This window comes from Streptomyces sodiiphilus, from assembly GCF_039529215.1.
In the GTDB taxonomy this organism is placed as follows: Bacteria; Actinomycetota; Actinomycetes; order Streptomycetales; family Streptomycetaceae; genus Streptomyces; species Streptomyces sodiiphilus.
Genome location: NZ_BAAAMJ010000010.1, coordinates 171,488 through 229,158, shown reverse-complemented (window position 1 = coordinate 229,158; position 57,671 = coordinate 171,488). Strand labels below are relative to the sequence as shown.

The window sequence follows — 57,671 nt, the reverse complement described above, 5'->3', positions numbered from 1 at the left end:
CCCGTGGTCTTCCTCGGAATCTTCGCCGCCGGAGCCGCCGCATGGGCGGCCGGGCTGCGGCGACCCGCCTCGACAGCCGAACTGCTGAGCGCCATGCCCAGGCCCGCGCACCGGGCCGAACTGCCGCGGATGGCAGTGGTGCTGGGCATCGTCCTTTTGCCCTATCTCATCGGTCAGGCCGTCTGCTTCTTCGTGACGGCGCGTACCTGGCCCGCCGGCTTGCATCTCTATCTCGGCTATCTGTTGCTGGGGGCGGCGGCCCTGCTGCTCGCGTGCGGCTGGGGCTGGGTCATCGGGCGGCTGATGCCGAACCGCTGGGGCCCGCTCGCGGGTGCGTTCGGCTGGCTGCTGGTCGTCCTGGCCGTCGAGTCGGAGCTCTCCGTGGTGAGCGGACCGGCGCGGCTGGAGCCCGATCTGCCGCTGCTTGCTCTCCGGGCCGTGACCGCGGTGCTGCTGCTGGCCGTGTGTCTGTGGCTGCCCTTCGGTCCGCCGGCACGCCGGAAGGCTGCCCTGCCCTGGGCGGCGGTGGCCGGAGCGGTGGTGCTCAGCGTCGTGGTGGCCGGTCTCCCGGTCATCGGGGAGCGGCACGGCTCGCCGTCGGCGCTCTGCGTGACGGGTCGCACCACCATCTGTCTATGGCCCGAGGAGGAGAAGTACCTTGCGCTGGCGGAGGAGGTCCTGGAGCGGGTGGACGCTCTGCCGGAAGGCGTCGACATGCCGGCCACGGTGCATTCCTTCGGCCTTGTCGACCAGGGGCGCGAGGGCTGGGCCGGTGACTTCACCGTGCACGGCGGGTCCGTGTGGCCGCTGGCCGACGGCGTCGCCCGGGCCGTGACGCGAGAGATCTTCGAGGGCTGCGACTGGGACGCGTACTTCCGCGCCGACGATCCCTCCCTGCTCGCTCTTGAGCGCTGGCTGGAGAAGCGTTTGGCGGGAGGCGGGGACCCCCTGTACACCGAGAGCGGGCTCAGTGAGCAGCAGTCCGAGGCCATCAGGCAGGGCATGGCGATGACGGACAGGCCCGAGACGGAACAGGTCCGGTGGGCGCAGGACACCGTGAGCCGGGTGAAGGAGACCTACTGTGGCTGAGGCCGCCGGCACCGCCTCCGAGGAGCTGCGGGAGACAGGGCGGAACGCATCCGGGACACGGAGACGGTTCCGGCCGCCCGGCGGGGTGTACCGGCCGGGAGCCGTGCTTGTGGGCGCCGTGCTGACAGCAGTCGCTGTCGCATGGCTGGGGGGCCGGTCGGCACCGCTGCCCACCGCGGCGGGCGATGGGTCGGCGGGCTCTCCGGGCTGGCGGGTCTTCGCGATGTTCGCCGGAGTCCTGCCGCTGCTGGCGCTGCGCAGCCCGATGGCCGAACTTGAGGCGCTCGGATCCTCCCGCTTTCACCGGAGCCGAGGTCTGCGGCTGGCCGGGCTGTGGGGCGCGAGTGTTCTGCTCTTCCTGGGCATCGCCGCCGTCGCGGTGGAAGGGCGGGTGCTGGGAGCGATGGCGGTGGCGCTGCCCGGCTGGGCAGGGCTCGGGCTCCTGGGAGGCCGCGCGCTGGGCTGGCGGCAGGCCTGGGTGCTCCCGGGCATCGTGCTGTGTGCTGTCACCTACTGGGGGTTCGATGACGCGGGCGGTACGTACCCCTGGTGGGACATGACGCGGGCCCCGGTGACCGAGAACCCGCTCGGAGCGCTGGTGTCCGCGGTGCTTCTGCTGACCGGCCTTCTCGCCTTCAGCCTGACCCCGTGGCGCCTCCGCCGGCTCGCCCGGCCACTCCGGCGCCTCGGCCGGAAGCCTTGAGGAGGCAGGCCCTTCACGACCGTGAGCGAGTGAGGGCAGGAGGCGCGCCTGAGTAACAAGGAGTTGCCCTTCCGTCACCACCCGGATCCGCCGACGGTAGAGTCTTCCGCCGTGAGGGTGGAAGAAGGGGGGCGGGACATGACAGGTAGCGACGAACACACCGGGACGCGGCTCAATGGCATCGACGACGGCTACGGAGGCGTGACGCCCATCCCCGGGGGTGGCTCCGAGCCGGATCTCGTCATTGACGACGCCGCACTCGGTGCGATCGGTGAGGACGCCCACGGCCTGCGCACCCGCGTGGTCCCGGAAGCGACACAGCCGACAACAAGCAGTGTCCGGGCCGCGGGGGAGTTGATGACCGGCGGCATGGCGAGTGGCCGCGTCCTTCAGCACGTAGCGCAGGCGTTCGCCCGTCAGGCTGTGAGTCTGCAGCAGGACTGCGAGCGCATCGAGCAGCACCTCGGATACACCGTTTCGGCCCATGCTGCTCAGGAGCACGACATCGTGGCGCATCTCCAGCAGGTGGGGGCCGGCCTGCTGGGCATCTCCCCTCGCTTGCTGGCTGCGGCGGGGCTGACCTCTTCTGCTGACGAAGCGGGGTTGCCTGCTGGGGAAGAGGCGGACATCTCGCGCATCAAGGGAATGTCGTGATCGCGCTCGCAGAGGCAGAAAGGGGAGAACTGTGCCCACATATGAACAGCTGTACCACCTGAGTCTGAGCTCTCTGGCCGAAGCGGTGGAAGACTGGCGGGTCACGGCGAGGGCCCTCGGTGAACTGGCCGAGGAAGCCCGCACGGGGATGCTGGCGAAAAGCAGGAGAGCGGACTGGGCGGGCGCCAACGCGGACGTCTCGCGGCCGTTCGTCATCACGACCGCTCTGCAGTTCCGGTACGCGGAAGAGAAGGCCCTGGGCATTCACAGACTGCTGGAAGATCTGTACGAGGCCCAGCACGGTTACCGGGACGCCTTGCGGAAACTGGAAGAGGACGCCCGGCAGCTGGGTTTGCGGATCGAGCCGGACGGCCGGGTTGTCGTGCGCTCCGAGTTCCTCAGGGAAGGGACGGCCGAGGAAACGGGCTACCAGCGCGCACAGGAAGCCACGCACGGTCTCGCATCGCGCGTGGAGGCGGTGCTGACAGCGTCCGCCGAGGCGGACGCCACCATTGCGCGTGCGTTGTACGAGCTGGTCGGCGACGACCACAGTCGCTTCTCACCCGGCACCCACGGAGGTCTTGAAAGCGCGGAAGCCGAACAGGGGCGTGCGGCTGTGCGTGAAGCCGTGGAACTCTTGGAGAAGACCTATCTCACGGACAGTGAGCTGGGCCGTCTCCGGGATCTGCTGGAACGGCAGAGGAACAACGAGTACTTCGCTGTGCACCTGGCTGACACTCTGGGGCCTGAAGGGCTTGTGCAGTTCTGGTCCAGGATGATGGACGAACCACGCCACCCCGACCTGCCGGGCGGGGAACGTCTCGATGTGCTGCGAGATGTGAGGGAGTTCCTGGGGGTCGCCCTCGGAGAGGCCACTCGTAGCGACCTTCCGGCCATGAACGGATGGCAGGAGAGACTGTTCGATGTGGCCGGTGACCCGGTTGCTCCGGGGGACCCGCTGAGCCTTCGAGGGTTTCAGGTCATCAGTGACCTGCTGAATCACGGTGACTACAACGAAGACTTCCTGGTCGCCTACGGTGCAGCCTTGGTCGATTTCGAGAAGAGGGACCCGGAAGCCGCTCTGTGGAGAGAGCCGACGGGTATGGGGCTCTACGAAACTCTGCTGCATGATGAAGTCCACTACGATCCCATGACCGGCCTCATGAAGGCCATGAGCAGGCAGCCCGAAGCGGCGACGGAGTTCTTCGGCGTCACAGAGCCGCAGGACTACGCGAAGCACGTCATGGAGCGGGAGTACGGCAGTCCCGGCGGTGAAGCGGTGGAGGGGAGCGGCTTCGCAGCCAGAGAAGCTATCGGAGAGGCTATGGCGGCTGCGGCCATGGGGAGCGACCCCAATGTCCCGAATTCTGTTCCTGCTGAGACCGGATCCGCGCATGCGGAAGTCCGGGACAGGCTTCTGTCCATTGGCTATGGCCTGGGGAATGACTTCCCTCCGGAGTTCCGTGTGCCCATGGCAAGGATTTTCGCCCACCACAGCGGTGAGGTGTTCGAAACTGCCCGGACCTACTCGGGATCGGACCTTCCGATCCATCCCCGTCACCTCGCCGGTGTGAATGCTCAGATCGCCAGAGACCCGGATGCCTACCGCATTGTGCAGGTCGGCATGATTCCGGAGTATGTGGAGTGGGTCCATGGCGATGAGACAGGAGAACCGCACTGGATGCTCGACGATGTGGGGCGTAGTATCGGATTCCTTGAGTATGGGCGACATGCTGCGCTGGAAATCGACAAGGATGACAGTTCCTGGACAGGGAAGAACTTCTACAACTTGGGCAGTGCCGTGTTGGGTGACTTCCCATATGTGGGCACTCAGATTCAGCATGGGCTCGATCAGGCAACCAGCCGTTGGGTGGCATACGAGAACGGACGCGCAGCTGCTGAGAGCGAGTCTCAGCGGAATGAGTATTATGACGAGGGCAACGTGTATCTCAATGTGTACGCGACGCAATGGACTGCTTTGAACCCGGAGCCTCCGGAAGGCTACTCCATGAGTGGCGATATCTGGACGTCAGAGGTGGCGCAGGCGCTGAGAGAAGCAGCCAATGACGGTGTCAAAGGGGCCAGAAGTAACACTCCCTCTTCCTGATGCTGGACCAATAAGGGAAGTCAAGCTTGATGTGAAGAGCCGATGAACAGGTCGTGGGTCGAATCATGGGTGATAAAGAGATTCCGTATATTGTGAACCGGCCTGTGGTGAACGAGGATGTTCGCAATTTTGGGTTGAGGCGGTTTGCCTGGGTCATCCTGGGAGTCGTGACTGTCTGGGTTCTCGTGGTAGTTTTCTCTCGCTGGGAGTCGGGAGTTGCGCGGTACTCGGCTCCGGAAGAGGTGTGCGGAGTGAACGTTTCTCCTGCAGCGCTTGCCCCGCTTCTCCCTCCAGGGCGTGACCTGGAGCAATATGAGCCTCAGACGTCCCCTGAGGTCGAGGAGATCGTCGAGTTCTGCAGGATCTCCGTGGACCGGGAGGTTGCTCTTTCTTTTGTCGCCAAGTATTTTCCCTCGCTCAACAGGACTGTCGTGGAGACCTACGAATTCGCTCCAGGTGCTTACGGGATTTCGGTGCCGGGTGAAGTTCTGATCGGAGGGGAGCCTGCCGTGCTGGGCCACAACGGTTCTCTGTCGCGGGCCATGTGCCCCGCGCGCGGGGAGGAGGCGGTGCTGCAGGTGAACATCAAGTACTTCGACGCCGAAGGCGGCTCGGCAATCGATGAGGAGCGGGAGTTGGTGAAGGCCCTGACGGAGGAGTACCTGGGTGCCGTCGCCAAGCGGCACGGATGTGCTTGAGGGGGCCGGGAGGAGGGCCGGCGCCGGGCGGTGGGTCGTGGGGGAGGGGCGACGGTAGTTACCGTTGCGTAACTTACCGACGGGTTACTTGCTCGCCGAGGCGCTGCTAGCTTGCGCTCACCTGCATCGGAGCAGAACGAGGAGTGAGCCGTGAGCCGCACGAGAGCCCGTTCGAGTTCCATCCCCCCCACACCCCTCCACCGGCGTTGTGGACCGCGCCGCGCCGGACGCGTGGCCGTCGCGGTGGCCACCGCGCTCTGCCTGGGCCTGGCCGCCGCTCCGGTGGCCACCGCCGCCGACGAGCAGTCCGCGTCCGGGACCTCCCGGGGCGTGCCCATCCCCGCGTTCTACGACCCGCCCGCCGAACTGCCCTCCGCCAACGGCGAGGTGATCCGCACCGAACCCTTGCCACTGGGCCTGAGCCTCCCCGGACTGGACGGCCGCCGGCTGCCGGGCACGGCGACCCGGCTGATGTACAAGTCCACCGACTCGGCCGGGCGGCCGGTCGCGGTGACCGGCGCCTACATCGAGCCCTCGGCCTCCTGGCGGGGCGGAGGTCACCGCCCGCTGGTGGCGCTGGCCTCCGGCACCATGGGCCAGGGTGACCAGTGCGCGCCGTCCTTCGCGCTGCAGCACCCGCTGACGCTGACGGGTGAGACCGTCTCGGTCGGCTACGAGGTGCTGGCGATCTACCGGCTGCTCTCCGCCGGTGCGGCGGTCGTCGTCACCGACTACGTCGGCCTCGGCACGACGGACCGGCTGCACACCTACGTCAACCGTCTCGACCAGGGGCACGCCCTGCTGGACGCCGTCCGTGCGGCGCACTCCGTGCCCGGTGCCTCGATCACCCGGGATTCGCGCATCGGCCTGTACGGCTACAGCCAGGGCGGCGGGGCCAGCGCGTCGGCCGCCGAACTGCAGCCCTCCTACGCGCCCGAGATCAAGCTGGCCGGCACGTACGCGGGCGCGCCTCCTGCCGACCTGACCGAGGTGATGAAGGGCATCGACGGCAGTGCCCTGGTCGGGGCGCTGGGCTGGTCGGTCAACGGCTTCGCCCAGTCCGACCCCGATCTGCGGGAGGTCGTCGAGGCCAACATCAACGACACCGGCCGGGCGGCACTGGAGGACCTGTCCACCATGTGCGTCGGCGACGCGATCTTCGGCTACGGCTTCACCAAGAGCAACAAGTGGGTCACCGGCGGCGCGTCTCTCGGCGACATCATCGCCGCCGACCCCAAGGCGCGGGCCGCGCTCGACCGGCAGCGCATCGGCAACCTCAGGCCCGCGGGCCCGGTGCGCGTGGCCAGTGGCATCCGGGACGACATCGTTCCGCACCACCAGTCCCGCCGGCTGGCCGTGGACTGGTGCCGCAAGGGGGCCAACGTCACCTACGAGGCCATCGTGCTGCCGAACCTCGGCAACAAGATCCTCACCAATCACCTGGTCCCTCTCCTCACCGACCAGGGCGACGCGATCTCCTGGATGACCGACCGGCTCTCGGGACGCCCCGTCCTGTCCAACTGCTGGACGATGCCCTTCCAGCCCTGATCCGGAAACAGCCGCCCGCCGCGCCCGCTCACACCCCGGACCCGGGGTGTGAGCGGGCGCGGTTCCTGGAGGAGGGCGGGAGGAAAAGAAGCCGGGTGGCGCGGCAGCCGGCGAAGAAGGCGGTTCTCGACCGTCTCTGACCACCGAGTCCGCTGTCCCCGCCCCGGAGCGTGAGCCGGGCGGGTCGGGGTAGGCGCATCGTCGCAGACCCCTGTTCGACACGCCCCTGCCCGATATCGGGCAGGATTGTTGCGAAAAGGGTCTTGCCTCCGCAGTATCAAGAGGTGCTCGAACGTCGTACGCCCCATGAGGACCTCGTGGACCATCTGGTGCGCAGCACCCCGCTGGGACGCGGGGAGGCTGCCCGGGTGGTGCTCGACGTGCTGGCGTACTTCGACGAGACGACCGAGGAGTTCGTCCGCAGGAGACACCGCGAGCTGCAGTCCGGAGGGCTGACGAACGCGGGGATCTTCCAGCGGATCGCGGAGGAACTGCCGCACCGGGCGGTGGCGCCGCCGGAGCTGTCCCAGCGGCAGCTGCGCCGGATCGTCTACGGCTGACCGGTCAGGAGCCGGTGCCGGCAGGGCGGGCGAGCCCCGCCGGCGAGCAGCGGGGCGGGCGCCCCCCGGGAACCGAAGAGCAAGACAAGCACCAGGAGGAACCAGCATGTGCGGGATCGTGGGATACATCGGCAGGCGTGACGTCGCCCCTCTCCTCCTGGAGGGGCTGCAGCGGCTGGAGTACCGCGGCTACGACTCCGCGGGCATCGCCATCCACAGCAGCGGCAAGGGCGGCGGGCTGAAAACCGTCAAGAACAAGGGCCGGGTCCGCGACCTGGAGGAGAAGGTACCCGCGCGGTTCTCCGGCACCTGCGGCATCGCGCACACCCGCTGGGCCACCCACGGCGCCCCCAATGACGTGAACGCCCACCCGCACCAGGACGCCGAGGGCAAGGTCGCCGTCGTCCACAACGGCATCATCGACAACTCCTCCGAGCTGCGCGCCAAGCTCACCGCCGACGGCACCGAGCTGGTCTCCGAGACCGACACCGAGGTGCTGGCCCACCTGATCGCCCGTTCCCGGGGGGAGAAGCTGGAGGACAAGGTCCGCGAGGCGCTGCGGTACGTCGAGGGCACCTACGGCATCGCCGTCCTGCACGCCGACTTCCCCGACCGCATCGTGGTGGCCCGCAACGGTTCCCCGGTCGTGCTGGGCATCGGGGAGAAGGAGATGTTCGTCGCCTCCGACGTGGCCGCGCTGATCAGCCACACCCGCCAGGTCATCACTCTGGACGACGGCGAGATGGCCACCATCAAGGCCGACGACTACCGCACGTACACCACCGACGGCAGCCGCACCTCCGCCTCGCCCACCACCGTGGAGTGGGAGGCCGAGAGCTACGACATGGGCGGCCACGACACCTACATGCACAAGGAGATCGCCGAGCAGGCCGACGCGGTGGACCGCGTGCTGCGCGGCCGGATCGACGACCGCTTCGCCACCGTGCGGCTCGGCGGCCTCAACCTGGACCCGCGCGAGGCGCGGACCATGCGCCGGGTGAAGATCCTCGGCTGCGGCTCGGCGTACCACGCGGGCCAGATCGGCGCGCAGCTGATCGAGGAGCTCGCCCGCATCCCCGCGGACGCCGAGCCCGCCAGCGAATTCCGCTACCGCAACGCGGTCGTCGAGCCGGACACCCTCTACATCGCGGTCAGCCAGTCGGGCGAGACCTACGACACCCTGGCCGCCGTCCAGGAGCTCAAGCGCAAGGGCGCGCGGGTGCTGGGCGTGGTGAACGTGGTGGGCAGCGCCATCGCGCGCGAGACGGACGGCGGGGTGTACGTGCACGCCGGCCCGGAGGTCTGCGTGGTGTCCACCAAGTGCTTCACCAACACCGCGGTGGCGTTCGCGCTGCTGGCCCTGCACCTCGGCCGGATCCGTGACCTGTCGGTCGCCGACGGCAAGCGGATCATCGACGGGCTGCGGAAGCTGCCGGGGCAGATCGAGGAGATCCTCGCCGACGAGCCCCGCATCGCCAAGATCGCCGAGGAGTTCGCGAACGCCAAGAGCATGATGTTCGTCGGACGGGTGCGCGGCTTCCCGGTGGCCAAGGAGGCGTCGCTCAAGCTCAAGGAGGTCTCCTACATCCACGCCGAGGCCTATCCGGCCTCCGAGCTCAAGCACGGCCCGCTGGCGCTCATCGAGCCCGCGGTGCCGACGGTGGCGATCGTCCCCGACGACGATCTGCTGGAGAAGAACCGCGCCACGCTGGAGGAGATCAAGGCGCGCTCCGGCCGCATCCTCGCGGTGGCGCACCAGGAGCAGGAGAAGGCGGACGACACGATCGTGGTGCCGCGCAACGAGGTGGAACTGGACCCGGTGCTGATGGGCATCCCGCTGCAGCTGCTGGCCTACCACACGGCTCTGGTGCTGGGCCGGGACATCGACAAGCCGCGCAACCTCGCCAAGTCCGTGACCGTGGAGTGAGGCCGGTCCGGAGGCGGTGAGCGGCAGGCAGTGGCCCCCGTGGAGTGCGCGCCACCAGACGCACCCCGCGGGGGCCGCTCCCGCCCGCCGGCGTCGCCCATAGCGCCGGCGGAGGAGCCGCCGTCCGGGTCCGTCACCTCCCGGCCGGCGGCGGGGCCGAAGACCTCTCCGCTCACAAGTCGTTGCCCCCGTTATGCCCATCACAAGCGCACAATCCACCCGCGCGGGCGAAGAATCTGACGGTCCGCCGGGAAGAGGAGCGAGGCGCGGCTTTACGGGATGACGATGACCGGCCGTTGCGCGCGGCGGGCCAGCCGGCCGGAGACCGAGCCGAAGAACCGGCCCAGCAGGCCGTGGGTGGAACCGACGACGATGGCGTCGGCCGCGTACTCGCGGCCCACGTCCTCCAGTTCGTGGCAGATGTCGCCGCCGCGCTCCAGCAGCACCCAGGGCACGTCGGCGAGGTGTTCGGCGCAGGCCAGCTCCAGGCCCAGCACCTCGGTGCGGTGGTCGGGGACGTCAACGAGTGCCGGGGGCTCGCAGCCCGCCCACACCGTGGTCGGCAGCCGGTTGGCGACGTGGACGATGATCAGTCCGGAGCCGGAGCGCAGGGCCATGCCGATGGCGTAGGCGAGGGCGCGCTCGCTGGTGGTCGATCCGTCGAAGCCCACCACCACGCCGTGCCGGAAGGCCGGGTCCTGCGCCGTGCATTCCTGTTCCGCCGACTCGGGCGGGGCCGAGGGGTCGGCCACCTGCCTGCGGTCGGCGGGGTCGGGACGCTCGTAGCCAGCCATCGGGTGTCTCGGCGGAGTCAGTGAGGAAGCCTCGGATGCGGAGGGGACTGCGGGCGGAGGGAACAGCGGTGCGGTGCCTCTTCCACTGGTTCCACCTCCAGAGTACGGCGCGTCGGCGCAGAGCCCCTACCCACTGTCCGGCGGGTCAATCCCGCGGGCCGTGGGCGTGCAGCATGCCGCAGCGGAGCGGACCGCGCAATGCCCCGGCACACACCTGTGATCGTGCCGGACGCCCTTGGGTACCTCCGTGCACCCCCTGTGCTCCCTTGCGTCCCCGTGCGCCCCTCTCGGTCGCCGGCGGGCGCGAGGGCCGCGTGGAAGGCATGTGAGTGGCCTTTCACTTTCTGTGACAGGCCGTCGGTGGGTGTCCGATTCCCTCGGCCCTCCCGGCGGTGTGCTGCGCCCGGGCGCAGCGGGGCGGTCCGGCGGCGCGGCCGTGGGAGGCGGACGCGCGGCTCCCGGGTTGCCCCGAGAGCCTGTCCGGCACCGCTGAGCAGCGCCGGCGCCCGGTGCGGGGGAGGGTGCGGGGGGTGGTGGCGCGCGGTCCGGCGGGTGCCGTCCGCCGGTGTCGGGCGGCTCGCGGAGAGGTAGGCGCCGGCGGCCCCGGCGGGCGCGGGATCGCTCCCAACGCCCCTCCGGCCGACTATTTTCAGCCAACTTCCGTGCGCTGCGCAGGCCTTGCCGGAGTGCCCCCGGGGGGCCCGGTGAACGGCCGAGGGGGAGCCGCCCCCCGGCCGCCGGGGGGCCGGTGGTGGCCGACAGGCGGGGAAGGCGCACTTTCGCCGGCCGCTTCTCCGTGGAACGCTTCCTGATCGAATGCTTCGCGCCACGTTGCCATGTCGATTAAGCGCCGAGTGAAGAACTTGTCCCGCCGACCTCATCCGACACAGTAGATTCGATCTTGGCAATCACGTCGGGGGAAACGTGCAGGACCGAGAGGACGACGACCGAGGGAACTGAGGAGCATGAGCCAGGACCCAGCGCACGGCCCCGAGTCAGCCGTCAAGCTCGCCGCACGGCGCCGCCGTGAGATTGTCGCGGTGCTGCTCTTCAGCGGCAGCCCGATGTTCGAGAGCTCCATCCCGCTGTCCGTCTTCGGAGTGGACCGGCAGGACGCCGGGGTCCCCCGCTACCGGCTGCTGGCCTGCGCCGGGGAGGAAGGACCGCTGCGCACCACCGGCGGTCTCGAACTGCGGGCGCCCTACGGGCTGGGCGCGCTGAGCCGGGCCGGCACGGTGATCGTGCCCGCCTGGCGGTCCATCACCGGTCCGCCGCCGGCGCCCGCTCTGGCCGCGCTGCGCCGCGCACACAGCGAGGGCGCCCGCATCGTCGGGCTGTGCACCGGAGCTTTCGCGCTGGGAGCCGCCGGTCTGCTGGACGGCCGGCCCGCGACGACTCACTGGATGTACGCCCCGACACTTGCCAAGCGGTACCCGTCGGTCCATGTCGACCCCCGTGAACTCTTCGTGGACGACGGGGACATCCTGACCTCGGCCGGCACCGCCGCCGGGATCGATCTGTGCCTGCACATCGTCCGTACGGACCACGGAGCGGAGGCGGCCGGCGCGCTGGCCCGCCGCCTGGTGCTGCCACCTCGCCGTGGCAACGGCGCCGAGTCGGGCCACCCCCGGCACATGGACCGGTCTTTACCCGAGGACATCGGAGCCGATCCGCTGGCGGAGGTGGTGGCCTGGGCGCTGGAGCACCTGCACGAGCAGTTCGACGTCGAGGCGCTGGCCGCACGCGCCTACATGAGCCGTCGTACCTTCGACCGGCGCTTCCGGGCGCTGACCGGCAGTGCCCCGCTGCAGTGGCTGATCACCCAGCGGGTGCTCCAGGCGCAGCGGCTGCTGGAGGTCTCCGACTACTCGGTGGACGAGGTCGCCGGACGCTGCGGGTTCCGTTCCCCCGTCGCGCTGCGCGGTCACTTCCGTCGCCAGCTCGGTGCCTCGCCGGCCGCCTACCGGGCCGCCTACCGGGCGCGCCAGCAGGAGGGCAACGGGAGGGGCAGGCCCGCCGGCGACGTCCCCTCGGCCCGCCTGCCCGGCCAGCGGGGGCGCCCCCAGCAGTGAGCCGCGTACGCTCCGTCACGTAAGCTTGTTCGCATGAACGACCGCATGGTGTGGATCGACTGCGAGATGACCGGGCTGTCGCTCGCCGATGACGCGCTCATCGAAGTGGCCGCGCTGGTCACCGACTCGGAACTGAACGTGCTCGGTGACGGCGTGGACGTGGTGATCCGCCCACCGGACGAGGCGCTGGCGTCCATGCCGGAGGTGGTGCGGGAGATGCACACGGCCTCCGGCCTGCTGGACGAGCTGCCCTCCGGCACCACGCTCGAGGACGCCCAGCAGCAGGTCCTGGCGTATGTGCGCAAGCACGTCCCCGATCCGCGCCGGGCCCCGCTGTGCGGCAACTCGGTGGGCACCGACCGGGGATTTCTGGCCAGGGACATGCCGGAGCTGGTGGCCCATTTGCACTACCGCATCATCGATGTGTCCTCGGTCAAGGAGCTGGCCCGGCGCTGGTACCCGCGGGCCTACTACGCCAGCCCGGAGAAGGGCGGCAGCCATCGCGCCCTCGCCGACATCCGCGAGTCCATCGCCGAACTGCGGTACTACCGCGAAACGGTGTTCGTACCGGCGCCCGGGCCCGACTCGGCCACCGCGCGCTCGGTCGCGAGCCGCCACGCGACGTCCTGAGGAAAACGGGGCACCGACCACCCCCGCGGACCCTGTACACTCGTTACCGGTCAGTGCGGGAGCGCGGGATCCGCAAGCGGTACAGCGGTTTCCGGCGGTTCCTGAGCACAGGTCATGGTGGGTGTAGCTCAGCTGGTAGAGCACCTGGTTGTGGTCCAGGTGGCCGCGGGTTCAAGTCCCGTCACTCACCCCATAGGATCGGCCCCGGTCCCGCGTCGAGCGGGCCGGGGCCGATCGTTTGCGCCGGAACACTGGGGACTCATGGACATCGCCGACCTGGACGAGCTGTGGGAGCGGGTCACCGGTACCCAGCCCCACCCCGGGCTGTGGCTGGTGCTCGCCACGGCGGCCGTCGCGCTCGCCCTGGTCACCACGCACCGGCCGTGGCGGCTGAGCCGCAACGCGATCACCATCGCCCACGAGGGCGGGCACGGGCTGGTCGCGCTGCTCACCGGGCGCCGCCTGCAGGGCATACGGCTGCACTCCGACACCTCCGGGCTGACCGTCTCGCGCGGCAGACCCACCGGCTTCGGCATGATCCTCACCGCGGCCGCCGGCTACACCGCCCCCTCGCTGCTCGGACTGGGCGGCGCGGCCCTGCTGTCCGCCGGGCGCATCACCGCCCTGCTGTGGGGGGCCACCGCGCTGCTGCTGGCCATGCTGCTGATGATCCGCAACCTGTACGGGATGCTGACCGTACTCCTGACCGGCGTGCTGTTCCTGCTGGTTTCCTGGCTGACCGACCCCGAGGTGCAGGCGGCCTTCGCCTACTTCTGCGTGTGGTTCCTCCTGCTGGGGGGCGTGCGGCCGGTCTTCGAGCTTCAGCGCAAGCGCCGCACCGGGGCGGCCCGCGACTCCGACGCCGACCAGCTGGCCCGGCTGACCCGTCTGCCGCCCCTCGCCTGGCTGCTGTTCTTCCACCTGGTGGCCTTCGCCTCGCTGATCGCCGGCGGGAGCCTGCTGCTGGACCTGTGACCGGGAGAGCACCGGACCGCGGGGGACGCTCCGGGTGACGCACTAGAGTGAGAGGCATGGCCGACCTCAACGACAGCCTCGCTCTTTGGCCCGCACCCGTCGCACCCGGTGCGGTGGACGCGACCGTCACGGTGCCCGGATCGAAGTCGGTCACCAACCGGGCCCTGATCCTGGCGGCGCTGGCCGCCGACCCGGGCTGGCTGCGCCGTCCGCTGCGTTCCCGGGACACCCTGCTGATGGCGGACGCCCTGCGGACGCTCGGCATCGGCATCGAGGAGACGGTGTCCTCCAGCTCCTCCGTGTCCGGCCTCCCCCAGGGCCGCGGCGAGGCGTGGCGGGTCATCCCGGCTGCTCTCCAGGCACCGGCCGCCATCGACGTGGGCAACGCCGGAACCGTCATGCGCTTCCTGCCACCGCTGGCCGCCCTGGCCGATGGGCCGGTCGTCTTCGACGGCGACCCCCGCTCCCACGAACGCCCGCTGCACGGTGTGATCGACGCGCTGCGCGCGCTGGGGGCGCGGATCGACGACGGCGGGCGCGGGGCCCTGCCGATGACGGTGCACGGCGCGGGAACCCTGGAGGGCGGGCCGGTGGAGGTGGACGCCTCGTCCTCCTCGCAGTTCATCAGCGCGCTGCTGCTGTCCGGTGCGCGCTTCAACCAGGGCGTCGAGGTGCGTCACACCGGCGGGCCGCTGCCCTCCATGCCGCACATCCGGATGACGGTGGAGATGCTGCGCCGGGTCGGCGCACAGGTGGACACCCCGGAGTCGGGGGGCGAGCCGGACGTCTGGCGGGTGACGCACGGCGCGCTGCTCGGCCAGGACCTGGTCATCGAGCCGGACCTGTCCAACGCCCAGCCGTTCCTGGCCGCCGCGCTCGTCACCGGCGGCACCGTCACCATCCCCGACTGGCCGCACCGCACCACGCAGCCGGGTGACGCGCTGCGGGAGATCTTCACCGAGATGGGCGGCAGCTGCACGCTGCACGACCACGGTCTGACCTTCACGGGGAGCGGCCGCGTCCGCGGCATCGACGCCGACCTCAGCGAGGTGGGGGAGCTCACCCCGGGCATCGCGGCGGTCGCCGCGCTGGCCGAGGAGGAATCGGTGCTGCGCGGCGTGGCCCACCTGAGGCTGCACGAGACGGACCGGCTGGCCGCGCTCACCAAGGAGATCAACGGCCTGGGCGGCGACGTCACCGAGACCGAGGACGGGCTGCGGATCCGGCCCCGCCCGCTGCGCGGCGGCGTCTTCCACACCTATGACGACCACCGGCTGGCCACCGCGGGGGCCGTGCTGGGCCTGGTCACCGAGGGAGTCCAGGTGGAGAACATCGCGACCACCGGCAAGACGATGCCGGAGTTCCCCGAGCTGTGGAGCGGCATGCTCGGCTCACCGGTGGCGAGGGACTGAAGGCCCCGGGACCCGCGATGCGCCGGTACGGCAAGCACAGCGACGAGGACGATGTCCGCATCCGGCCGGAGCGCCGGGGCAGCAGACCGCGCACGCACCGGCGCCCCAAGCACGAGGACGCCTCCGAGGGCATGGTCCTGACGGTCGACCGCGGCCGCATCACCTGCCTGGTGGAGGGCCGCACGGTCACCGCGATGAAGGCCCGGGAGCTGGGACGCAAGGGCGTGGTGGTCGGTGACCGGGTCGCGGTGGTCGGAGACCTCTCCGGGGCGAAGGACACGCTGGCCCGGATCGTCCGGGTGGAGCCGCGCCGGTCGGTGCTGCGCCGGACGGCCGACGACGACGACCCCCACGAGCGGATCGTGGTGGCCAACGCCGACCAGCTGGCCATCGTGACGGCGCTGGCCGACCCCGAGCCGCGCCCCCGGCTGATCGACCGGTGCCTGGTGGGGGCGTTCGACGCCGGGCTCGAGCCGTTGCTGATCCTGACCAAGTCGGACCTGGCGTCCGCCGGTCCGCTGCTGGAGACCTACGCCCCGCTGGGCATCCGGTATCTGGTGACCAGCGCCGACCAGCTCGCCGAGGGAGCCGCCCGACAGGTGCGCGAGCTGCTGCGGGACCGGATCACCGCCCTCGTCGGGCACAGCGGCGTGGGCAAGACGACCCTGGTCAACGCACTGGTGGAGCGGCAGCGCGCCACCGGGGTGGTGAACGCGGTCACCGGCCGGGGACGGCACACCACGACGTCCGCGCTCGCGCTGCCCCTGCCGGGCGACGGGGGCTGGGTGATCGACACCCCCGGGGTGCGTTCCTTCGGCCTGAACCACATCGACCCCTCCCGGGTGATCAACGCCTTCCCCGATCTGGAACCCGGCACGGCGGGCTGCCCCCGCGCATGCGGCCACGACGAACCGGATTGCGCGCTGGACGCGTGGGTGGCCGACGGGCACGCCGACCCGGCCCGGCTCTACTCGCTGCGCAGGCTTCTGTCGACCAGGGAGCGCCGCGAGGGCGACTGACGCCCGGTGCGGGACTCGGCCCGCGGTTGCCGCGCGGCGGGGCACCAGGTCTCCTGCCTCCGCGACCGGGCGTCTGTCCGGTGCCGCCCGGGGCGAGCGCGGGCAGCCGCGAGGGCCGGCATTTCGCGCGAATGGCCGACCCCCCGGTTGGACACGCTCCGGTGGCTGGCCTTCCGGGGCCCGGATACTGTTCCCGCATGCCCGATTACCACGATGATCTGCGCCTCGCCCATGTGCTGGCCGACTCCGCCGATGCCACCACGATGGAGCGGTTCAAGGCCCTGGACCTGAAGGTCGAGACCAAACCGGACATGACGCCGGTCAGCGAGGCGGACAAGGCCGCCGAGGAGCTGATCCGGTCCGTGCTGCGGCGGGCCCGGCCGCGCGACGCCGTCCTGGGGGAGGAGTACGGCAGCGAGGGCCAGGGGCCGCGCCGCTGGGTGGTCGATCCCATCGACGGCACCAAGAACTATGTCCGCGGGGTGCCGGTGTGGGCGACCCTGATCGCCCTCATGGAGCGCCGGGACGGCGAGGACCGCCCGGTGGTGGGTCTGGTCTCGGCCCCCGCGCTGAACCGGCGCTGGTGGGCGGCGCTGGGTGGTGGCGCCTACACCGGCCGGAGCCTGTCGCAGGCCACGCGGCTGCACGTGTCGCAGGTCGGCCGGGTCGCCGACGCCTCCTTCTGCTACTCCTCGCTGACCGGCTGGGAGGAGCGCGGCCGGCTGGGAGCCTTCCTGGAGCTGTCCCGGGAATGCTGGCGCACCCGGGCCTACGGCGACTTCTGGTCCTACATGATGGTGGCGGAAGGCGCGGCCGACATGTGTGCCGAGCCGGAGCTGTCGCTGTGGGACATGGCGGCGCCGGCGCTCGTGGTCCAGGAGGCGGGCGGCCGCTTCACCGGACTCGACGGCCGTGACGGTCCGCACAGCGGGAACGCCGCGGCCTCCAACGGTCTGCTGCACGAGGAACTGCTGGGCTACCTGGGCTGAACCCCGGCGGGCGGGGGCCGTTCGCCGGGGCCTTCCGCGGCGGTGCGTCGCGGAACAGGACCTTCCGCGCCTCTTGTAGGGGTCATGCCAGCGTGTGAGGATGAAAATCCCCCCGCTTGTGACCTTGTGAATCCCTTCTCGAGGGGTTCACGCCAGGAGGTGGCTCCACCCCATGCTCGTACGAGACGCCATGAGCACCGTCGTGCTCACCATCGGTCCCGATCACACCCTCCGACAGGCCGCCCGGCTGATGTCCGCCCGCCGGGTCGGCGCCGCGGTCGTCCTCGACCCCGAGACCTGCGGGCTCGGCATCCTGACCGAACGCGACATCCTGCGGTCCGTGGCCGCCGAACTCGACCCGGCGACCGAACGTGTCGCCGCCCACACCACCACGGACGTGGTCTTCGCCGCCCCGCAGTGGACCCTGGTGGATGCGGCGTCGGCGATGATCCAGGGCAGCTTCCGCCACCTGATCGTGCTCGACGGGGACGAACCCGTGGGCATCGTCTCGGTGCGGGACATCATCAACTGCTGGACCCCCGTGCTCAGCCGGAGCTGAGACACGCGGCGCCCGGTGCGGGCCGCANTGAGACGCGGGCCGCCCGCTGCGGGGTGTTACGGCAAGTGGCGGTCGGCCGCGCAGGGCCTGGACCGCGGCCTTCAGCCGCTTGCCGTAGTCCTCGTCCGCCTCGCGGAAGTTGCCGAACGCCCGCTCGGCGACCTGCCGCGGGTGGCGCCCCGGCCATTGTGAACTCGATCCTAGCTTGGACCAAGTCCAGGTCAAGAGAGAGATTTGAACCGTAACCAGTCTTGCCTGCGGAGTGCCCGCTGCTACGCTTGTGCGCATGAGTGACCTGCTGCAGAGACTCCGTGACCGCGGCTGGCGGCTCACCGCGCAGCGGAGGGTCATCGCCGAGGTGCTGGACGGCGAGCACGTCCACTACACGGCCGACGAGGTGCACGCCCGGGCGGCGGGCCGGCTGCCGGAGATCTCCCGGGCGTCGGTCTACAACACGCTGGGCGAACTGGTCTCCCTCGGCGAGGTGACCGAGGTCACCACGGACGGCCGGGCCAAGCGGTACGACCCCAACGCTCACCGGCCGCACCAGCATCTGGTCTGCTCGGGTTGCGGCATCATCCGGGACGTGCGGCCGGCCGGGGATCCGCTGGACGCGCTGCCCGAGGGCGAACGGTTCGGTTTCGCCGTCTCGGAGGCCCAGGTGACGTACTACGGCCGCTGTCCCGCGTGCGCCGCCCGGCCGTGATTTGCGCAGGTCGTGCGCGGCGGTCTACAGTGGAGACACAACGACGCGGGGTGGAGCAGCTCGGTAGCTCGCTGGGCTCATAACCCAGAGGTCGCAGGTTCAAATCCTGTCCCCGCTACTGAAGACGAGGGCCCGGATCCTTTCAGGATCCGGTCCCTCGTGCTGTGCTGTGCCTCCTGCCTCCCCGGACTCTTGTGCGGCGACCGACCGGCGGGTATGTTGAAATGAGCAAGCGCTTAGACAGCGGGCCGGTGGCGGGCCGCGGGCCGTTCAGGGAGGCGGAGGCACAGTGCGGCGTACGGTGTTCAACGAGGACCACGAGGCATTCCGGCAGACCATCCGGGAGTTCATCGCCGACGAGGTCGTGCCCGTCTACCACGAGTGGGAGGCCCAGGGGTACGTCCCCCGGGAGTTCTACAAGAAGCTGGGGAACTTGGGCGTCTTCGGCATCGAGGTGCCCGAGGAGTACGGCGGCGCCGGTGAGGCCAGCTTCAAGTTCCAGGCCGTCATCACCGAGGAGCTGGCCCGGGCCGGCGCCAGCTTCGGCGGATCCTCGGTGCACACCGCCCTGTGCCTGCCCTACCTGAAGGCGTACGCCACCGACGAGCAGAAGCAGCGCTGGCTGCCCTCGTTCGTCTCCGGCGACATGATGTTCGCCATCGCCATGACCGAGCCCGGCACCGGTTCGGACCTGGCCGGGATGAAGACCACCGCCAGGCTCTCGGAGGACGGCACCCACTACGTCCTCAACGGCGCCAAGACCTTCATCACCGGTGGCGTGCAGGCCGACCGGGTGCTGGTGTGCGCGCGCACCGCGCCCCCCACCCCGGAGGACCGCCGCGGCGGCATCAGCATGTTCGCGGTGGACACCAGCAGCGAAGGCTACGCGGTCGGCCGCAAGCTGGAGAAGATCGGCCTGCTCGCTTCCGACACCGGCGAGCTGTCCTTCACCGATGTCAAGGTCCCGGTGAACGACCTGCTCGGGGAGGAGGGCAAGGCGTTCGGCTACCTCACCCACAATCTCCCGCAGGAGCGGCTGGGCATCGCGATGTACGCCTACGCCCAGTCCGCCGCCTCCATCCGGTTCGCCAAGGAGTACACCCAGCAGCGCACCGTGTTCGGCAAGGAGGTGGCCTCCTTCCAGAACACCAAGTTCGTCCTCGCCGACTGCCAGGCCGAGGTCGACGCCATGCAGGCCGTCATCGACCGGGCGCTGGACGCGCTGGACGCCGGGGAGCTGACGCCCGCCGACGCCGCCTCGACCAAGCTGTTCTGCACCGAGCGGGCCGCCACCGTGGTGGACAAGTGCCTGCAGCTCCACGGCGGCTACGGCTACATGCGGGAGTACCCCATCGCCCGGATGTACACCGACACCCGGGTGACCCGGATCTACGGCGGGACCAGCGAGGTCATGCGCTCCATCATCGCCAAGTCGATGGGGCTGTGACACGGGGCTTCCCGGCTCCGGTGAGAATGGCACCATGGACGCTACTCTTCAGTACCTGCTCGACCTGCTCGACCTCGAGCGGATCGAGCAGGACATCTTCCGGGGTGACAGTCACCCCTCGGTGATCCCCCGGGTCTTCGGCGGCCAGGTGGCCGCCCAGGCGCTGGTAGCGGCCTGCCGGACGGTTCCCGCCGACCGGCTGCCGCACTCCCTGCACTCGTACTTCCTGCGGCCCGGCGACCCGGGCGTCCCGATCGTCTACACCGTGGACCGCATCCGGGACGGCCGGTCCTTCACCACCCGGCGCGTGGTGGCGGTCCAGAACGGCCAGCCGATCTTCCACCTCTCGGCCTCCTTCCAGGTCCACGAGGACGGCCTGGAACACCAGGAGCCGATGCCCGAGGCCCCCGACCCGGAGACGCTGCCGACCGCCGAGGAGATGCTGCCCCGCTTCCGGGACCGCTTCGTCCACGAGTCGGTGGTCGAGCTGCTCCTGGCGGCCCGGCGCGCGGTGGACATCCGCTACGCCAACGACCCTCCCTACGCCACCCCCGGCCAGCCGCGGGACCCGCGCTCCAAGGTGTGGTTCCGCACCAACGGCAAGCTGGCCGGGGAGCGGGACGACCCGATGCTCCACATCTGCCTGGCCACCTATGTGTCGGACATGACGCTGCTGGACTCCGTCCTGCTGGCGCACGGCCGCGGCGGCTGGACGGTCGGCGACGTGGTGGGAGCCAGCCTGGACCATGCCATGTGGTTCCACCGCCCCTTCCGCGCGGACGAGTGGCTGCTGTACGACACGGAGTCCCCGACCAGCCAGAACGGCCGGGGACTGGCCCGGGGCCGGATCTTCACCCAGGACGGGAAGCTGGCGGTCTCCGTGATCCAGGAAGGCGTGGTCCGCGTCCCCCGCTCCCTGTGAGCCCGGTTCCGGCTGCCGCGCGGGGCGGTTGCGCCGGGTGGGGGCGCGCTGCTCCGTCCGAGTGTTTCTTCCGGCCTGCCATGGCGTGTCACTGTTGGTGCGGGGTTGACTGCGGAGAGCCAGTTCCGGGCCTTCGGGCACCCTCATCAGGAGTGACATGGTCAAGATCCACCGGTTCGCAGCCATCGCCGTCGCGAGCGCGGCTCTGACGTTCGGCTCTCTCGCCGGGGGGACGGCGCAGGCGGCAGGGCATGTGTCCGCCACCGCCCACGGCACGCCGGCAATGCCCGCCGCGGTGATGGCCGACACCATCATCCGGCCCAGTGCGCAGCTCTGCCGCAACCAGGCGTGGACGTCCGGCAACGGCCGGGCGATCCTGCGGATGCAGCAGGACGGGAACTTCGTGCTCTACAAGGACGGCAGGCCGGTCTGGCAGGCGCCCAACGCCTGGAGCCGGGGCAACTGCGCGGTCTTCCAGACGGACGGCAACTTCGTGGTGTACGACGGCGCCGGATCCCCGGTCTGGGCATCGGGCACGTGGCGCCGGGGGGCCTACCTGGCGATTCAGGACGACGGGAACGTCGTCATCTACAACAGTTCGGGTGCGCCGGTCTGGGCGACGAATACGGGCGACTGACCCGGCACACCGGCCCGGCCCGCTCGACCGGGCCGGGCCGGTGTCTCTCTCAGGTCAGGCCGGCGGAGTCCAGGAGATAGGCGGTCATCGGCTCGTAGTAGCGGGGATTGGCCACGTGGTCGTCCAGCGGGACGCAGACCGCGAGAGTGCCCTCCGCCTCGGCCAGGAACAGCGCCGGGTCGTTGGAGTCGGCGAAACCGATCGTCTCGATGCCGTGCTGGGCGGCGTACCCCGCCCACCCGTGGTCGGCGACGACCAGCCCGGGCAGTTCCTCCCCCTCCTCGGGCAGCGCCCGCAGGATCTCGGCCATCGGCGCGGGGGAGTGAGTGTGCCACAAGGACGCACCCCGCTCGTGCATGGCCACCCCCGCCAACTGGGCCACCACACCCTCGTCGGCGGTGAGTCCGAACGGCACTGCCACGAGCTCGCACCCGGCCGCGCGGAGCCCCGCGGCCACCCGCGCGTGCATGTCCAGGAGCCCGCCCGGATGGCCCGTCGCCACCAGGACCCGGCGCCGTTCCGCCGCCGCCCCGCGCAGCACTGCGGCCGCGCGGTCGAGGGCGGCCACCGTCAGCTCCGGGTCGATGGTGTCCTGCCCCCTCCGGAACCGGGGGTCGCCGTCCACGCCGCAGCGCTCGGACATCACCGACAGTACGTCCTGCTCGTCGCTCCAGCGGTCGCCGAGCTCCAGGCCGAACCAGAAGTACCGGTTGCCGTTGGCCAGTTCACGGTAGTGCGCGAGGTTGTTCTCCCTCGGTGTCGCCACATCGCCGGCGATCCGCGTCCGCACCAGGTGCTCGATCAGTTCCGGGCGGGAAGGAGCGGGGCGGGTCGGCATGCCGCCAGTATCGCCCGGCCCGCGATCAACGGGTACGGAATTCGCCTACCTGTGATCTTCCCGCCCCGTATCGCTCACCCCGCTGCCACGGCCCGTGCACCTTTCTTCCCCGGCTACCCTCGCACGCATGAGCACCAGTGATGTCCCCCGCGGCCCCGTCGACTCGTCCCGCTTTCCCCGCTACGCGGGCCCGGCGACCTTCGCCCGGCTGCCCAGGCTCGACGAGGTCGGCGGCACCGCCGACGTGGCCGTCGTGGGTGTGCCCTTCGACAGCGGGGTCTCCTACCGCCCCGGCGCCCGGTTCGGCGGCAACGCCATCCGGGAGGCGTCCCGGCTGCTGCGCCCCTACAACCCCGCCCAGGACGCTTCCCCCTTCGCGCTCGCGCAGGTGGCCGACGCCGGGGACATCGCCGCCAACCCGTTCAGCATCGAAGAGGCGGTGGAGACCGTCGAGGCCGCGGCCGGGGATCTTCTCGACACCGGGGCCCGGCTGATGACGCTCGGCGGCGACCACACCATCGCGCTGCCCCTGCTGCGCGCGGTGGCCCGTCGCCACGGGCCGGTGGCGCTGCTGCACTTCGATGCCCACCTGGACACCTGGGACACTTACTTCGGGGCGGAGTACACGCACGGCACTCCGTTCCGCCGGGCCGTGGAGGAGGGCATCCTCGACACCTCGGCGCTGTCCCACGTCGGTATCCGGGGCCCGCTGTACGGCCGCAAGGATCTTGACGACGACGAGAAGATGGGCTTCGGCATCGTCACCTCCGCGGATGTGATGCGGCGCGGTGTGGACGAGGTCGCCCAGCAACTGCGTGAGCGGATCGGTGACCGCCCGCTGTACGTCTCGATCGACATCGACGTCCTGGACCCGGCGCACGCCCCGGGGACAGGCACGCCGGAGGCGGGCGGGCTGACCTCCCGCGAGCTCCTGGAGATCCTGCGGGGGCTGGCCGGCTGCCGGCTGGTGTCGGCGGATCTGGTGGAGGTCGCCCCCGCATATGACCATGCGGAGATCACATCTGTGGCCGCCTCGCACACGGCTTATGAGCTGGTCACGCTGATGGCCAGGGAGACCGCCGCCGGCCGGGCGGTCAAGTAGGCGATTCGAGTTCCGGGTTGGAGCGGGGAACAGGCGGGCCCGCTCCGGCTGGGGCCGGCCACAGGCACCCGGCGAGTCCGTGGCGTTGCCCAGTCGTAACCTGATTAACGCTTCAACCTCCCTAAGCAAGCGGTCACTCATGGTGATAGGTTCCGAAATGTCGAGGGCTCGGCGCGTGCCCTCGGTGAACGGAGCCGATACGGAAAGGGGGCGCGAGTGATGAGCTTTCGTGCCCATGGACATGCCTGGAAAGCCGCAGTGGCCGGAGCCACCGTGCTTTCGCTGGCCCTCACGGGTTGTGGCGGATCGGGGGGTGACTCGACGACGACGGTCTCCGTCCTGGCGGCCGATTACGGAGAGCGCACGGCGATTCCCATATCGGAGTACTGGGACGACCTCACCGAGAGATTCTCCGAGGAGCATGAGGACATCACCGTCGAGGTGGAACTGGTTCCCTGGGAGGAACTGGACGCCACTCTGGCCCAGCGTGTCGAGGCCGGCGAGCCCCCGGACATCTCCCAGGCCGGCTCCTACGTGCAGTACGTGGCCGACGACAAGCTGTACCGGGCCAACGAAATGATCTCCATCCCCGTGATTTCCGATTTCCTGGCTTCGCTGGCACACGCCGGTGAGGTCCAGTACGAGCAGTACGCCATCCCCTTCATCGGCAGCACACCCCGGCTCTTCTACAACGAGGTGCTGTTCGAGCAGGCCGGTATCGACGGACCTCCGAAGTCCTGGGACGAACTGCTCAGCGCCGCGAGAGCGCTGGACGCCATCGGGGTCGAGACCCCCTACGCCCTGCAGTTCGGCGCGGACAGCATCCACGAGGAGGCCATGGCGTGGATGCTGGCGGCCGGCGGCGGATACACCGACACCATGGGTGCCTACACCATCGACCAGGAGGCCAACGTCGAGGCGCTGACCTGGCTCCAGGAGAACCTGGTGGGCGAAGGGCTGGTGGGCCCGCAGCCGGCTCTGGACCGCGGAGCCGCCTACCGCGGCTTCTTCACCGGTGAGGTCGGCATGATGCTGGGCCACCCCGCGGTCCTGGGCGCCATCGCGGCGGCCGGTGTCCCGGCGAAGAACGCCGACTTCCCCGCCAAGGACGGCGGTGCGGCCACTCCGACCGGTCACAACGACTGGCTCATCGGCTTCCGTGATTCCGGCCGCGCCAAGGAGATGGGCGCCTTCCTGAACTTCCTCTTCCGCCAGGAGAACGTGGCGGTGGGGACCGGGGACTACGGCTCCGTCCCCGCGACGTTCTCCGGCGCCGAGGCGCTGCTGTCGAACGAGAAGTACCGCGCGCTGTGGCCCTTCGTGGCGCAGATGCCCAGGGCGCAGCTCCAGCCGATGAGCCGCCAGAGCTGGCAGCAGGTCCGTGCCGAGATCAGGGAAGAGCTCGGTGCGGCGATCACCGCGGACGGCGATCCCGAAGCCGTCCTGCGTACCCTCCAGATGAGGGCGGACGAGGCGTCCAGAGACAAGCGGTAGCCGGAGGGCCCCCTGGTGACACCCGGGCGCCCGGGTGTCACCAGGGGGCGCGGGGCGGACGGGAGGGGCGGCGCATGGAGCCGCGGGGCAGGGCGAGAGAGCACGGGTACGCGGTCGGGGCCTTCCCGCCCGGCCGGCACAACGCCCTCACGGACGTACCAGGAGTCCGGGTCGGCCACACCACCGTCCGGCGCGTTCCCGATGTGCACAGCGGGGTCACCGCGATCGTTCCCGAGGGCGTCTCTCCCCGGGCGCCGCTCCCGGCGGGCGTGTTCGCGGGGAACGGCTACGGCAAGCTGATCGGCACCACACAGGTCGCCGAACTCGGGGTGATCGAGACCCCGGTTCTCCTCACCTCGACGCTGTCCGCCTTCCGGGCCGCCGACGCCCTGGTGACCTGGATGCTGGACACCGACGGGGGGAGCGAGGCACGCAGCCTCAACCCCGTGGTCGGCGAGTGCAACGACGGCTGGCTGTCGGACATCCGCAGCCGTCCGGTCCGCGCCGGGCACGTGCTGGCCGCGCTCGACGGCGCGCGGGGCGGCCCGGTGGCGGAGGGCTGCGTGGGCGGCGGCACGGGCCTGGGTGCCCTCGGCTTCAAGTCGGGCATCGGCACCTCCTCCCGGGTGGTCACCCCGGGCGGGGACGCCGCGGCTGATGCCGTCACCGTGGGTGTCCTGGCCCAGACCAACTTCGGCGGCACCCTGCGGCTTCTGGGTAGCACGGTCACCCCCGAATCCGTGGGAGTGCCGCCGCAGCCGGTCGCTGCGCCCGGACCACCGGGGCCGTCGGCGGACCGGGAGGCGGGCTCCTGCATGCTCGTCGTCGCGACCGACGCCCCGCTGGACGCCCGGCAGCTCACCCGCCTCGCCCGCCGTGCGGTGTTCGGCCTCGCGAGGACCGGAGCGTCCTACGGTCACGGCAGCGGCGACTACGGACTGGCGTTCTCCGTCACCCGCCCGCAGGAACGGCGCCCCCTGCCGGACGAGGAACTGAACCCGCTCTTCGAGGCGCTGCTCGACACGGTCGAGGAGTCCGTGCTGAACTCCCTCTTCGCCGCCACCACGACCACCGGCATCCACGGCCGCACCCTGCACGCCCTTTCCCCGACCCGTCTCCCGGCCCCTGTCCCGCGCGATCGTGCGTAATCCTGCAACCGGGTCGTGCGTAATCCTGCAAGTGAAGCGTGCGTAATCCTGCAACCGGACCGCCCGAAAACCCGGCATCAGGCCTGCTCGGAGCCGCTATGGTGGCCTCATGGCAACGGCGTACACAACCCGTATCGTCGATCCTCTGATCACGGAGCTCGTGGCCGAGATGCCGGCTGTCTCTCTGGTCGGGCCGAGGGCTTCGGGAAAGACCACCACCGCCTCCCGCCACGCGGCCACCGTGGTCCGTCTGGACAGGCCGGACGAGGCAGAAGCCTTCCGCTCCGCACCGGATGCCGTGCTGCGTGGGCTCGAGGAGCCTGTTCTCCTTGATGAGTGGCAAGAGGCACCGGAGGTGCTGGGGGCGGTGAAGCGCAGTGTGGACACCGACCCCCGGCCGGGAAGGTACCTCCTCACCGGGTCGGTCCGTGCCGAACTGGAGACCAGCACCTGGCCGGGAACCGGCCGGGTGATCCACGTGCCGATGACCGGACTGACCCAGCGTGAGAGGGAGGGCAGAGCCCCGGATGTCCCGTTCATCGACCGGGTGGTGCGGGCCGGGGCCGGGCTGCTGCGTGTTCCCGATGAGGCCCCCGACCTGCGGGGCTATCTCGACCTGGCGTTGACGGGGTCGTTTCCCGAACCTGCCCTGCGGCTCTCCGGCAGGGGCAGACAGCGGTGGCTGGCCGGCTATGTCGCGCAGCTGATCACTCGGGACGCTCCGGCCGCGGACGGTGTCCGGGACCCGGAACGCCTTCGCCGCTTCTTCGAGGCTCTGGCACTGAGCACAGCAGGTACCGTCAGCGAGACCACCTTGCACCGGGCCGCTGGGGTGGCGCCCCAGACCGCCCGGTCCTACGAGCAGCTGCTCCGTAACCTGTATGTCGCCGAGGCGGTGCCCGCGTGGTTCAGCAACCGGCTCAAGCGTCTGGGCAAGACGCCCAAGCGGTATCTGGTCGATCCAGCACTCGTCGGAGCGGCAACGGGCCTGGACACCGACAGCATCCTCCGTGACGCGGATCTCATGGGCCGCCTGATCGACACCTTCGTCGTGGCTCAGCTCCGTGCCGAGTTGCCCGTCAGTGACTACCGGCCGAGGCTGTGCCACCTCAGACAGGACGGCGGGAGGCGGGAGATCGACCTGCTCATCGAGCTGGCGGGCCACCGGGTCATCGCCTTGGAGATAAAGGCGGGTGCCGCACCGAAGCCGAACAGTGCCCAACACCTCGCCTGGCTCAGGGACGAGCTGGAGGACCGCTTCGTGCACGGCCTGGTGCTGCACACCGGACCGCGCATGTACGAGCTGGGAGAACGCATCACGGCGGTGCCGGTCTGCGCGCTGTGGGGCTGAGTCCGCAGCCGGCCGGCCGGTGCCCGGCCGGCGGGCGGCGCGCACGCGGCCGGGACGGCGGAACCGTTCCCGCCCGCGGGGCGTCTTCCGCGGCTGAGGAGATACGGTCGGGGCGTCGCCGGCCGTCGGCCGGCGGGCGCGCCGGAGCACCGGCCGCCCGGGCAGAGGACGTTGGGGAGGTCGCGGGGTGTTGGGCAGTCGCGGGGGCCGGGAGGAGTCTCCGGCTCCGATGGTGGAGTGGTCCCGGGTCGGGGAGTTCACCGTCGGCGAGGAGGAGAGGCCCGGCACGTCGGACAGGAACGCCGCCCGGGGGCCGCGAGCGGTCCGCACACCGGTGGGGGAGGGGCGGGGGCGGGTCTTCGTGCCTTGTGCGTATCTCGCCCCGCACGGGCTGCCGCTTCCGGAGGGCGTGGCCGGTCCACGTCTTTTCCTCGACCCCGAGGGGGAGCGGCTGCTGACCTTCCTGGAGCCGCCCGAGGACGTGGACGGCGAGCGGCACTTCAGGGTGCGGGACGCCGACGGCGGGCCGGTGGGGACGATCCGCCGGGTGCCGCCGTCGATGCGTCTGCTGCACCACACCTGGCGGATCGACCAGCCGGGCCGTCCGGTGGTCGAGGGCCGCAACGAGTGGGCGGCCACCGCCAAGGGACCGGACGCGGCCCGCAAGCTCGCCAGGCGGGCACTGGCCAGGGGCGTCGGTGTGGCCATGTCCGGGGACGAGGGCGCCTACGGCTTCCCGCCGCGGAAGCTGGAGTGGGTGGCCGACGGACAGCGGGTGATGGTCTCCCAGGGGCAGCAGTCTGCGGCCATCGAGGCCGACTGGCTCGACCGGCGCCTGGCTTTCACGGCGGTGCTGCTGGAGCACCGGTTCACGCCGCGGAAGAAGCGCGTCTAGAGTTGGCGGGCGGATACAGTGACGGGATGTCAAGGGGGATGACATGCGGCAGGTGGACCCGGACCAGTTGGAGCATCTGGCGAAGCTGCTGGACGGCGAGGACGGTACGGACGGCGCACTGTCCGAGGCGTTCACCCGGGCATCCACGCTCGGCGTGACCAGCCTGCTCTCCGGTCTGCGCCCGATACAGACCTGGGTGACGGACACCGCCCCGGATCTGCGGACCCGGGCCGGTTACGCGCGGCTGGACGAGGGCGACCCCACGGCCGGACTGCTCATCGCCGGGTTCACCCCCGACGAACTGGCCGACTTCGACGGCGAGGTGCCCGCCGACGCGCTGCTGCTGGCCAACTCCATGGCGGCGGACGAGAACACCGACAGCAGTGTGTTCGAGCGGCAGCACCGGGAGAGATCGACGACTACCTGATCCGGATCGGCGCCCACGCCGCCTCCCACCTGCCCGGCCTCGAGCCGCACGAGGAGACGATGGCCCGGATCACCAAGCTCGGCCTGGACTGGGTGAGTTTCACGGTCGCCGCCGGTGTCGTCACCACCCAGAGCGTCGCGCTGGTCAACGTCTACGCGATCAACCCGGTCATGCGGCACTACTTCAACAGCCCACGCCGTTTTCTCGGAGCTCCCGGTGCCTGGCTGCCCGGCCAGCTCGGCAGCTTCTTCAAGAACAACCGGGCCATCCAGCGGATGCTGTCCGTGCCCGGGACCAGCGGTTTCCGCGGGCGGGCCTTCGGCAGCCTGTGGGACTCCGCGCGCCGGCTGCTGCCGAACTCCCGGCTTTTCGCGGGGGCCACGCCCAACACCTGGATCAACAGGTTCGTCGGCAACGACCGGTTCGCCCACCGGCTGGGCTACAACCCCCGGGTGGGCACGGAGTCGGTGCGCGGCGTCCGCGCCGGGCAGACCCGGCTGGACTGGGTGGCCCGCAATGTGTACTCCAAGGCGCAGGGGATGGGTGCCGGCCGCTGGTCGGCGGCGCGCACGGCGGTCTCGGGCGCGGCAAAGGCCGGCGGTTTCCTGCGCTTCGCCGGTATCGGCGGAGGCGTGGCGGCGACGGGCTTCAGCGTCGCCAACGTCGTGGCCCAGGGCAACCCGGTGGACGCCTTCAAGGACGATCCGCTCGGGTACGCCGCCGACATCGCCGAGGTCGGGTTCAATGCCTCGCTGACGGCCGCGATGGTCGCGCCCAACCCGGTCACGATCGGCCTGGCGGTCGGCACCGGCATCGTCTACGGCGGACTCAAGATCGCGGAGAACTGGGACAGCGTGAAGGAAACCACGGGCAAGGCCGTGGACGGGATCAAGAATGTCGCGGGCGGCGTCGCCGACGGCGCGAAGAAACTCGCCGGCAAACTCAATCCGTTCGGTTGACGCGGTCCCGGTGACAGTGAGGGGCGAGTGATGCGGGGGGGCGTCCGTATGAGGGGCGGCGGATCCGGACGGGGCAGGGTGCTGCTGTGGGTGGCCGTTTTCGTGCTGCTGCCGCTGGCCCTGGTGGCGGGGTTCATCGTCGGGGTCCGCAAGATGGCCCAGGAGCAGACCTTCGCCCTCCCCGACCGGACCGGGCAGCTCACCCGGACGGACGAGGCGGCGGGGCCGTCCGACGCGCTGGAGGAGATCTTCGCCGGCGTACTGGACAGACGGCTGGACACCCGGGAAGCAGCGGTCTACGAGCGCGACGGTACCCCCGCGGTCTGGATCACCGGCGGAGAGGGGCAGCAGTCATCTCCGGTGCGTAACCTGCGGGAGACCTTCGGCCGCCTGCCCGCCCCCGATGGCGGCTCCTTCCCGCGCCGGTACGACGCTGAGGGCGGCCTCGTGGTGATGTGCGGCACTCTGGAGGCGGACCGGGAGCCGTATCCGGTCTGCGGGTGGTCCGACCTCGGGACGATGGGGTTCGTCGTGGATCTCGCGCACGCCGGGCAGGGGAGCATGCCCCCGGAGTACTGGCCTGTGCTGGTGGAGCGCACCAAGGCGGTGCGCGCCGACGGGCGCTGAGTTCCCCGCCGGGCGGAATGAAACGCGGCGTCCGCGACGTTGAGCCTCCGGCAGAGTGACCGGCGTATCGGGAGGCCAGCACGTGACGGGGAGTGAAGCGGGAAGCGCGCAGCGCGAGCCCGGATGGGTGCGGCGCCTGACCGGCTACTGCTTGCGATACCGGCGCAATCTGCTGCTCTCGCTGGGGGCCTCGCTCGCCGGCATGGGCGTGATGGCGCTGATGCCGCTCATCGTCAAGATCATCATCGATGACGTGGTGGTCGGCGGCGACACGAGCGGCCTCGTCCTGTGGATCTCCCTGCTGATCGGCGCCGCGGCCGTCGTCTACGTGCTGACGGTGGTGCGCCGCTTCTACGGCGGACGCCTCGGCCTGGACGTGCAGCACGACCTGCGCACCGACATGTACCGGTCACTCACCCGCCTCGACGGCCGCCGGCAGGACCAGCTCAGCACCGGCCAGATCGTCGGCCGGGCCACCAGCGACCTCCAGCTGATCCAGGGCCTGCTGTTCATGATGCCGATGACCATCGGCAACTTCATGCTGTTCGCGGTCTCGCTCGTGGTGATGCTCAGCCTCTCGCCGCTGCTCACCGTGGTCGCGCTCGCCGTCGCCCCGGCCCTGTGGTACATCGCCAGGCTCAGCCGCACCCGGCTGTTCCCCGCCACCTGGTACGCCCAGGGGCAGGCCGGTGCCGTCGCCGGGGTGGTGGACGGCGCGGTCAGCGGCGTCCGGGTCGTCAAGGGCTTCGGGCAGGAGGAACAGGAGACCGGCAAGCTGCGCGAGGTCGGCCGGCGGCTGTTCGCGGCCCGCATGCGCACCGTCCGCCTCAACGCGCTCTACACCCCCGCCCTGCAGGCGGTGCCGTCCCTCGGCCAGGTCGCGATGCTGGCGCTGGGCGGCTGGATGGCGACCCGGGGCGAGATCACCCTGGGCACCTTCGTGGCGTTCTCCACCTATCTCGCGCAGCTCGTGGGCCCGGTGCGGATGCTCACCGTGATCCTCACCATGGGCCAGCAGGCCCGGGCCGGCGTGGAGCGCGTCCTGGAGCTGATCGACACCCGGCCGGAGATCACCGACGCGCCCGGGGCCCGCGAGCTGCCCGCCGACGCCCCCGCCACCGTTGAGCTCGACCGGGTCACCTTCGGCTACGGGGCCCGGCGCCGGCACGCCCTGCGCGAGGTGTCGCTGCGCATCGAGCCGGGCGAGACCCTGGCGGTGGTCGGCACCTCCGGCAGCGGCAAGTCCACGCTCTCCTGGCTGCTGCCCCGCTTCTACGACCCGGACGAGGGCGCGGTGCGGATCGGCGGCCTGGACGTGCGCGACCTCACCCGGGAATCGCTGCGCCGCGCCGTCGGGCTGGTCCCGGAGAACAGCTTCCTGTTCTCCGACACCGTGCGCGCCAACATCGCCTACGGACGGCCGGACGCCACCGACGAGGAGATCCGCGCCGCCGCCCGGGCCGCCCAGGCCGACGGCTTCATCTCCGGCCTGCCGGACGGCTACGACACCGTCATCGGAGAGCAGGGGCTCACCCTGTCGGGCGGCCAGCGGCAGCGGATGGCGCTGGCCAGGGCGATTCTCGCCGACCCGCGGCTGCTCATCCTGGACGACGCGACCTCCGCCGTGGACGCCCGGGTCGAGCACGAGATCCACGACGCGCTGCGCTCGGTGATGGCCGGGCGGACCACGCTGCTCATCGCGCACCGCCGCTCCACCCTGCAGCTCGCCGACCGCGTCGCCGTGCTCGACGACGGCCGGCTGGTGGACATCGGGACCGAGGAGGAACTCACCGGGCGGTGCGAGCTGTACCGCAGGCTGCTGGCCGACCCCGACGAACTGGGCAACGTCGCGCACGACCCGGCCGGGCGGGCCCGCGCCGCCGCGAAGCGGCCCGGTGACGGGGACTGTGGCGACGCGCGCGAGGCCTCCGAGCGGGGAATCACCCCCGAGCTGTGGAAGTACGACGCGGACGCCGCCGCCGACGACGGCGCCGGCACAGCACGGGACGCCACGGCCGGCCCGGCCCGGCCGCTGCCCGCCGCGGGCCCCGGCTTCGGCGCCGCGATGGCCGGAGCGGCCGCCACGCCCGAGCTGATCAGCCAGGTCGAGGCGCTGCCCCCGGCCGACGACGTCCCGGACATCGACGAGCGGCAGGCCACCCGGGCCGAGACCGGCGGCTACGGGCTGCGCAAGCTGCTCGCCGGGCTCGGCCTGCCGCTGCTGGGCGCGCTGCTGCTGGTCGTCGCCGACGCCGCTGCCTCGCTGGCGCTGCCGGTCCTCATCCGCTACGGCATCGACGAGGGCGTCGAACGCGCCGCGCTCGGCGCGGTCTGGGCCGCCTCCGCCCTCGCCCTGCTCGTGGTGATCGTCCAGTGGGTCACCCAGTTCGGGGCGATCCGTGCCGTGGGCCGCACCGGTGAGCGCGCCCTCTACACGCTGCGGGTGAAGATCTTCGCGCAGCTCCAGCGGCTCGGCCTGGACTACTACGAGCGGGAGCTGACCGGCCGGGTCATGACCCGCATGACCACCGACGTCGACGCCCTGACCACCTTCCTGCAGACCGGTCTGGTGCAGGCGCTGGTGTCGGTGATGACGTTCTTCGGCATCCTGGGCGTGCTCGTCGTCATCGACGCCCACCTGGCCATGGTGGTGCTCGCCACCCTGCTTCCGCTGATCGTCGGCACCGTCTTCTTCCGCCGCAGGAGCGTCAAGGCCTACGAGCTGGCCCGGGAGCGTGTCAGCGGCGTCAACGCCGACCTGCAGGAGACCGTCGCCGGTCTGCGGATGGTGCAGGCGTTCGGCCGAGAGGGCGACAGCTTCGCCCGCTTCGCCGGCCGCTCGGACGGCTACCGGCAGGCCCGGGTGCGTGGCCAGTGGCTGATCTCGGTGTACTTCCCCTTCGTCCAGCTGCTGGCCACCCTGGCCACCGCCGGGGTGCTGGTGCTCGGCGCGGGCCGGGTGGGCGAGGGAACCCTGACGGCCGGCGCGCTGGTGGCGTACCTGCTGTACATCGAGCTGTTCTTCGCCCCCGTGCAGCAGCTCTCGCAGGTCTTCGACGGATACCAGCAGGCCACGGTGGCGCTGCGCCGCATCCAGGAGCTGATGAACGAGACCACCACCACGCCGGAGCACGGCCGGCCGCGGCCGGTGCGGAGGCTGCGCGGCGAGCTGGAGTTCGAGGACGTGCACTTCCGCTACGCCACGGCCGACGGCACGTCCGAGGAGGCGCTGGCGGGGGTGAGCCTGCGCATCCCGGCCGGGCAGACGGTGGCGTTCGTCGGTGAGACGGGAGCGGGCAAGTCGACGCTGGTGAAGCTGGTCGCCAGGTTCTACGACCCGACCTCGGGCTCGGTCCGCGTGGACGGCACCGATGTGCGGGAGCTGGACCTGGCCGGGTACCGCCGGAGGCTGGGCGTGGTGCCGCAGGAGTCCTACCTCTTCGAGGGCACGATCCGCGAGGCCATCGCCTACGGCCGCCCGGAGGCCACCGACGCCGAGGTGGAGGCGGCGGCCCGCGCGGTCGGGGCGCACGCCATGATCGCCACCCTGCCCGGCGGCTATCTGCACCCCGTGGCCGAGCGCGGCCGCAACCTGTCGGCGGGCCAGCGCCAGCTCATCGCCCTCGCCCGCGCCGAACTTGTCGCTCCCGACATCCTGCTGCTGGACGAGGCCACCGCGGCCCTGGACCTGGCCACCGAGGCCCTGGTCAACGAGGCCACCGACCGGCTGGCGGGCAGGCGGACCACGCTGGTCGTGGCGCACCGCCTGACCACCGCGGCCCGCGCCGACCGGGTGGTCGTCCTGGACAACGGCCGGGTGGCCGAGGACGGCACCCACGCCGGACTGCTGGCTGCCCAGGGACGCTACGCCCGGCTCTGGCGCACCTACGTCGGCGAGCCCTCAACCGTCGGCTGAGACGGGCGCGTTGCGTGTCCGGCCGGGGCGCGCGTGCCGCGGCGTGATGGGATGGGCCGGTACGTCCCCACGACGCGGAGGTCACCATGCCGGGCCCGCAGCACACCGAACCGATCCCCGGGGTCCTGCCGTTCACCCCGGGGAACGGCCCCGAGTGGCCGGACGCCCCGCCGCCCGGTCCGCCCTGGCACTGCCGGGTGGACGCCCTGGTGTGGTGGTACCCGGCCCCCCGCGCCGCGCGCCGGGCGCTGCCCGACAACCTCGCGCACCGCCGGCTGCTGCCGGTCGCGGTGGGCATGTGGCTGCGCTACCTGGACAGCCCGGTGGGCCGTTACGACGAGGTCGCCGCCTCGCCCGCGCTGCTGGCCGACCCGCTGCCGCACGGCCACGTTCCCTTCATCGCCGTCGACTCCGCGACCAGCGTGCGGGCCGGCCGCGAGCACTGGGCGCTGCCCAAGACCCGGGCGCGCTTCGAGGGCGACCCGGGCGGCTCGGAGCCCCTGCGGGCGGCCGGGGACGGCTGGCGGGTGGAGGCCCGGCCCCGCCCCCGCGGCCCTCGGGTGCCGCTTCGCCTGGCCTGGGCCACGGTGCAGGAGCACGCGGACGGCACGCTGTCCCGCACCGGGCTGCGCCTGGCGGGGCGGGGCCGGGCCGCCGGGCTGCCGGTGTCCGTGACCGGGCCGCATGCCCTCACCGACTGGTTCCGGGGCGGCCGGCACCGGGCCGTGCAGTTCACCGACGCCCACCTCACCGTCCTGCCCCCGCGCCCGGTCCGCGACTGATCCCGGGCGCACCGGCGCTCAGGGGCGTACGAGCCCGGCCAGGTGGACGTCGACCGTCTGCAGCTCGCCGCCGGGCGGCGCGGTGACCATGTCGTACCAGTGCAGGGCGCCGATCTCCGCGTTGGGCTCGAACGTCCGCAGCCGCCCGGTGAGCCGCGCGTGGTACAGGGCCCCGTACCGTACCCGCCGGTCGGGCAGCCGGGTGTACGGGAACCCGGCGAAGACGAGCTGCTCCGCGGCGATGATCTGCCCGGTCTCCTCCCGTACCTCGCGGACGGCGGCCTGCCGCGGGGACTCGCCGGGCTCGATGCCGCCGCCGGGCAGCTCCCAGCATCCCCGGCTGCGTACCCGCACGAGCAGCAGCCGCTCCCGGCGCCAGAGCGCGGCCAGCGCGTACGCCGGCGGCTCCGTGCCGGGCCGGTCCTCCTCCGGCCGCCGCTCGAAGGCCAGCAGTTCCATGCCCAGCGGTCCGGTGGCCAGCGGCCGCGCAGGTGGCTCCGTCATGCCGCGAGCCTACGTCCCCCCGCTTCCCCCGGCACGGTCTTTCTCCCGCCCGCCGCCCGGTGTTCTTCCCGCCCGCCGCCCGGTGTTCTTCCCGCCCGCCGCCCGGTCAGGCGGAGGCGGCCAGCAGCCGGCGGAGATGATCCGCCGCTCCCGGGAGCAGCGGGTCGATGCCGGGCACCGAGGGGTACCAGCGCTTCTCGTACTCCCAGCACAGCCAGCAGTCGGCCTCCTGGCCGGCGCGGCTGAGCTGTTCGATCACCTCGGTCAGCGGCAGGGTCCCGTCCCCCAGCGGCAGCGGGGTGAGGTCGTCGGCCGAGGCGGCGTCCTTCACCTGCACGTATCCCAGGTACGGGCCGAGCGCGTCGTAGGTGGCCTCCGGTTCCTCGCCGCCGCGCCAGGTGTGCAGGGTGTCCCACAGGGCGCCGACGCTGTCGTGCCCGACCGCCTCCAGCACCCGGGCCACGGCGGCACCGGTGAGGTGCGAGTCGTGCGTCTCCAGCAGCAGCCGTACCCCGGCGTCCTCGGCACTGGGCGCCAGCGCGGTGAGCCGGCGCACCGCTGCCGCGTCGGCCTCCTCGGGCGCCGCGTCGCCCCCGCCGGGGAACACCCGCACGAAGGGGGCGCCCAGGTCGCGGGCCAGGTGCAGCAGCTCCCGGGTCTTGTCCAGGACCGGGCCGTCCTCGCCGGGGGCGGCCACCCGTGGGTATCCGGCCAGGGCCAGCGGGCGGATGCCGGTGGCCTCGAACTCCTCGGCCACGGTGGCGCGCTGCGCCGGGCTCAGCCCGGTATGTACCGGTTCCTCCGGGTGGGTGCGCAGCTCCACCCCGTGGAACCCGTGGTCCGCGGCCAGCCGCAGTACCTGGGGAAGAGGCATGCCGGGAACGCCGAGGGTGGAGAAGGCAAGTCGCATGTCAGCAGCGCAACAGACGCGGGGCCGCCCGGCAACCGGGGAGCGCCCGGAGTGGTGGCCGGTGTCCGGCGGATGGCCGGACCGTGCCGTGCGATGGCCGGTTTCCGCGGTTCCGCGGTGGTTTGGGTGGTGGGTCCGGGTGTTACCCGGTGAGGCCGGAGCGCGGTTCGACCGTGCGGGTGACCGGCCCGTCGGCCTGCTCCGGGGAAGGAGGACGATCATGGCGACCGCTGTGGAGGAGATGCTGGACGCCTACCCGGCGGACCTGGGGCACGTGGACCGCGAGGTGCTGGCCCGCTGCATCAAGGAATGCCTCGCGTGCGCGCAGGCGTGTACGGCCTGTGCCGACGCCTGTCTGTCGGAGGAGGACGTCGCCTCCCTGGCGAAGTGCATCCGCACCGATCTGGACTGCGCGGACATCTGCGAGACCACCGCCCGGGTGCTGTCGCGGCACACCGGATACGACGCGAACCTGACCCGGGCGATGCTCCAGGCGTGCGCGACGGCGTGCCGCTCGTGCGGCGACGAGTGCCAGGCGCATGCCGGGCATCACGAGCACTGCGCGACGTGTGCGGAAGCCTGCCGCCGCTGCCAGGCGGCCTGCGAAGAGCTGCTGAGCGCGCTGGGCTGAACCGCCCGCGGTCCTCGCGGGTGAAGGCCCGGATCGCGGCGGCGCCCGGCCGCACCGGCCACCGGACAGGGCTGCCGACCGAGGCGGAGGCGTACCGGTCATGGATGGGCACCCGGCCGGTGCGCCTCCGCTTCCGCACAGAAAGCCGGCTGATCATGACTCTGCTCACGCACGACCGCTACTGCGACGAGATCGTCACCCAGTCCGGGCTGCTCCGCGAGCTGCTCGGGGAGCGGGACCTGTACCTGACCGTCCCGACCCGCCCCGACTGGACCCTGGAGGAACTGACCCGCCATGTCGGCGGGAACCTGCTCGCGGTGGAGGCCGCTGTGCGCACCGGCGAGGCGCTGGACGTCCCCGAGCAGTCGGTACCCGGGCTGACGGGTCCGCTCATCGACGAGGACCCGGCCGCTCTGGACCCCTGGCTGGCCGACGCCGCCGAGCGGTGCGCCGCGGCGCTGCGGGACGCGGACCCCGACGACGAGGCGCAGGTGTGGGGGGTGCGGCAGCGGAACCTCGGCTGGGCCCGAAGGGCGGCGCACGATCTTCTGGTCCACCGGGCCGACGCGGCCGGCACGGTGGAGGCGGAGTTCCCCGCCGAGGCCGACGTCGCCGCGGATGCCGTGGAGGAACTGCTGGACATGGCGGCCGATCCACGCGGCGGTGTCGCGTCCCCCGCACTGGAGAAGCTGTACGGGTCGGGCAAGACGCTGCACCTGCACGCGACGGACACCGGGCCGGAGGCGGAGTGGCTGGTCGAGTTCGGTCCCGACGGGAAGCTGGCCTGGCGGCGCGGCCACGAGCGGGCGACCGTGGCCGTGCGGGCGACCGTGGCGGACCTGCTGCGGGTCGTGCACCGGAGGCTGTCGCCGCGCAGCGAGCGGGTCGAGGTGCTGGGGGAGGCGGCGCTGCTGGACTTCTGGCTGGAGCACGTCTCCCTCGACTGAGCGGCGGGCTCCGCCGCGCAGGTCAGCGCGCCGGGCTGCGCGGCGGGGCGGACGAGGCGCGCACCATCAGCTCGGCGCGGACCGTGGCGACCCCGCCGGGCGGCGGGTCCTCGGTGCCCAGTGCCAGCCGCCCGGCCCGGGCGCCGGCCTCGTACAGCGGGATCCGGACGGTGGTCAGGGCGGGGGCGGCGTCCACCGCGAACGGCAGGTCGTCGAAGCCGGTCACCGAGACGTCCTCCGGGATGCGCAGCCCCCGGTCGCGCAGGGCGGCGCAGGCGCCGAGGGCGACCGTGTCGTTGGCGGCGAGCACGGCGGTGAGGTCCGGGTCCCGGCGCAGCAGTTCCAGGGTTCCGTCGTAGCCGGAGGAGCGGTCGTAGGCCCCGTACACGGTCAGCCGCCCGGTGTCCTCCTTCAGCCCGGCCGCGGCGAGGGCGGCCAGATGTCCCTCCAGGCGGTGCCGGGTGGTGGTGCGTGCCACCGGGCCGGCCAGGTATCCCATCCGCCGGTGTCCCAGGGACAGCAGGTGCTGGGTCAGCCGCTTCGCCCCTCCGGAGTTGTCGAAGGTGACGGCCACCGGCGCCGGGGTGCCCGCGCCGTCCGGCCCGGTGCCGTCCCCGGCGGGCGGCAGCGGGGGTCTGCCGCACAGCACCACGGTGGTGCCCGCGTCGGCCATCCGGCGCAGCCGGGCCCGCAGCGCGGCGATGTGTTCCGGGTCCTCCACGGCCCCGCCGGTCAGCACGACGGCGGCGGCCCGTTGCCGCTGGAGCAGCGTCAGATACATCAGCTCCCGCTCGGGCGAGCCTCCGGTGTTGCACACGATGGCCATCTTGCGCGGCGCGGTGCCGGTCCCTTCGGGGCTCATCGCCGACTGGACAGCGCTTGCCATGATCCCGAAGAAGGGGTCGGCGACGTCGTTCACCAGGACGCCCACGAGGTCGGAGGTGGCGGCGGCCAGGGCCGACGCGGGCCCGTTGACGACGTACTCCAGCTCCTCCACGGCCCGCAGGACTCTGCTGCGGGTCGCGCCGGCGACCGGGTAGTTGCCGTTGAGCACGCGGGAGACGGTCGCTGCCGAGACGCCTGCGCGCGCTGCCACGTCCGCGAGTGTCACTGCCATGCTGCCTCCGCGTCGGTGCGTTCCGGTCGCGGGGCCGCCCCCGCGGGATGACCCAGTATCCCCCCTGCTCCGGGCCGGGCCGCGGCCAGGCGGCAGGTGGAGCCGGCCGCCCGTCTCCGGTGGTGTGCGAGGGGGGGGGTGGTGCCTGCGATAGAAAGCGCTTACTATCTTGGTCGGCCCGCCTGCCAGTCCCGGAGAGGAAGCAACGTGACTCACAGAACCGTGCGGATCGCCATGAACGGCGTCACCGGCCGGATGGGATACCGCCAGCACCTGGTCAGATCGATCCTCGCGATCCGGGAGGAGGGCGGGATCGACCTCGGTGACGGCACCGTGATCCAGCCCGAACCGGTGCTCGTCGGCCGCAGGGAGCACGCGTTGCGCGCGCTGGCGGAGCGGCACGGCCTGGACCCGTCGGCGGTCAGCACGGACCTGGACGAGGTGTTCGCCGACGACAGCGTCACCGTGTACTTCGACGCCCAGGTCACCCTCGCCCGCGAGGAGGCGATCCGGAAGGCGATCGCCGCGGGCAAGCACGTCTACACCGAGAAGCCCACCGCCACCGGTCTGGAGGGCGCGCTGGAGCTGGCCCGGCTGGCCCGGGACGCGGGCATCAGGCACGGCGTGGTGCAGGACAAGCTCTTCCTGCCGGGCCTGCTCAAGCTCAAGCGGCTGATCGACGGTGGCTTCTTCGGGGAGATCCTGTCCGTGCGCGGAGAGTTCGGCTACTGGGTGTTCGAGGGGGACTGGCAGCCCGCCCAGCGCCCCTCCTGGAACTACCGGGCCGAGGACGGCGGCGGCATCGTGGTGGACATGTTCCCGCACTGGGAGTATGTGCTGCACGAGCTGTTCGGCCGGGTCGAGACCGTGCAGGCACTGGCCACCACCCACATCCCGCAGCGCTGGGACGAGCAGGGCAAGCCCTACTCCGCGACCGCCGACGACGCCGCCTACGGCGTCTTCCAGCTGGCCGGCGGCGCCGTGGCCCAGATCAACTCCTCCTGGTCGGTGCGGGTGAACCGCGACGAACTGGTGGAGTTCCAGGTGGACGGGACACACGGCTCGGCCGTCGCGGGCCTGCGCAACTGCCGGGTCCAGCACCGGTCGGCCACCCCCAAACCGGTGTGGAACCCGGACCTGCCGGTCACCGAGCCGTTCCGCGACCAGTGGCAGGAGGTGCCCGGCAACGGCGAGTTCGACAACGGCTTCAAGGCCCAGTGGGAGCTCTTCCTGCGCCACGTGGTGGCCGGCGAACCCTACAGCTGGGACCTGCTGGCCGGTGCCCGGGGCGTCCAGCTCGCGGAGCTGGGCCTGAGGTCCTCCGCCGAGGGCCGCCGGCTCGACGTCCCGGAGCTGACGCTGTGACCCCGGCAGGACGGCTCGTGTGCCGCGCCGCAAGGGGAGAGAACCGGTGATCCGCCTGCCCGATGTCTCGGGGACGCTGCGCGCCTACCGGCCCCGCACCGACCCGGTGGTGCCCGGCCCGAGCGGGGCTCCCCTCACCTCCCGGACGGTGTTCTCCGCCGCGCACGTCGTGTCCGACCCGTTCGCGGACAGCACTCCCGACGGCCCGGCGGCCGTCGACTGGGACGCCACCCTGGCCTTCCGCCGTCACCTGTGGTCGCACGGGCTGGGCGTGGCGGAGGCGATGGACACCGCCCAGCGCGGAATGGGCCTGGACTGGCCGGGTGCCGCCGAACTCATCCGCCGCTCCGCGGCCGAGGCGCGGGCCGCCGGCGGCGCGATCGCCTGCGGGGCGGGCACCGACCAGCTGACCGGTCCCGCGACCCTGCCCGAGGTCCGCGCCGCCTACGAGGAACAGCTCGCCCTGGTGGAGGACAGCGGCGCCCAGCCGGTTCTGATGGCCTCCCGGGCGCTGGCCGCCGCGGCGCGCGGCCCTCAGGACTACCTGGAGGTCTACGGACACCTGCTGCGCCAGGCGTCCCGGCCGGTGATCCTGCACTGGCTGGGCCCGATGTTCGATCCGGCGCTCACCGGCTACTGGGGGAGCGAGGACCTGGACGCGGCCACCGCGACCTTCCTGGAGATCATCTCGGAGCACCCCGGCAAGGTGGACGGCGTGAAGGTCTCCTTGCTGGACGCCGAGCGCGAGGTCCGGCTGCGCCGGCGCCTGCCGCCGCCGGTGCGCTGCTACACGGGCGACGACTTCCACTACCCCGGACTGATCGCCGGCGACGAACACGGCTTCAGCCACGCCCTCCTGGGCATCTTCGACCCTCTCGGCCCGCTGGCGGCCGAGGCGGTGCGGGTGCTGGACACCGGCGACACCGCCGGTTTCCGCGCCCTGCTCGACCCCACCGTCCCGCTGTCCCGGCACCTGTTCGAGCCGCCCACCCGCTACTACAAGACCGGGGTGGTGCTGCTGGCCTGGCTGGCCGGACACCAGGACCACTTCACCATGGCCGGCGGACTGCAGTCGGCCCGGTCCCTGCCGCACCTGGCCCGGGCCTACGAACTCGCCGACCGCCTCGGCCTGTTCCCCGACCCCGCACTGGCCGAGTCCCGGATGACCCACCTGCTGGCCCTGTACGGAGTGACACGGTGAACGACATGGCACGCTTCTCGGTCAACCAGATGACGGTCAGGCAGCTGTCCCTGCCCGAACTGGTCAAGAGCTGTGCGGGGCTGGGCATCGGCACCGTCGGGCTGTGGCGCGAACCGGTGGCCGAGTACGGCCTGGAGGCGACCGCGGCACTGGTGCGCGACGCGGGACTCACCGTCAGCTCACTGTGCCGCGGCGGCTTCCTCACCGCCGCCGGTCCGGCCGCTCGCGAAGCCGCCCTGGCGGACAACCGGGCGGCGATCGACGAGGCCGCGGCGCTGGGCACCGACACCTTGGTGCTGGTCTCCGGCGGATTGCCCGACGGCAGCCGTGACCTGGCCGGAGCGCGGGAGCGGATCGCCGACGCCCTCGCGGTGCTGGCCCCGTACGCCGCCGGGCGCGGGGTCCGGCTGGCGATCGAGCCGCTGCATCCGATGTACGCGGCGGACCGGTGCGTGGTCTCCACCCTCGGCCAGGCCCTGGACCTGGCCGAGCGCTTCCCCGCCGGGCAGGTGGGCGTGGTGGTCGACACCTACCACCTGTGGTGGGACGACCGGGTGGCCGAGCAGATCCGGCGGGCCGGGGAGGGCGGCCGGATCCACTGCTTCCAGCTCGCGGACTGGGTCACGCCGCTCCCCGAGGGCGTCCTGACCGGCCGCGGACAGCTCGGGGACGGCTGTGTGGATCTGCGCTGGTTCCGGGAGCGGGTGGAGGCGGCCGGGTGGACCGGGCCCGTGGAGGTGGAGCTGTTCAACGAGGGACTGTGGGGACGGGACGGCAACGAGGTCCTGGCCGAGACACTCACGCGCTACCGCGCGCACGCCTGCTGACCATCGGGGCCGTGCGACCGGCGCCCGTCACTCCAGGTAATGAAGAAACGACTCTTCGCCGCATGATAATACGGTGTGTTGCGCAACCTGCGCGGAGTGTCGCGGGTCTCACTCTCCGGACGGGGGCAGGAGGGGAGCCGAAGGGCCCGGTGGGGGCCGGGCCCTTCGGCGGACACCGGGGCGCGCGGCAGGGCTGTCGGCACGGGCCGCTACCGTCGTGCCATGGGTCACAGCGCGGTGCTCGAGGGGGTCCTGGAGCGCATCACCTATGCCAACGAGGAGAACGGCTACACCGTCGCCCGGGTGGACACCGGGGGCGGCGGGGAGCTGCTGACCGTCGTCGGATCCCTGCTGGGCGCCCAGGTGGGGGAGTCGTTGCGGATGGAGGGGCGCTGGGGCTCCCATCCCCAGTACGGACGGCAGTTCACGGTGGAGAACTACACCACCGTGCTGCCGGCCACCGTGCAGGGCATCCGCCGCTACCTCGGCTCCGGGCTCATCAAGGGCATCGGCCCCAAGACCGCCGACCGGATTGTCGAGCACTTCGGTGTGGACACGCTGGACGTCATCGAGGCCGACCCGCAGGAACTGATCAAGGTACCCGGCCTCGGCCCCAAGCGCACCGCGAAGATCGCCGCGGCCTGGGAGGAGCAGAAGGCCATCAAGGAGGTCATGGTCTTCCTGCAGAGCGTCGAGGTCTCCACCTCCATCGCGGTGCGGATCTACAAGAAGTACGGCGACGCCTCGATCTCCGTCGTGAAGAACCAGCCCTACCGGCTGGCCGCCGACGTGTGGGGGATCGGGTTCCTGACCGCCGACCGCATCGCGCAGGCCGTCGGCATACCGCACGACAGCCCCGACCGGGTGAAGGCCGGGCTGCAGTACGCCCTGTCCCAGTCCGCCGACCAGGGCCACTGCTACCTCCCCGAGGAGCGGCTGATCTCCGACGCGGTCAAGCTCCTCCAGGTGGACACCGGGCTGGTCATCGACTGCCTGGGGGAGCTCGCCGAGGAGCCGGAGGGGGTGGTGCGTGAGCAGGTGCCCGACCCGGAGGACCCCGCCGGCCGGGTCACCGCCGTCTACCTCGTGCCCTTCCACCGGGCCGAGCAGTCCCTGGCCGGTCAGCTGCGACGGCTGCTGGGGGCCGCGGAGGACCGTCTGGCGGCCTTCCGCGAGGTGGACTGGGGCCGGGCGCTGAGCTGGCTGGCCGGGCGCACCGGGGCCGAACTGGCCCCCGAGCAGGAACAGGCCGTGCGGCTGGCGCTCACCGAACGGGTGGCGGTGCTCACCGGAGGGCCGGGCTGCGGCAAGTCCTTCACGGTGCGCTCGGTCGTGGAGCTGGCGCGGGCGAAGGGAGCCACCGTGGTCCTGGCGGCTCCCACCGGCCGGGCGGCGAAACGGCTGGCCGAGCTCACGGGGGCCGAGGCGTCCACGGTGCACCGGCTGCTGGAGCTGAAGCCGGGCGGTGACGCCGCCTACGACCGGGACCGGCCGCTGGACGCCGACCTGGTCGTGGTGGACGAGGCGTCGATGCTGGACCTGCTGCTGGCCAACAAGCTCGTGAAGGCGGTCGCCCCGGGTGCGCACCTGCTGCTGGTGGGCGATGTGGACCAGCTTCCGTCGGTCGGGGCGGGGGAGGTGCTGCGGGACCTGCTCGCCGAGGGCGGCCCGGTCCCGGCGGTCCGGCTCACCAGGATCTTCCGGCAGGCCCAGCAGTCCGGGGTGGTCACCAACGCGCACCGGATCAACGCCGGGCTGCCGCCGGTCACCCAGGGGCTGCCCGACTTCTTCCTCTTCGCCGAGGACGACACCGAGGAGGCGGGCAAGCTCGCGGTCGATGTGGCCGCCCGCCGGATCCCGGCGAAGTTCGGTCTCGATCCGCGGCGCGACATCCAGGTGCTCACGCCCATGCACCGCGGTCCGGCGGGGGCGGGCACGCTGAACGGCCTGCTCCAGCAGTCGGTCACCCCGGCCAGGCCCGGACTGGCGGAGAAGCGGTTCGGCGGCAGGGTCTTCCGGGTGGGAGACAAGGTCACCCAGATCCGCAACAATTATGAAAAGGGGACAAACGGGGTCTTCAATGGCACTGTCGGTGTGGTGACCGCACTCGACCCCGACGAGCAGCAGCTGACCGTGGTCACCGACGAGGACGAGGAGGTGGAGTACGACTTCGCCGAGCTGGACGAACTGGCCCATGCCTACGCCGTCACCATCCACCGCTCGCAGGGCAGCGAGTATCCCTGTGTGGTGATCCCGGTCACCACGAGTGCCTGGATGATGCTCCAGCGGAACCTTCTCTACACGGCCGTCACCCGCGCCAAGCGGCTGGTGGTGCTGGTGGGTTCCCGGCGGGCGCTGGCGCAGGCGGTGCGCAGCGTGTCGGCCGGGCGCCGCTGCACGGCCCTGGACGCGCGGCTGGCCGGCCGGCTCGTCCCGTGAGGTCCGTTTCGTGGCGGCACGCGGTGCCATGTCCGGGGTCGTTGGGCGACCCCGAGTGCACCGGGAGACGTCAGATGCGGGACAGTGGAAGCAGTCAGGGCACCTCGAAGAAGAGGCACTACGTCGGTGAGGGATGACGTGAGCGAACACCGCGAAAGTGACGGAGCAGTAGTACTGCGGTACGCGGACGGCGAATACAGCTACCCGCTGGTCGACAGCACGGTCGGGGACCGCGGCATCGACATCGGCAAGCTGCGCGCCCAGACCGGTCTGGTGACCCTGGACTCCGGTTACGGCAATACCGCCGCGTACCAATCCGCGATCACCTATCTCGACGGAGAGCAGGGCATTCTCCGCTACCGCGGCTACCCGATCGAGCAGCTGGCCGAGCGCGGCACCTTCCTGGAGACGGCCTATCTGCTGATCAACGGCGAGCTGCCGACGGTGGACGAGCTCTCCGGCTTCAAGAACAAGATCACGCAGCACACCATGCTGCACGAGGACGTCAAGCGCTTCTACGACGGTTTCCCCCGGGACGCCCACCCGATGGCGATGATCTCCTCGGTGGTCAGCGCCCTGTCCACGTTCTACCAGGACAGTCACAACCCGTTCGACGAGGAGCAGCGGCACATCTCCTCGATCCGGCTGCTGGCCAAGCTGCCCACGATCGCCGCCTACGCCTACAAGAAGTCCATCGGCCACCCGGTGGTGTACCCGAGCAACGACCTCGGCTACGTCGAGAACTTCCTCAAGATGACCTTCTCGGTGCCCGCCGAGGAGTTCGGTCTCGACCCGGTGATGGCCGACGCCCTGGACAAGCTGCTGATCCTGCACGCGGATCACGAGCAGAACTGTTCGACCTCCACGGTGCGGCTGGTCGGTTCCTCCCAGGCCAACCTGTTCGCCTCCATCTCGGCCGGCATCAACGCCCTGTGGGGCCCCCTGCACGGCGGCGCCAACCAGGCCGTGCTGGAGATGCTGGAGGAGATCAAGGCCCAGGGCGGCGACGTCGAGTCCTTCATCCGCAAGGTGAAGAACAAGGAGGAGGGTGCCCGCCTGATGGGCTTCGGGCACCGCGTGTACAAGAGCTTCGACCCCCGCGCGAAGATCATCAAGTCGGCGGCGCACGACGTGCTCTCCGCGCTGGGCAAGTCCGACGAGCTGCTGGACATCGCGCTCAAGCTGGAGGAGGCGGCGCTCAGCGACGACTACTTCGTCTCGCGGAACCTCTACCCGAACGTCGACTTCTACACGGGCCTGATCTACCGGGCCATGGGCTTCCCGACCACGATGTTCACGGTGCTGTTCGCGATGGGCCGGCTGCCGGGCTGGATCGCCCAGTGGCACGAGATGATCAAGGAGCCGGGTTCCCGGATCGGCCGTCCGCGGCAGATCTACACCGGTGTCGTCCAGCGCGACTACGTGCCGGTCGAGCAGCGCTGAGTCCCCCGCCCGCCGCCGGCCCGCCCGCCGCCGGCCCGGCCGGCGGCGGGGCGAATCCGGCATATGCGCCCGTGACACGACCGGGAGGTGGAGTGTGACGCAGGTCACATCTCTTCCCGTGCAACCTTTCGTGGGGTTGTCGGTCTAACTGGTCAACGTCAGCGCGGATTCGGCTGGATCCACGCCGACCGTCGTCAGGCCGGGGTCCCGTGGGGGGACGCTCTGAGCCGGCGACAGGAAGCGCCCCGAGCCGGGCCCTGTGGGGGGACTCGGCAAGGGGCGCTTCTATCTGCGCGTGTTCCCGTCGCCTCAGGCGCGGCCGACGAGTTCGTATCCGGCCTCGTCGACGGCGTCCCGGACCGCGGTGTCGTCCAGCGGCCCCTCGGCGGTCACGACCACCAGGCCCGTGGCCGCCTCGGCGCGGACGCCGGTGACGCCGGGCAGCGCGGACACCTCGGAGGTGACCGCCCCCTCGCAGTGACCGCAGGTCATGCCGGTGACCTTGTAGGTGATGGTGTCCATGGCTCTCGCTTCCTCGGGTCGGGTTCTGCCGGGCCTCATACCCGGCCAGGGTANCGCCGCGCTCCCGGGCCGGGAGCGGGGCGACGGTGTCTGTGGTGCGGGAAGGCTGGGTCAGTGGTCCCCGGTGGTGGCGCCGGCCGCGGCTGCGGGCGAGTCGTCGCCCTGTGCCCCCTCGGCCGTACGGGCCTTGACCCGCGCGTTGCGCAGCCCCAGGACGACGCAGGCGCCGACCGCGGACAGCAGCGAGCCGATGAGCACGGCGGCCTTCACGGAGTCCTGCATGGCGGCGTCGGTGAAGCCCAGCTCGGCGATCAGCAGGGAGACGGTGAAGCCGATGCCCGCCAGCATCGCCGCCCCCGCGATGTCCGCCCAGCCCAGTACCGGGTTGAGCTGGGCCTTGGTGAACTTGGCGGTCAGGTAGGTGGCCCCGAAGACACCGATCAGCTTTCCGGCGAACAGGCCGAGGGCCACACCCACCGCCTCGGGCTGGCCGGCGGCCTCGCCCAGCGCGGCGCCGGAGACCGGGACACCGGCCGCGAAGAGCGCGAACAGCGGCACCGCAAGCCCGGCCGACCAGGGGTGCACGATGTGCTCGATGTGCTCGGCGGGGGAGTCCTTCTCACCCGGCCGGGGGGTGCTGCGCAGCAGCATGCCGATGGCGACACCCGCGATGGTCGCGTGCACGCCCGCGTTGAACATCAGGGCCCAGATGACCAGGGCCAGCGGCACGTAGATGTACCAGCCCCGGACGTCCTTGTAGTGCAGGAACCAGAACACGGCCAGGCCCGCCGCGGAGCCGGCCAGCGCCCACAGGTTGAGGTCCGCGGAGTAGAAGACCGCGATCACGGTGATGGCGATGAGGTCGTCCACGATCGCCAGAGTGAGCAGGAAGGTGCGCAGCGCGGACGGCAGATTCCGGCCGATCACGGCCAGCACACCCAGGGCGAAGGCGATGTCGGTGGCCATGGGGACGGCCCAGCCGTTCATGTCGCCGCCCTGGGTGCCCACGATGACCGCGTAGAACAGGGCCGGCACGATCATCCCGCCGATGGCGGCGGCCACGGGCAGCGCCGCCGCGGCGGGCCGGCGCAGTTCACCGACGACCAGTTCCCGCTTGAGCTCGATGCCGGCGATGAAGAAGAACACCGCCAGCAGGCCGTCCGCGGCCCAGTGGCCGATCGACATCCGCAGTCCCAGTGCCTCGAAGCCGAGGTAGTGGTCCCGTACCGATGCGTAGCCGTCGCTGAGCGGAGAGTTCGCCAGGACGAGGGCCAGCGTGGCCGCGATGAGCAACATCAGGCCACCGGAGACCTCCAGGCGCAAAAAATGCGCCAGCGAGCGCTTGTCTCGCTGGTCGTAGCCGGGAGGCATGGCGGGACTGTCGGGGGACGGGGGCGTCATTGGGGCAGGGCCTCCGAGAGCGAGAACGGGAACGTGGACGGGCGGTCTGCCGACCAGACTTCCCGGCGCACCCATGCATCAGTCGTGATGTTGTCCTAATACCGTACCCGGGCCCGTCTGCCTGCCTGCAAGAGGGACGGAGGCCGACGGGGGGTCACGTTCAGTGATCGCAGGGTGCGGATCAGGGCATTCCGTGCCGGGGTCGTTCCGTTCTGTGACGTTGATCACGGGGTGGTGCGGCTGGGTGGCCGGCTCCTTCGAGATTACGGGGCGCGGAGGCAGGTATCGAGGCCCGGACGACTGATTGTGTTCGATCATGCATTCGAGTCGCGCTGCGGCTCCGGTCCGTGACCACGGGACGGGGTGCGGTGAGCCGGAGCGTCACCGTTCCGCACCCCGGGGTACCCGGCGCCGTATCAGTGGCGTATAAAGAGGGCAGCATCGCCACAGGGGGCCGGGTCATGGGGGACTTCGTATCGACGACGCTGGAATTTCCGGTCGTCGTCTTCACCTTTCCGCTGCTGATCGTCGTCGCCTACTGGATCTTCGCCGCCGTCAGCGGTGCCGCCGGTGAGGCCACCGAATCCGACAGCGCGGACACCGGCAGCGCCCCCGCCGGATTCGCCGGCTTCCTCGCCGTACTCGGCCTGGGCGGCGTGCCCGTCACCGTCGTGCTGTCCCTGGTGATCGCCATCGCGTGGTTCGTCAGCCTGGTCGGCACCGCACTCTTCGACTCCGCACTCATCCGGCTGGGCTGGCTCGCGCTCGCCCTCGTCGCCGCCTGGCATGCCACCTGGCTGCTCGCCCGTCCCCTGCGCCGCCTGCTGCGCACCGGCAGGACCGCGCGCAACGCCGACTTCGTCGGGCTGGTCTGCGTGGTGCGCACCGGCCGGGTCGGCCCCGACTTCGGGGTGGGCGAGGTGACGGCCGCCGACGGCACCACCGCACTCATCGAGATCCGCGACGAGAGCGACTCCGGCCTGCACTCCGGCGGCCGCGCACTGATCTTCGACTACGACCCAGAGAGCGATGTCTTCCGGGTCGCGCCTGCGGGCAGCGCCCTCGATCCGCTCGGCTGACGTCCGGCACCGTGCCGGCCGCCTCAGCCATGTGAAAACAGTTAAGGACGTGTACCGATGGACTCCATCAGCACGGGAATCGGCGTACTCGGCGCCGTTGTCCTGCTCATCTTCCTGGTCCTCCTCCTCACCGTGACGCGGCTGTTCCGCAAGGTGGAGCAGGGCAAGGCGCTCATCGTCTCCAAGATGCGGAAGGTCGACGTCACCTTCACCGGCACCGTGGTGCTCCCCGTCCTGCACAAGGCCGAGGTGATGGACATCTCCGTCAAGGCCCTGGAGCTCGGCCGGATAGGCAAGGACGGCCTGATCTGCGCGGACAACATCCGCGCGGACATCCGCATCTCCTTCTTCGTGCGGGTCAACAACACCGTCGAGGACGTCGTCCGGGTCGCCCAGGCCATCGGCACCGAGCGCGCCAGCAACCAGGACACCCTCCAGGCGCTGTTCAACGCCAAGTTCTCCGAGGCCCTCAAGACGGTCGGCAAGCAGCTGGAGTTCGAGGACCTCTACGTCAAGCGGGACGAGCTGAAGGACCGCATCATCGCCGAGATCGGCCGCGACCTGAACGGTTACCGGCTGGAGGACGTGGCGATCGACTACCTGGAGCAGACGCCGCTGGCCCAGCTCGACAAGGACAACATCCTCGACGCCCAGGGCATCCGGAAGATCACCGAGCTGACCGCCGCCCAGCACATCCTCACCAACGAGTTCCGGCGCCACGAGGAGAAGGAGATCACCCGGCAGAACGTCGACGCCCGGGAGGCCGTCCTCGAACTGGAGCGCCGCCAGGCCGACGCCGAGATCAAGCAGAAGCGCGAGATCGAGTCGGTGCGCGCCCGCGAGGAGGCGGAGACCGCCCGCGTCCAGGCCGAGGAGCGGCTGCGTTCGCACACCGCGCACATCAAGACCGAGGAAGCGCTCGGCGTGCAGAACGAGAACCGCGAGCGGGAGATCGCCGTCGCCAAGCTCAACCGCGACCGGGTGGTCGCCATCGAGAGCGAGCGGATCGAGAAGGACAGGCTCCTGGAGGTCATCGCCCGGGAGCGGGAGACCGAACTGCAGCGCATCGCCAAGGACAAGGAACTCGAAGGCGAGAAGCGGGACATCGCCGACGTCATCCGCGAGCGCATCGCCGTGGAGAAGACGGTCGCGCAGCAGGAGGAGGAGATCAAGAAGCTACGCACCATCGAGGAGGCCGAGCGCGAGCGGCAGGCCCTGATCATCCAGGCCGAGGCCGAGGCGCAGGAGCGGCTGGTCAAGGACATCAAGGCCGCCGAGGCCGCCGAACAGGCCGCCGAGCACCGCGCCAAGGAAGAACTCACCATGGCCGAGGCGCGCCGCAAGGCCGCCGAACTCGACGCCCAGGCCGCGATGCGCACCGCCGAGGGCAAGCAGGCCGACGCCGCGGCCGAGGGACTGGCCGCCGCCCAGGTGCAGGAGCGCTCCGCCGAGGCGATCGCCAGGATGGGCGCCGCCGAGGCCGACGTGGAGCGGCAGAAGCGGGTCGCCGAGGCCGAGGGCCTGCGGGAGAAGGCCGAGGCGATGGCCATGCTGGACGCCGCGAGCAGGGAGCACGAGGAGTTCCGCCTGCGGCTGGAGGCCGAGAAGGACGTCCGGATCGCCCGGATCGACGTGCACCGGCAGATCGCCGAGGCCCAGGCCACCATCGTCGGTGCGGGACTGGAGAACGCCCGCATCGACATCGTCGGCGGGGAGTCGGTGTTCTTCGACCGCCTCATCAACGCGATCTCCGCGGGCAAGGGCCTGGACGGCCTGGTCGACCGCTCCGAGAGCCTGCAGGCCATGGCCGGGCCGTGGCTGGACAAGGAGAACTCCACGTTCACCGGCGACCTGGGCGCGATGATCGCCGGCCTGGGCAGCGGGGGCCTGCGCGACCTGACGCTGGCCGGCCTGCTCGGCAGGCTCATCGCCGGCGGCGGCGAGCAGGCCGGGCAGCTGGAGAGGCTGCTGGAGGAGGTGCGCGAGCGCGGCCTGGCCGACACCAAGCTCGCCGCGTTCGCGGCGCCGGCCCCGGCGCCGCTCAACTCGGTCCCGATGCAGAAGTGACACCGCCGCACCCCGCCGGTCACCGCACGGCGCCCGCCGCGCCTCGCCGGTGACCGGGAGCCCGGCCGGACGCGAGCCCGTCCGGCCGCGCCCGCGGCAGGACCCATAGGCCACCAGGAGTGGGAGACAGCACGGTGAAGACCGAGGCGCGGCCCGAGGAAGCGCGGCTGGAAGCCGGCACCTACGAGGTGCTGCGGGACCGGATGACGGCCGCCGCCGCCCAGCTCGCGGAGCGGGCCCAGCGGCTGAACAGCCGGCGGATCGAGACCTTCGGCGGCAGCGAGCTGGAGCTCGTGGCCACCGACCGCATCCGCACCGAACACAACTGTGTGCCCCGGGACATCGTCCAGGTCGGCGGTTACCTGCTGTTCGGCTACAACGTGCACTTCGGCCTCAAGCAGACCACCGACATCGGCGATGTCTTCGGCCTGCACCGCTACACCGCCGGCGAGGACGGCCGGCACTTCCTGCCCGCCCCGGCCGACGCCGTCCCCGGGCTCCTCGACGACCCCGGCTTCCGGCGCGACTTCGCCGGACTGTACCGCTACTACCAGCAGGCCCAGCTGCTCCAGCTGCGGACCGTGGGCTCGCTGCTGCTGGCGGTCTTCCGGACCGGCGAGCGCATCACCGACATCCGGGTGCTGCGCTGGCGGCTGCACCCCGACGGCCGCCCGGAGTACATCGACGCCAAGGGCGAACGCGACCACGTCTACCCGCCCTCGCACGACGTCGAGTGGACCGTCACCGGCCGCGACGACCACGTCGCGGGCCAGCACCCGCACGTGTCCATCGACGGCGTGCTGTTCGTCGAGACCCTCGGCGGCACCCTCACCCTGAAGGTCGAGGACAACACCGACTCCGGCGAGGGCCTCTACAGCGAGCCCGTCGAGGACCCGCTGCAGTCCCTGGCCGACGCCGACATCGCCTGGGCCCGCGTCGGCCCGCTGATCCTGCTGCGCGTCCTGCCCTACAACGAAAGCGCCCACCGCTACCTGGTCTTCAACACCCGCACCAGGGAGGTCGTGCGCCTGGACGGCATCGGCCAGGCCTGCCGCAGCCTCCCCGAGGACCAGGGCATCATCTTCCCCGGCGGCTACTACCTGGCGGCCGCCCCGCCCGGCTCGGCCGCCAGAACCTTCGACACCGACACCAGCGACCTGGAGTACGAGCGGGCCGTCCGCTCGCCCAACGGCGAGGACGTGCTGTACGTCTTCCACGCCCGCGCCGACGGCCGGACCCTGCTGCTGCCCTACAACCTGATCCGCAAGGAGGTCGCCAACCCGCTGCCCTCGCACGGCTTCTCGCTGTTCGAGGACGGCACCATGGCGCTCTTCCGGGCCGACACCGACGAACCGACCCGCGTCCACCCGATGCAGGTGTGGCGCACCCCGTTCGTCTCCGACGCGCACGCCGCGGGCCAGCCGCAGGGCGACGGCCCGCTGGCCCGGCTGGGCAACGCCGAACTCGTCCGCGGCATCTCCGACGCGCTGACCGTCGCCCGGATGGCCGACGAACTGGAGCCCGGCACCGCGGTCTTCGAGGCCGTCGTGGCGGTCTGCTCGCGCCTCGCCGACCAGTACCACTGGCTCACCCTGGAGGGCCTGGAAGGAATCCACGAACCGCTGGCCACCCTGCGCGGCACCGCCGAGCAGGTCATCGACGAGTACGAACGGGTCCTGGAGCTGCGCCGGCAGGCCGCGGCCGCCGTCGAGGAAGCAGCCGCCGAGGCCACCGCCCTGGTGCGCCGCGCCCGCGGCGAGGCACCCAAGGGCGCCACCGAATGGGTCACGGTGCTCACCGGGCTGCGCCGCGCCCAGGGCAGGGTCGAATCGCTGCGGGACATGCGGCACATCGACCTGGCGGCGCTCGACCGGATCGGCGCGCGGCTCACCGAGTCACTGGCCGCCACCGGACGCCGCGCGGTGGCGTTCCTCTCCCGTGAGGACGCCTTCGACGACGCCCGGGCGGCGGTCGCCGAGCTGACCGAACGGGCCGGCGCCGTGGACAGCGTCGCGCACGCCGCCCCCATCGCCGAGGAGATCACCGAGCAGGCCGACGGCCTGCGGACCGTCACCGACGTCATCGGCGGCCTGGACATCGCCGACGCCACCGTCCGCACCGGCCTGCTGGAACGCATCGGAGAGGTCACCGGAGCGGTCAACCGCGCCCGCGCCGTCCTGGAGGGCCGCCGCCGGGAGCTGGAGGAGGCCGAGGGCCGCGCCGAGTTCGCCGCCGAGTACGCCCTGCTGGGACAGGCCGTCTCGGGCGCGCTCGCGGTCGCGAGGACCCCCGAGGAGTGCGACGAGCAGCTGGGCCGCCTGCTGCTGCAACTGGAGAACCTGGAATCCCGCTTCGGTTCCTTCGACGACTTCCTCGGCCGGCTCGCCGGGCAGCGCGAGGAGATCTACGAGACGTTCTCCGCCCGCAAGCAGGCACAGCTCGACGAGCGGGCCCGGCACGCCGAACGGCTCACCGACTCCGCCACCCGCATCCTGGCCACCGTCACCCGCCGGGCGAACGCCCTCGGCAGCCTGGACGAGGTCAACGCCTACTTCGCCACGGACCCCCTGGTCGCCCGCGTCCGCTCGGTCGCCGACGAACTGCGCCGTATCCAGGAGACGGTGCGCGCCGGGGAACTCGACGGCCGGCTCAAGGCCGTCCGGCAGGAGGCCGGACGCGCCCTGCGCGACCGCACCGACCTCTACGACGCCGACGGCACAGTCCGGCTCGGCCGGCACCGCTTCGCCGTCACCACCCAGCCCATCGACCTCACCCTGGTGCCGCAGGACGGCGCGCTGGTCTTCGCCGTCACCGGCACCGACTACCGGGCCCCGGTCACCGACCCGGCCTTCGAGGACACCCGGACCTTCTGGGACCAGCCGCTGGTCTCCGAATCCGCCGAGGTCTACCGCGCCGAGTACCTGGCCGCCGGGCTGCTCGCCGACGCCGACCCCGGCCGGCTGGCCCGTGCCGCCGCCGGCGGGGAACTCCTGCCCCTGGTCCGGGAGGCCGCCGAGGCCGCCTACGACGAGGGATACGACCGCGGCGTCCACGACCACGACGCCGAACGCATCCTGCGCGCCGTCGTGGACCTGCGGGCCGGCGCCGGGCTGCTCCGCTTCCCGCCCCGGGTCCGCGCCGCCGCCCAGCTGTTCTGGGCGTTCGCCGCCGCGGAGGAGGACCGGCGGGCCTGGAGCACCAGGGCCCGCTCGCTCGCCCGCGCCCGCGCCGCCTTCGGCCACACCGCCGCCGTCACCGACCTGGCCGGCGAGCTCGCCTGTGCCGTCGGGGAGTTCCTCGGCCCCGAGCCCGGACCCGGCGGCCCCGCGCTGCGCTCCGCCCTCGGCCTGGGCAGCGGGGAGCTGGACGCGGCCGGAAGCTACCTGTTCGAGGAACTGGCCGCCGGCGAGCCCCGCTTCGCCGCCGGGGCCGGGGCACGGGCCCTGCTCGACGACTTCCGGGCCGCCCTGGGAACCGACGGGGCCAAGGAGCTGACCCGGGACCTGGAAGGGCTCGGCACCGACCTGGCCGCCCGGCACCAGCTGCTGGCCGCCTGGCTCGGCGCGTTCACCGCCTCCACCGGCCGTGACACCGCCGACCTGCCCGAGGCCGTCGCCCTCGAACTGTGCGGCGGGGAACTGGACTTCCACGAGATCGACGCCCCGGTCACCACCCGTGCCACCGGCCTGCTGGGCGCCCACCCCCGGCTGTCCGGCGGCGAACTGGTCATCCGCCTGGACGAGTTCCTGGCCCGCACCACAGCCTTCCGGACCACCCGGGTACCGGCGCACCGGGCGTACGTGCGGCGGCGCAACGCCCTGCTGGAGACCGAGCGCGGACGGCTTCGGCTGGACACCTACCGGCCGCAGGTCATGTCCGCCTTCGTGCGCAACCGGCTGCTGGACGAGGTGTACCTGCCGCTGATCGGCGACAACCTCGCCAAGCAGCTCGGCACCGCCGGCGAGGAGCGCCGCACCGACAGCCAGGGCCTGCTGCTCCTGCTGTCCCCGCCGGGATACGGCAAGACGACGCTCATGGAGTACGTCGCCGCGCGGCTCGGGCTGGTCTTCGTCAAGGTGGACGGACCGGCACTGGGCCACGGCACCACCTCCCTGGACCCGGCCGCCGCCCCCGACGCCGCCGCACGCCGCGAGATCGAGAAGCTCAACTTCGGCCTGGAGATGGGCAACAACGTCTTCCTCTACATCGACGACATCCAGCACACCTCGCCGGAGCTGCTGCAGCGCTTCATCCCGCTGTGCGACGCCCAGCGCCGCATCGACGGCGTCCGCGCCGCCGACGGTGTGCCGGCCACCTACGACCTGCGCGGCAAGCGCTTCGCGATCTGCATGGCCGGCAACCCGTTCACCGAGTCCGGAACCCGCTTCCGGGTCCCCGACATGCTGGCCAACCGTGCCGACGTGTGGAACCTCGGCGACGTCCTGTCGGGCCGCGAGGAGCTGTTCGCCCTCAGCCACATCGAGAACGCCCTCACCTCCAACCCGGTGCTCGCCCCGCTCGCGGCCCGGGAGCGCGGCGACATCGACCTGCTGGTGCGCCTGGCCCGCGGGGACGAGTCGGTCACCGCCGACCGGCTCTCCCACCCCTACACGCCCGCCGACCTGGAGCAGATCCTGTCGGTGCTGCGCAAACTGCTGCACGTCCAGCGCGTCACCCTCACGGTCAACGCCGCCTACATCGCGTCGGCGACCCAGGACGACGCCCACCGCACCGAGCCGCCGTTCCTGCTGCAGGGCTCCTACCGGAACACCAACAAGCTGGCCGAGCGCATCGTCCCGGTGATGAACGACGAGGAGCTGGAGGCGCTGATCGACGACCACTACCTGGCGGAGGCCCAGACCCTCACCACCGGCGCCGAGGCCAACCTGCTCAAGCTCGCCGAGCTGCGCGGCCGGATGAGCCCCGAGCAGGCCGAACGCTGGGAGCACATCAAGGCGGCGTTCCGGAGCCGGGCGGACCGGTGACCCGCCGGGGGCCCGGCCCGCGGACACCCGCGGAGTACCGGGCCCCCGGCACAGCCTCCCGGCGCGGCCCGGTTCCGGTCCGCCCCGGTCCGGAAGCCGGTCAACGGGTGCGGGTGGCCTCCAGCAGCGCGGTGAGGAACGCGGCGGGGTTCCGGGTGGCGATGCACAGCCCTTCGCCCTCGCGGGTGGCGATGACGACTTCGGACCAGCCGGACGCGACGCTCCACGAGCCGCCCACCAGCCTGGGGTCGGCCGGCGCCGGTGGCTTCCGTCGGGTGCCGCCGCCCGCCGTCCCGGCGGGTGCGGTGCCGACGGAGGCGGCGTTCAGTGCGTCCAGTACCGAGTCCGGGTCCACGGAGGACACCGGGATGCGTTCCCGGCCGACCCGCAGTGTCTGCGGGGTGAGGTCGATGCGGTGGAAGACCCAGCTGCTGATCGGGATGGCCAGCAGGGAGACCAGGACCAGCAGGAACAGCCCCGAGACGGCCAGCCAGGGCCAGAAGTCCTCGGGAAGACTCGTGACGGCCATCCAGCCCACCCCGGCCAGATACACCGTGACCCAGGTGGCCGACCAGCCCTTCGGCCCTCGCTCGCGGTACGTGATCCCTCCGAACGGCGCGTTCGACGAGGACAAGGCCCGACGGGTTGAAGCGGTCTTCTTGCACATGCCCTTCACCCACGTGGAAGGTGTATGACGTTCGTCCGAGGGCTGGCCTGCCCCAGGGATGAAGAAGGCGTGGGCGTACCGCTGCCCGCGGTGCGCCCACGCAGGTGACAGCCGCGTACCGCTCGCTGCCCGGTCAATCGTTGTAGGGCCGCAGGCTGCTGATGATCTGGTCGATGAGTTCGTCCGTCAGCTCCTCGTCGTGCCCGGTGTCGGCCACCAGGCCCCACACGGCCAGGTCGGCCCTGGCGTCCAGGTAGGCGATGGCCACCGATCTGCCCTGGTTGGCATCGCACTCGTCCTCGTCGTCCAGAGGGCTGCCGTGGGCCGCCGCCACGGCGACGTGCCCCTCGATGCCGTGTTCGTTGCTGAACGGCTCGGCGTCACCCAGTTCGAATGTGCCGGCCTTCGCCTGGTCGTAGGCCGCCCAGACCAGATTTCCGGATGCGACCTCCGCGGCCTCCGCGGTTCCCGTGGAGCCTTGCGCTCCCCGGGTACCTTCCACAGCCCGGGAACCGTGACCGCACCAGCCTTCCATGAAGGTGGTGGTGGCGGAGAGTCCCATGGTCGGAGAACCGTCGC

General features: G+C 71.5%; 48 protein-coding genes and 2 tRNA genes (2 of these 50 running past the window's edge). 41 read left to right on the top strand and 9 right to left on the bottom strand.

The annotated features are described in order from the left end of the window. The 8 genes from ABD299_RS06200 to glmS all read left to right on the top strand — a co-directional run. A protein-coding gene (locus ABD299_RS06200) for a hypothetical protein (RefSeq protein WP_344259486.1) crosses the window boundary here: on the top strand, positions 1–1,089 show its 3' portion. 144 nt of this gene lie to the left of the window's left edge; 1,089 of the gene's 1,233 nt are visible here — the last part of the coding sequence; its start codon lies beyond the left edge, outside the window; it ends in the stop codon at positions 1,087–1,089. Then, complete coding sequence (locus ABD299_RS06195; protein WP_344259485.1) at positions 1,082–1,792, top strand: hypothetical protein; 711 nt, start codon at positions 1,082–1,084, stop codon at positions 1,790–1,792. Before ABD299_RS06200 ends, ABD299_RS06195 begins: the two co-directional genes overlap by 8 nt. Before the next feature lie 138 nt (positions 1,793–1,930). Then, positions 1,931–2,446 carry a hypothetical protein gene (locus ABD299_RS06190; protein WP_344259484.1) on the top strand — a complete coding sequence of 172 codons (516 nt, stop codon included), beginning with the start codon at positions 1,931–1,933 and terminating at the stop codon, positions 2,444–2,446. Positions 2,447–2,477: 31 nt separating this feature from the next. Continuing rightward, a complete protein-coding gene (locus tag ABD299_RS06185) occupies positions 2,478–4,553 on the top strand; it encodes a DUF6571 family protein (RefSeq protein WP_344259483.1) in 2,076 nt (691 codons plus the stop codon). Positions 4,554–4,606: 53 nt separating this feature from the next. Beyond that, positions 4,607–5,251 carry a hypothetical protein gene (locus tag ABD299_RS06180; RefSeq protein ID WP_344259482.1) on the top strand — a complete coding sequence of 215 codons (645 nt, stop codon included), beginning with the start codon at positions 4,607–4,609 and terminating at the stop codon, positions 5,249–5,251. A gap of 150 nt (positions 5,252–5,401) precedes the next feature. Then, positions 5,402–6,799, top strand: coding sequence for a lipase family protein (locus ABD299_RS06175; protein WP_425581261.1), 1,398 nt, complete (start codon positions 5,402–5,404; stop codon positions 6,797–6,799). 284 nt (positions 6,800–7,083) lie between these two features. Continuing rightward, complete coding sequence (locus ABD299_RS06170; RefSeq protein ID WP_344259481.1) at positions 7,084–7,359, top strand: hypothetical protein; 276 nt, start codon at positions 7,084–7,086, stop codon at positions 7,357–7,359. 106 nt (positions 7,360–7,465) lie between these two features. Beyond that, positions 7,466–9,286 (top strand): glutamine--fructose-6-phosphate transaminase (isomerizing), encoded by a 1,821-nt coding sequence (gene glmS / locus ABD299_RS06165; RefSeq protein WP_344259480.1) that lies wholly within the window; start codon positions 7,466–7,468, stop codon positions 9,284–9,286. A 272-nt stretch (positions 9,287–9,558) separates the two neighbouring features. On the opposite strand, the gene ABD299_RS06160 is transcribed toward glmS, so the two are convergent. Continuing rightward, complete coding sequence (locus ABD299_RS06160; RefSeq protein WP_344259479.1) at positions 9,559–10,080, bottom strand: universal stress protein; 522 nt, start codon at positions 10,078–10,080, stop codon at positions 9,559–9,561. Between the two features lie 965 nt (positions 10,081–11,045). Between ABD299_RS06160 and ABD299_RS06155 the strand changes: the two genes are divergently transcribed. From ABD299_RS06155 to ABD299_RS06095, 13 genes are all read left to right on the top strand, one after another. Continuing rightward, positions 11,046–12,152 (top strand): GlxA family transcriptional regulator, encoded by a 1,107-nt coding sequence (locus tag ABD299_RS06155; RefSeq protein ID WP_344259478.1) that lies wholly within the window; start codon positions 11,046–11,048, stop codon positions 12,150–12,152. A gap of 33 nt (positions 12,153–12,185) precedes the next feature. Continuing rightward, complete coding sequence (gene orn / locus ABD299_RS06150; RefSeq protein ID WP_344259477.1) at positions 12,186–12,782, top strand: oligoribonuclease; 597 nt, start codon at positions 12,186–12,188, stop codon at positions 12,780–12,782. Positions 12,783–12,899: 117 nt separating this feature from the next. Further along, positions 12,900–12,975: transfer RNA gene (locus tag ABD299_RS06145), tRNA-His, on the top strand. A 68-nt stretch (positions 12,976–13,043) separates the two neighbouring features. Next, complete coding sequence (locus ABD299_RS06140) at positions 13,044–13,757, top strand: M50 family metallopeptidase (RefSeq protein ID WP_344259476.1); 714 nt, start codon at positions 13,044–13,046, stop codon at positions 13,755–13,757. Positions 13,758–13,813: 56 nt separating this feature from the next. Then, positions 13,814–15,169 (top strand): 3-phosphoshikimate 1-carboxyvinyltransferase, encoded by a 1,356-nt coding sequence (gene aroA, locus ABD299_RS06135; RefSeq protein WP_344259475.1) that lies wholly within the window; start codon positions 13,814–13,816, stop codon positions 15,167–15,169. Between the two features lie 17 nt (positions 15,170–15,186). Further along, a complete protein-coding gene (gene rsgA, locus ABD299_RS06130; protein WP_344259810.1) occupies positions 15,187–16,188 on the top strand; it encodes a ribosome small subunit-dependent GTPase A in 1,002 nt (333 codons plus the stop codon). Positions 16,189–16,385: 197 nt separating this feature from the next. Then, a complete protein-coding gene (hisN, locus tag ABD299_RS06125; protein ID WP_344259474.1) occupies positions 16,386–17,177 on the top strand; it encodes a histidinol-phosphatase in 792 nt (263 codons plus the stop codon). Between the two features lie 172 nt (positions 17,178–17,349). After that, positions 17,350–17,736 carry a CBS domain-containing protein gene (locus tag ABD299_RS06120; RefSeq protein ID WP_344259473.1) on the top strand — a complete coding sequence of 129 codons (387 nt, stop codon included), beginning with the start codon at positions 17,350–17,352 and terminating at the stop codon, positions 17,734–17,736. A 286-nt stretch (positions 17,737–18,022) separates the two neighbouring features. Beyond that, the gene (locus ABD299_RS06115) at positions 18,023–18,442 is read left to right on the top strand and encodes a Fur family transcriptional regulator (RefSeq protein WP_344259472.1); all 420 of its coding nucleotides are present in this window, start codon (positions 18,023–18,025) and stop codon (positions 18,440–18,442) included. A gap of 44 nt (positions 18,443–18,486) precedes the next feature. After that, positions 18,487–18,560: transfer RNA gene (locus tag ABD299_RS06110), tRNA-Met, on the top strand. 171 nt (positions 18,561–18,731) lie between these two features. Beyond that, positions 18,732–19,889, top strand: coding sequence for an acyl-CoA dehydrogenase family protein (locus ABD299_RS06105; RefSeq protein WP_344259471.1), 1,158 nt, complete (start codon positions 18,732–18,734; stop codon positions 19,887–19,889). A gap of 34 nt (positions 19,890–19,923) precedes the next feature. Continuing rightward, on the top strand, positions 19,924–20,811 hold the full coding sequence (gene tesB / locus ABD299_RS06100; protein WP_344259470.1) for an acyl-CoA thioesterase II: 888 nt from the start codon (positions 19,924–19,926) through the stop codon (positions 20,809–20,811). Positions 20,812–20,968: 157 nt separating this feature from the next. Next, positions 20,969–21,448: a hypothetical protein gene (locus ABD299_RS06095; protein WP_344259469.1), complete on the top strand. Its 480-nt coding sequence runs from the start codon at positions 20,969–20,971 to the stop codon at positions 21,446–21,448. 49 nt (positions 21,449–21,497) lie between these two features. Here the strand turns inward: ABD299_RS06095 and ABD299_RS06090 are convergent, their stop codons facing one another. Then, positions 21,498–22,286, bottom strand: a complete 789-nt coding sequence (locus tag ABD299_RS06090) for a phosphatase (RefSeq protein WP_344259468.1) — start codon at positions 22,284–22,286, stop codon at positions 21,498–21,500. Between the two features lie 127 nt (positions 22,287–22,413). Here ABD299_RS06090 and speB point away from each other — a divergent pair, with 127 nt between their 5' ends. The 10 genes from speB (at position 22,414) to ABD299_RS06040 (ending at position 34,987) form a co-directional block, all read left to right on the top strand. Next, a complete protein-coding gene (speB, locus tag ABD299_RS06085; RefSeq protein WP_344259467.1) occupies positions 22,414–23,388 on the top strand; it encodes an agmatinase in 975 nt (324 codons plus the stop codon). Between the two features lie 258 nt (positions 23,389–23,646). Continuing rightward, positions 23,647–24,882 (top strand): extracellular solute-binding protein, encoded by a 1,236-nt coding sequence (locus tag ABD299_RS06080; protein ID WP_344259466.1) that lies wholly within the window; start codon positions 23,647–23,649, stop codon positions 24,880–24,882. Positions 24,883–24,956: 74 nt separating this feature from the next. After that, the gene (locus ABD299_RS06075) at positions 24,957–26,030 is read left to right on the top strand and encodes a P1 family peptidase (protein WP_344259465.1); all 1,074 of its coding nucleotides are present in this window, start codon (positions 24,957–24,959) and stop codon (positions 26,028–26,030) included. Between the two features lie 109 nt (positions 26,031–26,139). Next, a complete protein-coding gene (locus ABD299_RS06070) occupies positions 26,140–27,381 on the top strand; it encodes an ATP-binding protein (protein WP_344259464.1) in 1,242 nt (413 codons plus the stop codon). 229 nt (positions 27,382–27,610) lie between these two features. Beyond that, positions 27,611–28,276: a hypothetical protein gene (locus ABD299_RS06065; RefSeq protein ID WP_344259463.1), complete on the top strand. Its 666-nt coding sequence runs from the start codon at positions 27,611–27,613 to the stop codon at positions 28,274–28,276. A gap of 43 nt (positions 28,277–28,319) precedes the next feature. After that, the gene (locus ABD299_RS06060) at positions 28,320–28,703 is read left to right on the top strand and encodes a hypothetical protein (RefSeq protein ID WP_344259462.1); all 384 of its coding nucleotides are present in this window, start codon (positions 28,320–28,322) and stop codon (positions 28,701–28,703) included. Between the two features lie 59 nt (positions 28,704–28,762). Then, positions 28,763–29,662: a hypothetical protein gene (locus ABD299_RS06055; protein WP_344259461.1), complete on the top strand. Its 900-nt coding sequence runs from the start codon at positions 28,763–28,765 to the stop codon at positions 29,660–29,662. Between the two features lie 90 nt (positions 29,663–29,752). Next, entirely contained in the window at positions 29,753–30,289 is a 537-nt protein-coding gene (locus ABD299_RS06050; protein WP_344259460.1) for a hypothetical protein, read from the top strand. A gap of 82 nt (positions 30,290–30,371) precedes the next feature. Next, on the top strand, positions 30,372–34,205 hold the full coding sequence (locus ABD299_RS06045; protein WP_344259459.1) for an ABC transporter ATP-binding protein: 3,834 nt from the start codon (positions 30,372–30,374) through the stop codon (positions 34,203–34,205). Between the two features lie 86 nt (positions 34,206–34,291). Next, entirely contained in the window at positions 34,292–34,987 is a 696-nt protein-coding gene (locus tag ABD299_RS06040; RefSeq protein ID WP_344259458.1) for an acetoacetate decarboxylase family protein, read from the top strand. Positions 34,988–35,005: 18 nt separating this feature from the next. On the opposite strand, the gene ABD299_RS06035 is transcribed toward ABD299_RS06040, so the two are convergent. Continuing rightward, entirely contained in the window at positions 35,006–35,491 is a 486-nt protein-coding gene (locus ABD299_RS06035; protein ID WP_344259457.1) for an NUDIX hydrolase, read from the bottom strand. Positions 35,492–35,597: 106 nt separating this feature from the next. Further along, the gene (locus ABD299_RS06030; protein WP_344259456.1) at positions 35,598–36,401 is read right to left on the bottom strand and encodes a sugar phosphate isomerase/epimerase family protein; all 804 of its coding nucleotides are present in this window, start codon (positions 36,399–36,401) and stop codon (positions 35,598–35,600) included. A gap of 220 nt (positions 36,402–36,621) precedes the next feature. Between ABD299_RS06030 and ABD299_RS06025 the strand changes: the two genes are divergently transcribed. Next, entirely contained in the window at positions 36,622–37,032 is a 411-nt protein-coding gene (locus ABD299_RS06025; protein WP_344259455.1) for a four-helix bundle copper-binding protein, read from the top strand. 155 nt (positions 37,033–37,187) lie between these two features. Next, on the top strand, positions 37,188–37,979 hold the full coding sequence (locus ABD299_RS06020) for a maleylpyruvate isomerase N-terminal domain-containing protein (protein WP_344259454.1): 792 nt from the start codon (positions 37,188–37,190) through the stop codon (positions 37,977–37,979). A gap of 22 nt (positions 37,980–38,001) precedes the next feature. Here ABD299_RS06020 and ABD299_RS06015 read toward each other — a convergent pair whose 3' ends face one another. Continuing rightward, positions 38,002–39,096: a LacI family DNA-binding transcriptional regulator gene (locus tag ABD299_RS06015; RefSeq protein WP_344259453.1), complete on the bottom strand. Its 1,095-nt coding sequence runs from the start codon at positions 39,094–39,096 to the stop codon at positions 38,002–38,004. Between the two features lie 207 nt (positions 39,097–39,303). Here ABD299_RS06015 and ABD299_RS06010 point away from each other — a divergent pair, with 207 nt between their 5' ends. The 5 genes from ABD299_RS06010 (at position 39,304) to ABD299_RS05990 (ending at position 46,371) form a co-directional block, all read left to right on the top strand. Continuing rightward, the gene (locus tag ABD299_RS06010; RefSeq protein ID WP_344259452.1) at positions 39,304–40,461 is read left to right on the top strand and encodes a Gfo/Idh/MocA family protein; all 1,158 of its coding nucleotides are present in this window, start codon (positions 39,304–39,306) and stop codon (positions 40,459–40,461) included. A gap of 46 nt (positions 40,462–40,507) precedes the next feature. Next, a complete protein-coding gene (locus ABD299_RS06005; protein WP_344259451.1) occupies positions 40,508–41,662 on the top strand; it encodes a dihydrodipicolinate synthase family protein in 1,155 nt (384 codons plus the stop codon). A 5-nt stretch (positions 41,663–41,667) separates the two neighbouring features. After that, a complete protein-coding gene (locus tag ABD299_RS06000; RefSeq protein WP_344259450.1) occupies positions 41,668–42,489 on the top strand; it encodes a sugar phosphate isomerase/epimerase family protein in 822 nt (273 codons plus the stop codon). Between the two features lie 222 nt (positions 42,490–42,711). After that, the gene (gene recD2, locus ABD299_RS05995; RefSeq protein WP_344259449.1) at positions 42,712–44,928 is read left to right on the top strand and encodes an SF1B family DNA helicase RecD2; all 2,217 of its coding nucleotides are present in this window, start codon (positions 42,712–42,714) and stop codon (positions 44,926–44,928) included. 138 nt (positions 44,929–45,066) lie between these two features. Beyond that, positions 45,067–46,371 carry a citrate synthase gene (locus tag ABD299_RS05990; protein WP_425581260.1) on the top strand — a complete coding sequence of 435 codons (1,305 nt, stop codon included), beginning with the start codon at positions 45,067–45,069 and terminating at the stop codon, positions 46,369–46,371. 309 nt (positions 46,372–46,680) lie between these two features. On the opposite strand, the gene ABD299_RS05985 is transcribed toward ABD299_RS05990, so the two are convergent. Together ABD299_RS05985 and nhaA are read right to left on the bottom strand one after the other, a co-directional pair. Further along, positions 46,681–46,932: a heavy-metal-associated domain-containing protein gene (locus ABD299_RS05985; protein ID WP_344259447.1), complete on the bottom strand. Its 252-nt coding sequence runs from the start codon at positions 46,930–46,932 to the stop codon at positions 46,681–46,683. Between the two features lie 72 nt (positions 46,933–47,004). Then, complete coding sequence (gene nhaA, locus ABD299_RS05980) at positions 47,005–48,264, bottom strand: Na+/H+ antiporter NhaA (RefSeq protein WP_344259446.1); 1,260 nt, start codon at positions 48,262–48,264, stop codon at positions 47,005–47,007. A 491-nt stretch (positions 48,265–48,755) separates the two neighbouring features. Between nhaA and ABD299_RS05975 the strand changes: the two genes are divergently transcribed. The 3 genes from ABD299_RS05975 (at position 48,756) to ABD299_RS05965 (ending at position 56,425) form a co-directional block, all read left to right on the top strand. Beyond that, entirely contained in the window at positions 48,756–49,373 is a 618-nt protein-coding gene (locus ABD299_RS05975) for a hypothetical protein (protein WP_344259445.1), read from the top strand. Between the two features lie 57 nt (positions 49,374–49,430). Then, positions 49,431–51,440, top strand: a complete 2,010-nt coding sequence (locus ABD299_RS05970) for an SPFH domain-containing protein (RefSeq protein ID WP_344259444.1) — start codon at positions 49,431–49,433, stop codon at positions 51,438–51,440. Between the two features lie 203 nt (positions 51,441–51,643). Beyond that, positions 51,644–56,425 (top strand): DNA repair ATPase, encoded by a 4,782-nt coding sequence (locus ABD299_RS05965; protein ID WP_344259809.1) that lies wholly within the window; start codon positions 51,644–51,646, stop codon positions 56,423–56,425. A gap of 100 nt (positions 56,426–56,525) precedes the next feature. Here the strand turns inward: ABD299_RS05965 and ABD299_RS05960 are convergent, their stop codons facing one another. Together ABD299_RS05960 and ABD299_RS05955 are read right to left on the bottom strand one after the other, a co-directional pair. After that, the gene (locus ABD299_RS05960) at positions 56,526–57,059 is read right to left on the bottom strand and encodes a DUF3093 family protein (protein ID WP_344259443.1); all 534 of its coding nucleotides are present in this window, start codon (positions 57,057–57,059) and stop codon (positions 56,526–56,528) included. Positions 57,060–57,225: 166 nt separating this feature from the next. After that, positions 57,226–57,671: the 3' end of a DUF8017 domain-containing protein gene (locus ABD299_RS05955; protein ID WP_344259442.1), read on the bottom strand. 505 nt of this gene lie beyond the right edge of the window; only the last 446 of its 951 coding nucleotides appear in the window; the start codon falls outside the window, past its right edge — the gene reads right to left on this strand; its stop codon occupies positions 57,226–57,228.

Excerpts from the sequence above, each read along its gene's own strand:
- ABD299_RS06190 (WP_344259484.1), top strand. The coding sequence starts at position 1,931 with ATGACAGGTAGCGACGAACACACCGGGACGCGGCTCAATGGCATCGAC.
- glmS (WP_344259480.1), top strand. The coding sequence starts at position 7,466 with ATGTGCGGGATCGTGGGATACATCGGCAGGCGTGACGTCGCCCCTCTC.
- ABD299_RS06160 (WP_344259479.1), bottom strand. The coding sequence starts at position 10,080 with ATGGCTGGCTACGAGCGTCCCGACCCCGCCGACCGCAGGCAGGTGGCC.
- ABD299_RS06155 (WP_344259478.1), top strand. The coding sequence starts at position 11,046 with ATGAGCCAGGACCCAGCGCACGGCCCCGAGTCAGCCGTCAAGCTCGCC.
- orn (WP_344259477.1), top strand. The coding sequence starts at position 12,186 with ATGAACGACCGCATGGTGTGGATCGACTGCGAGATGACCGGGCTGTCG.
- ABD299_RS06140 (WP_344259476.1), top strand. The coding sequence starts at position 13,044 with ATGGACATCGCCGACCTGGACGAGCTGTGGGAGCGGGTCACCGGTACC.
- aroA (WP_344259475.1), top strand. The coding sequence starts at position 13,814 with ATGGCCGACCTCAACGACAGCCTCGCTCTTTGGCCCGCACCCGTCGCA.
- rsgA (WP_344259810.1), top strand. The coding sequence starts at position 15,187 with ATGCGCCGGTACGGCAAGCACAGCGACGAGGACGATGTCCGCATCCGG.
- hisN (WP_344259474.1), top strand. The coding sequence starts at position 16,386 with ATGCCCGATTACCACGATGATCTGCGCCTCGCCCATGTGCTGGCCGAC.
- ABD299_RS06120 (WP_344259473.1), top strand. The coding sequence starts at position 17,350 with ATGCTCGTACGAGACGCCATGAGCACCGTCGTGCTCACCATCGGTCCC.
- ABD299_RS06115 (WP_344259472.1), top strand. The coding sequence starts at position 18,023 with ATGAGTGACCTGCTGCAGAGACTCCGTGACCGCGGCTGGCGGCTCACC.
- tesB (WP_344259470.1), top strand. The coding sequence starts at position 19,924 with ATGGACGCTACTCTTCAGTACCTGCTCGACCTGCTCGACCTCGAGCGG.
- ABD299_RS06095 (WP_344259469.1), top strand. The coding sequence starts at position 20,969 with ATGGTCAAGATCCACCGGTTCGCAGCCATCGCCGTCGCGAGCGCGGCT.
- ABD299_RS06090 (WP_344259468.1), bottom strand. The coding sequence starts at position 22,286 with ATGCCGACCCGCCCCGCTCCTTCCCGCCCGGAACTGATCGAGCACCTG.
- speB (WP_344259467.1), top strand. The coding sequence starts at position 22,414 with ATGAGCACCAGTGATGTCCCCCGCGGCCCCGTCGACTCGTCCCGCTTT.
- ABD299_RS06075 (WP_344259465.1), top strand. The coding sequence starts at position 24,957 with ATGGAGCCGCGGGGCAGGGCGAGAGAGCACGGGTACGCGGTCGGGGCC.
- ABD299_RS06070 (WP_344259464.1), top strand. The coding sequence starts at position 26,140 with ATGGCAACGGCGTACACAACCCGTATCGTCGATCCTCTGATCACGGAG.
- ABD299_RS06065 (WP_344259463.1), top strand. The coding sequence starts at position 27,611 with ATGGTGGAGTGGTCCCGGGTCGGGGAGTTCACCGTCGGCGAGGAGGAG.
- ABD299_RS06060 (WP_344259462.1), top strand. The coding sequence starts at position 28,320 with ATGCGGCAGGTGGACCCGGACCAGTTGGAGCATCTGGCGAAGCTGCTG.
- ABD299_RS06055 (WP_344259461.1), top strand. The coding sequence starts at position 28,763 with ATGGCCCGGATCACCAAGCTCGGCCTGGACTGGGTGAGTTTCACGGTC.
- ABD299_RS06040 (WP_344259458.1), top strand. The coding sequence starts at position 34,292 with ATGCCGGGCCCGCAGCACACCGAACCGATCCCCGGGGTCCTGCCGTTC.
- ABD299_RS06035 (WP_344259457.1), bottom strand. The coding sequence starts at position 35,491 with ATGACGGAGCCACCTGCGCGGCCGCTGGCCACCGGACCGCTGGGCATG.
- ABD299_RS06030 (WP_344259456.1), bottom strand. The coding sequence starts at position 36,401 with ATGCGACTTGCCTTCTCCACCCTCGGCGTTCCCGGCATGCCTCTTCCC.
- ABD299_RS06025 (WP_344259455.1), top strand. The coding sequence starts at position 36,622 with ATGGCGACCGCTGTGGAGGAGATGCTGGACGCCTACCCGGCGGACCTG.
- ABD299_RS06020 (WP_344259454.1), top strand. The coding sequence starts at position 37,188 with ATGACTCTGCTCACGCACGACCGCTACTGCGACGAGATCGTCACCCAG.
- ABD299_RS06015 (WP_344259453.1), bottom strand. The coding sequence starts at position 39,096 with ATGGCAGTGACACTCGCGGACGTGGCAGCGCGCGCAGGCGTCTCGGCA.
- ABD299_RS06000 (WP_344259450.1), top strand. The coding sequence starts at position 41,668 with ATGGCACGCTTCTCGGTCAACCAGATGACGGTCAGGCAGCTGTCCCTG.
- recD2 (WP_344259449.1), top strand. The coding sequence starts at position 42,712 with ATGGGTCACAGCGCGGTGCTCGAGGGGGTCCTGGAGCGCATCACCTAT.
- ABD299_RS05985 (WP_344259447.1), bottom strand. The coding sequence starts at position 46,932 with ATGAGGCCCGGCAGAACCCGACCCGAGGAAGCGAGAGCCATGGACACC.
- nhaA (WP_344259446.1), bottom strand. The coding sequence starts at position 48,264 with ATGCCTCCCGGCTACGACCAGCGAGACAAGCGCTCGCTGGCGCATTTT.
- ABD299_RS05975 (WP_344259445.1), top strand. The coding sequence starts at position 48,756 with ATGGGGGACTTCGTATCGACGACGCTGGAATTTCCGGTCGTCGTCTTC.
- ABD299_RS05970 (WP_344259444.1), top strand. The coding sequence starts at position 49,431 with ATGGACTCCATCAGCACGGGAATCGGCGTACTCGGCGCCGTTGTCCTG.
- ABD299_RS05965 (WP_344259809.1), top strand. The coding sequence starts at position 51,644 with ATGACGGCCGCCGCCGCCCAGCTCGCGGAGCGGGCCCAGCGGCTGAAC.